Raw genomic sequence first — 54,469 nt, 5'->3', positions numbered from 1 at the left:
CGCCATCGCCGCCACGGGCATGTCCGCCCAGCAGCTCAACCTCGAAGTCATCGCCAACAACATCGCCAACCTGAACACCACCGGGTTCAAGGGCGCGCGGGCCGAGTTCACCGACCTGCTCTATCAGGCCGAGCGGCAGCAGGGCGTGCCGAACCAGGCGGGTCAGGAAGCGGTGCCGGAGGGCGCGATGCTCGGCCTCGGCGTGCGCGCCGCCGCGATCCGCAACCTGCACCGGCAGGGGTCGCTCGCCAATACCGGCAACCAGCTCGATCTGGCGGTGAACGGGCGCGGCTACTTCCAGATCACCAGCCCGGCCGGCGAGATCAACTATACCCGCGCCGGCTCGTTCAACAAGAACAATGCCGGCCAGCTCGTGACCATGGAAGGCTACGCCGTCGATCCGGCGATCCTGATTCCGGCCAACACTACTCAGGTGACGGTCAACGAATCGGGTCAGGTCTTCGCCAAGATCGACGGGCAGGTGGCGCCGCAGAATATCGGCCAGCTCACCCTCGTCAACTTCGCCAACGAATCCGGCCTCGAGCCGCTCGGCAACGGCCTCTATCGCGAGACCCCGGCCTCCGGCGCGCCGGTCGTCGGCAATCCCGGCGACGTCAGCTACGGCCGGCTGCAGCAGGGCTACCTCGAAGGCTCGAACGTCGATCCGGTCAAGGAGATCACCAGCCTGATCACGGCCCAGCGCGCGTTCGAGATGAACTCGAAGGTGATCCAGGCCGCCGACGAGATGGCCGGCACCGTCTCCAAGGGCATCCGCTAGCGCCCGCCGCATCCTCCGCGGCGTCCCTCCCCTTCCCCTCCTCCGGCGCGATCTCCCATGCCCCGCAAGACCTTCGTCCGCGGCCTCGTGCTCGCCGCCCTCGCTGCCGGCCCGGTCCTCGCCGCACCGGCGCGCGCCGCCGAGGGCATGGCAAGTGCCGAGCTCATGCTGCCGGTGCCCACGGTCACGATCTATCCCGGCGACACGATCAAGGAATCGATGCTGCGGATGCAGGCCTATCCCGCGACCTATCGGGCGCGCACGGCCGTCATCGACGCCTCCGCCGCGATCGCCGGCCGCACCGCCCGGCGGATGCTGCTGCCGGGCGAACCGGTGCCGGTCAACGCCGTGGACGACCCTCGCCTCGTCAGCCGGGGTGCCCCGACGCAGATGATCTTCGAGGAGAACGGCCTCGTCATCACCGCCATCGGCGCGCCGCTTCAGAACGGCGGGCTCGGCGAGACGATCCGCGTGCGAAACACCGACACCAACCGCATCATCCTCGGCACGGTGATGGCCGACGGCCGCATCCGGATCGGCGCGCAATGACCCCCCTCCGCCGTCTGTTTCTCGCGGTTCTGCTCGGCCTGCTCACCGGCCTGGGCTTCGCCGTCATGACCGGCCCGGTCTTCGCCGCCGGCACCCGCATCAAGGACATCGCCACGCTCAAGGGCGTGCGCGACAACCAGATCTTCGGCTACGGCCTCGTCACCGGCCTGCAGGGCACCGGCGACACCTTGCGCAACGCGCAGTTCACCGAGCAGTCGCTGCAATCGCTGCTGGACCGGCTCGGCATCAACGTGCGCGACGCGCGCCTGCGCACCCGCAACATCGCCGCCGTGATGGTGACCGCCGACCTGCCGCCCTATACCGGCACCGGCTCGCGCATCGACGTCACCGTGACCTCCATGGGCGATGCCACCTCGCTGCGCGGCGGCACGCTGCTGATGACGCCGCTCACCGGCGGCGACGGCCTCGTCTACGCCGCGGCGCAAGGGCCGCTTGCGGTTTCCGGCTTCTCGGTGCAGGGGCAGGCCGAACAGCTGACGCAGGGCGTGCCGACGGCCGGCCGCATCCCCAACGGCGCGTTGATCGAGCGCGAGGTGCCCGGCACCTTCCGCGATCTGCCCGAACTCGTGTTCGAGCTGAAGAACCCCGACTTCAAGACCGCGACCCAGATCTCGGACGCGATCAACGCGTGGTCGATGAGCGCCTTCGGCCGGCGCATCGCTAGTGCCCGCGACCAGCGCGCCGTCGTGGTGTTGCGCTCCCGCCAGATGGCCCAGACCCGGCTCGTGGCGCAGATCGGCGACCTGACGATCCAGCCCGACACCCCGGCCCGCGTCGTCGTCGACCAGCGCACCGGCACGGTGGTGATCGGGCGCAATGTGACGATCTCCACGGTCGCCGTGACGCACGGCAACCTCACCGTGCGCGTCACCGAAGCGCCGGAAGTGTCGCAGCCCGAGCCCTTCTCCAACGGCCAGACCGTCGTCGTGCCGCGCACCGAGGTGACGGCGCGGGAGGAGCGCGGCAAGCTCGCGATCCTCGGCGGCTCCGATCTGCAGACGCTGGTGCGCGGCCTCAATCAGGTCGGGCTGAAGCCCACCGACATCATCGCGATCCTGCAAGCGGTGAAGACCGCCGGCGCCCTCCAGGCGGAGCTCGTGGTGCAGTGATGAAGACGATGCTGCGCACCGGCCTGTGCTGGCTCGCCCTCTCCGGTACGGCGCTCGCCGCCGGCGGCGAGCAGACCGACCCGGCAAAAGAAGCGGCGTTGCGGGCGCTCGCCGCCCGCGACGCGCCGAAAGAGGTCTCGGCCCAGGACTTCGTCGCCAAGGAACCGGCCAAGTCCGGCTACTGCGCCAACATCGCCGACGCCGCGGCGGATGCCCGCTTCGCGTGGCAGAAGGAGCAGCTCGCGGCGATGGAGCGGCAGGTCGAGGAGCGCATCAAGCTACTCGAAGAGAAGCGGGCCGAGTACGAGGCTTGGCTCAAGCGCCGCAACGAGTTCCTCGCCAAGGCCGACGAGAGCGTGGTGGCGGTCTACGCCAAGATGCGCCCCGACGCGGCTGCACTCCAGCTCGCCAATATGCCCGACGAGGCGGCGGCCGCCCTGCTGACCAAGCTCAATGCCCGCACGGCCAGCGCCATCCTCTCCGAGATGGAAGCCGCGCGCGCCGCCAACCTCGCCCGTGCCATGTCGGAATCCGGCCGCAAGGACGCGACCGCGCCGGCCCCGAAGAAGAACCAGAGGTCGTGATGCGCTTTCCCGCCACCGCTGCGGCGGCCCTGCTCGCCCTCTCGCTCGGCGCCTGCCAGAGCGATCTCGACCGCATCGGCCGGCCGCCCGTGCTGACGCCGATCGGCACCGGCCTCAACGCGCCGCGTGAGCCGCTGCCGACCAGCTTCGGTGCGCTGGGCGCACGCCACAGCTACCATTCGACCTGGAGCCCGGCGAGCGCCGCGCTCTACCAGGATCCCCGCGCCCGCGACGTCGGTGACGTCATCACGGTCAGCATCGCCATCAACGACAAGGCGCAGTTCGACAACGCGACCGAGCGTGAGCGCAGCCAGAAGAGCTTCCTCGGCTTCGATTTCGGCTACGGCGTCTCGGCGCTGAAGGATTCGGCCACCGCCGATACCGGCATCCGCTCCGGCACCGAGACCAAGGGCCAGGGCTCGATCGACCGCAAAGAGTCGCTCAGCCTCTCGGTGGCGGCGGTCGTCACGGAAGTACTGCCCAACGGCAACGTGGTGATCTCGGGGTCGCAGGAAGTGCGGGTCAACAACGAGGTGCGCGTGCTCAACGTCGCCGGCATCGTCCGCCCGCGGGACATCTCGCGCAAGAACACCATCGACTATGACAAGATCGCCGAGGCCCGCATCTCCTACGGCGGGCGCGGACGACTCACCGACGTGCAGAACCCGACGCTGGGCCAGCAGGTCTTCGAGACCGTGGCGCCGTTCTGACGGGGGCGAGCATGGCCGACAAGGACACCAAGAAGACCGGCAAGGGCTGGATCGGGGCGCTCGCGCTCGTCACCCTCGTCGCCGTCGGCACCGGGGGCGGTCTCGGGGTCTACCTCCTCGGCAGCGTCGAGAAGTCGGTCGACCTCAAGAAGCGCGAGGAGGCTGACAAGGCGGTGAAGGTGCTGAACTATACCGGCGACCTCTCCCTGCGCAGCGTCGGCTCGGTGGTCGCCAACCTCGCCGAGCCGACCGATTCCTGGGTGCGGATCGAATCCTCGGTCGTCTTCAAGACCGGGACGCTCCCGAACCCCGACGTGACGCTGGCCGAGATCCGCGCCGACGCGCTGGCCTATCTGCGCACGATGTCGATGGCGCAGATCGAGGGCGCCAACGGCCTCCAGCACCTGCGCGAGGATCTCAACGAGCGCGTCGCGATCCGCACCAAGGGGGTGGTGCGCGAACTCATCGTCGAATCGCTGGTGGTGCAATGAGTGGGCGGGTGGTTCGGCGCCTGACGCTGGCTGCGGCCGTCCTGGGCCTGTCCGCCACCGCCGCCCTGGCGCAGGGCGCTGCGCCCGGCGGCGTCACCGGTGTGCCCGGCCTCGATGCCCTGCTGCCGCCGGGCAACGGCGCCGCATCCGGGCGCATCATCCAGCTTGTCGCGCTCCTCACCGTCTTGTCGCTGGCGCCGGGCCTGCTGGTGATGGTGACGAGCTTCACGCGGTTTGCCGTCGCCTTCTCGTTCCTGCGCTCTGGGCTCGGACTGCAGAGCACGCCGGCCAACTTGTTCCTCGTCTCGCTCGCCCTGTTCATGACCTTCTACGTTATGGCGCCGACCTTCGACCGCGCCTGGAACGAAGGCGTGAAGCCGCTGCAAGAAAACCGCATCGGCGAGGAGGAGGCCTTCACCAAGATCGTCGAGCCCTTCCGCGAGTTCATGACCCAGCACGTGCGCCCGAAGGATCTTCAGACGTTCACGGACCTGGCGAGCCGAAACTTCCCGAAGGCCGAAGCCGGCGAGAAAATCGACCTGCGCATCCTGATCCCGGCCTTCATGATCTCGGAGCTGCGCCGGGGCTTCGAGATCGGATTTCTGATCGTGCTGCCCTTCCTCGTCATCGACATCATCGTCTCCACCATCGTGATGTCGATGGGCATGATGATGCTGCCGCCGACCGTAATCTCGCTGCCGTTCAAGGTGCTGTTCTTCATCCTGATCGACGGCTGGAACCTGCTGGTGAGTGGTCTGGTGCGGTCGTTCTTCTGAATCATGTCCCGGATGCGCCTCCCGGCCGGTCAGCTCGCATAGGACCAGAGATCGCGTCCGAACACCCGGATCAGATCGGCGTGCAGCGTCCTCAGACGCGCAAGGGCCGCTCCGGCCTGAGCGGCGGCCGCCCTCGCCTCGACGCGGAGCACGACGTCCGGCCCCTCGTCCGGATCGCCCTCGGCGATGAACAGCATTCCGTCCCGGGCAACGATGCGCATGAACCAGCCCTGGTCGATCTCGTCCCAGACCGCGCCGTTGGCGCCTGTGCCGGCGAGGGCCGTCAGAACGGCACTCGTCAGCGGCACGTCATCGGTCCATGGGAAGGTCACGACCGGCCGGTCGGCCTCCAGCAGCAAGGGCGTCACCGAGAAGTACGGGAACGGATGCGCCAGGGCGGCGGGCTTATCGTGCTGCCGGGCTTCGGCGATCAGCCTCTCGTAATGGGCAGCCAGGGCCGCCTCGCGGCCCGGCAGATCGATCGCCGCAACGAGATTGGCGACGCGGCACGGCAGGTCTGTCGGATCGAGGGGCACGCGCAGCCGCTCCCAATCGTCCGGGCCGATGCCGTGGTCGGGGCCGACATAGAGGCTGTCGGCGATGCGGAAGGCGGCATCGCACAAGAACGGACCGAGCGGCCGGGCCCGGGCCATCCAGCTTTCGTCCGGAAGCTCGAAGAACATGGCACCGCATTTTGAAGACCGGTCGAGTCCGCGTCGAGTCGCAACCTCCGCGCAAGGCTGAGCCCTCATTCAGGCTGGCGACGCATGTCAGGTCGCCAACGGGATCGGTCCGGGGATGTTCGGTCGCGAGCAAGCCGAGAGATTGTGGAACAACATCGTCGATCTCGGCGCGAGGCGGTTGATCGCCCTCGGGCTGGTCGGCCTTCTGGTGTTTCTCGGCGTCGGCATCGGCGCCTATTATCTCAGCCGTCCGGCGCAGGAGACGCTCTATACGGGGCTCTCGCGCGAGGACGTCTCGCGCATCGGCGGCGTGCTCAAGGACAACGGCATCCCGTTCGATGTCTCGTCCGACGGCAGCGCGGTGCTGGTCTCCTTCGGCCACACGGCGCAGGCGCGGATGCTGCTGGCCGAGAAGGGCCTGCCGCAAAGCTCCAAGTCCGGTTACGAGCTGTTCAACGATCTCGGTTCGCTCGGCATGACCTCCTTCATGCAGGAGGTGACCCGCGTGCGGGCGCTGGAGGGCGAGATCGCTCGCACGATCCAGGGCATGAAGGGCGTGCGCGCCGCCCGCGTCCACCTTGTGCTGCCCGACCGCGGCTCGTTCCGCCGCGACCAGCAGCCGGCCTCGGCGTCCGTGGTGGTGCGCACCGAGCCCGCCGACGACGTCTCCGGCGCGCAGGCGATCCGCCAGCTCGTCGCCTCGGCGATCCCCGGCATGAAGCCGGACCGCGTCACCGTGATCGGCTCCGAGGGCACGGTGCTGCTCGCCGGCGATGATGCCGGCACGGCCCCCACCGGCAAGATGGCGACGTTGGAAAAGTCGGTGAGCCGCGAGATGCAGGACAACATCCGCCGCACGCTCGCGCCCTATCTCGGCGTCGGGAATTTCGAGGTCAGCGTCGCGACGCAGCTCAACACCGACAAGACGTCGACCAACGAGACGATCTTCAACCCCGACCAGCGCGTCGAGCGCTCGGTGCGCTCGGTGCGCGAGAGCGAGAACGCGCAGAACCGCAACAGCCAGCGCCCGACCAGCGCCCAGGAGAACCTGCCCGACCAGCGCACCCGCTCGGACGGCAACGATCAGTCGAGCAACGAGAGCTCGAAGAAGGAAGATCTCACCAATTACGAGATCTCCCAGAAGACCGTGCAGACGGTGAGCGACGGCTACGCCATCCGCCGTCTCTCGGTGGCGGTGCTGGTCAACCGCTCGCGCCTGACGGCGCTTGCCGGCCCCGACGACAAGGCCGCGCTCGAAAAGCAGATCGCTGAGATCGAGGAGCTGGTCGGCTCGGCCGCCGGCTTCAGCAAGGAGCGCGGCGACACGATCAAGGTCGCGGCAGTGGGCTTCGTCAACGACGGCCAGCCGCTGGAGCCGGTGCCGCCGCTCTCGCTCACCGACGTGATGATGAAGCAGTCCGGCACGCTCATCAACGCGGCGACCATCCTCGTCGTGGCCGGCCTTCTGATCTGGTTCGGCCTGCGCCCGGCGCTCCGCGCCATCCTGGCGACGCCGGAGACGGCCGCGATCGAGGCGTCGGCGCTCGCCGGCCCCGAGGGCGCACCGGCGCTCGCCGGAGGCATCGCCGCCGATGGCACGATGGCGCTCGCTGCGCCGGGTGCCGCGCTGCCCGGCACAGGCGGCCCGGCCGAGGCGGCCAAGCTCCCCGCACCCGGCGTCGCCGGCCTGCTGGAGGAACTGGAGGACAAGATGGCCCGCTCGCCGCAGAAGCGGCTGGAGCAGCTCATCGACATCGACGAGGAGCAGGTCGCGGCCGTGCTCAAGCGCTGGCTCATGCGTGAGGAGCCGGCGTGATGGACGCGGTGATCGCACGCTACCTGCCGGATTTTTCCGCGCCCCCGCCGCCCCCCGCGACGGCCGCCGACGAGCCGGATTTTTCCGGCCTGTGGTTCCGCGCCCCCGCTCCGGAACCGATCCCGGCGCCAGCCGCGCCGCCCCCGGCCAAGCCGGAGCCGGTCTCCAAGGTCGAGCCCGTCACCGGGTCCGACGTTGAGCCCGAGATCGAACCGATCCTGCCCCGCGCCGCCGCCGCGGCGCGACCGGTGGGGGACCGCGAGGCGCTGATCGCGAGCGCCGAGGCGCGCGGACGCGAGCAGGGTCGCGCCGAGGCGCTGGAACAGGCGTCGGCCCAGGCCGCGCTCGAGCGCGCGGCGCAGCAGGCCTTGTTCGAGGAAGGGTTGGCGCAGGCCCGCCGCGACTGGAGCGAGGCACAGGGCGAGGCCCTGGCCGCCGCCTTCGCCACGGCGATGCAGGCGCTCGACGCGGCCCTGTCGGAGCGCGTTGCACGGCTGATCGCGCCGGTCCTGGGTCAGGCCCTGCAACGGCAGACGCTCGAGGAACTCGCAGTCGCCCTCCGGCGCATCCTCGCCGAGCCGCAGCGGCCGGCCGTGCGGGTGCGCGGACCCGAAGACCTGATCGCGGTTCTGTCCGCACGGCTTGGCAGCCACGCCGCCGGCATCGCCTTCGAGGCGGATGCGGGGCCGGAGGTGAGCGTGAGCGCAGGTGAGACCGTGATCGAGACCGAACTGGCGGCCTGGAGCCGCCTGATCGCTGCCGCCGTCGCCGAGGCGTGAGATGTCCGAGCACGCCCAAGAAATCATCATCATCAAGCGCCACGGCGACCACGAGGAAGGCCATCACGGCGGTGCCTGGAAGATCGCGCTCGCCGACTTCATGACGGCGATGATGGCGCTGTTCCTGGTGATGTGGCTGATCAACTCCACCAGCAAAGAGCAGAAGCAGACCATCGCCGAGTACTTCAACCCGGTGAAGCTCGCCGAGGTCACCCACGACCGCAAGGGCGTGAACGACCCGCAGGACGCTCCCAACGATCCCGCCCCGTCCGGCAAAGGCAAGGGCGACGGGGGCAGCGCCGATGGGAAGGGTGTCGAGGGGAAGGGCGACGCGGCCGGTGCGCCGGGCAGCCGCGCCCGCGAATCCGCCCTGTTCCAAGACCCCTACGCCGTCCTCGCCAAGCTCGCCGGCGAGGCCGACGCCGGGCCGGAAGCCGCGAGCGCGGATGCCTCGGCCCTCGAAGCCGGACAGCCGGGCGTGGCCGGCGGCGAGACCGGACGCGACCCGTTCGACCCGCTCTACTGGCAGGTGGCAAACCTGCCGCGCCAACGCACGGACAACCCCGGCGCCCTCGATTCTGCCGCCGCTGCGCCGGTCGAGGCACGCCTCGATGCGCGAGCGCAGAGCTTTGCGCCGGTCAAGGCGAAGGAGCCGCCGAAGGACAGCACCAAGGACATCGCCCGGCAGAGCTTGCAGGAGGCCATGCGGAAAGCCGGCGTCAAGCTCGCCTCCGCCGAGCCGGTGCCGCTGGACGCCGCCAAACCGATCGAGCCCGCCAAGCCTGCAGCGGAGGCAGGGCCGGAGGCGCCCGCGCCCGAGGCCAAGGTGCCTGAGGTCAAGGCGCCGGACGCAAAGCCGACCCAGCCAGAGCCGCAGCGTGTCGCCAAGGCCGAGGCCCCCGCTGTAAAAGAGCCGCCGCCGGGCGCCGATCAGGCCGCGAAGGCGGCGGAGACCGCCGCCCTCTCCGCTCTGAAGGCCGAGATCGCGCGGGCCGTGCCGTCTCTGCCCAACAGCGCACCCGCCCCGCATGTGGAAGTCCGTCGCACCGGCGAGGGCGTGCTCATCAGCATCACCGACGAGATCAATTTCAGCATGTTCGGGATCGGCTCGGCCGAGCCGACGCCGAAGGTGGTCAAGGCGCTGGAGCGCATCGCCAAGATCCTCAACAGCCGTCCCGGCCGCATCGTCGTGCGCGGCCATACCGACGGCCGCCCGTTCCGCTCCGAGACCTACGACAACTGGCGCTTGTCCTCGGCGCGGGCGCAGATGGCCTCCTACATGCTCGTGCGCGGCGGCCTCGACGAGGCGCGCATCGAGCGCATCGAGGGCCATGCCGACCGCCAGCCGCGCATCGCCGCCGACTCCAAAGCCGCCGAGAACCGCCGCATCGAGATCCTGCTGCGGGGCCTGCCGGAATGATCTCGTTTTCCTGGGAGTCTCCGGCCCGGTTCAGCCGCGCCGCCCTTCTCGCGCCTGCGGCGGGGCCGGAGAAGGCACCCCGGCCCCGCGTCCTCGCGGCTTCCGCACTCATCCTCTGCCTCGCCATCGCCCCGGCCAACGCCGCCGATCACGGCGACGGCCACGCGCCGGCGGAAAACCATGCCGCCGGCGATCACGGCGGGCATGGTGCCCCGGCGAAACCGATCGAACCGCTCTCGGTGAAGGCGCACGGCCTGCCGGTCGAGCTGACGCGCACGCTCCAACTCCTGCAGGACCGCATCGCCCGCGGCTCGACCCAGGCGCATCTCGCCCAGCGCCAGCTCCTCGGCCATATCGAGCAGCGGCTGATCGCCCTCGATCCCGAGACGTGGACGGACGCGGAGAACGTGCGCGCGGCCGTCACCTTCGCGCTGGCGGGCGGCGGGCCGACCGCCCTGCGGGCGCTGCTCAGAACCGGCAAGGCGCCGGAGGCGGAGCAGTCCCTGGCGCTCGGGGCGCTCGCCTATCTGGAAGGCCGGGAAAAGGAAGCGCGGGCCAAGCTCGCGGGCATCGATCCGCGCACGATGCCGGCCGGCCTCGCGGGCCAGCTCGCGCTGACGCAATCGGCGCTGATGGTGCGTGAGGCGCCGGCCAAGTCGCTCGAACTTCTCGACCTCGCGCGGCTGCTGGCCCCCGGCACGCTGGTGGAAGAGGGCGCCCTGCGCCGCCAGATCTTCGTGGTCGCGCAGGGCGGCGATGCGCGGCGCTTCGAGGCGCTGGCGATCCAGTACCTGCGCCGGTTCCGCCGCTCGGTCTATGCCGGCAACTTCCGCCAGCGCTTCGCCGGAGCGCTCACCCGGCTCGACTTCGACAGCGACCGCACCCGCATCGCCAGCCTGGAGCGGATGCTCGACGAGATCGAGCCGGAGAGCCGGCGCGACCTCTACCTGCTCGTGGCGCGGGCTGGGCTGGAGCAGGGCCGCCGAGAGACCGCCCTGTTCGCCTCCGAGCGGGCGATGGGTCTCGCCGCGCCGGATTCGCGGCCGGCGGCGCAGGCACGGCTCTACCGCGGCGCGGCGCTGATCGTGGCGGACGGGCGCTTCGAGGAGGGCTACGAGGCCCTGCGCAGCCTCGATCGCGCCGATCTCGCGGCCTCCGACGCCGAACTGCTCGATTCCGCTCTCTCGGCCGCCCGGCAGATCCGTACGCCCGCCCCGTCCGCCGAGGCCGCACCGGCCCCGACGCCTTCGGCGAGCCGGCCGATGCCCGAATCCGCCTCGCTCCTGCGGGCGCAGGAGGCCCTGGCCCGGGCCGAGCGCGCCATGGACGGTGCCACCGGCACGCCCTGAGACCCTCCCGCCCTCCAACCACCGGACGATCGACCCGTGATGCGGTCCCTCGACACCCTTTCCCCGATGCGGCCGAAGGCCGAGGCCGGCCGCGCGCCTACGGGCGAGGATCCGCGCGCGGGCGGCACCCCCGATTTCGAGGCGATGCTCGGGGCGTTCGAGAGCGGGACCGCGCCGTCCGGAGAGGCTCCCGCGGAAGCCACCGAGGACCGGACGGACGGCCCGCCCGCGCTGCCCGCCGACCCGCCCGTTGCGACCGCGCCCGGTTCGGCCCTGCAAGCCTTGATGGCGCTCACCGGTCCCGTCGCCGGGCCGGTTCCGGCCGCCAACCCGGAGGCCGGCCTTGAAGTGATGGTGCAGCGTGCCGCGGCGCGGGCCGGCTCCGGGCCGAGCCCACTCCCCACGGCGCCGGCCCTGTCGATCTCCCAGGTCGGATTAGAGACGCATTTCGCGCCCGTTCGGCCCGGTCTGGTCGCGCCGGCCACGGGGTCCGGGCCGGTTGCGAACGGAACCATCGCGTCGCCGGTCCTCCCGGAGACCGGCGGTGTCGACGCCGACGTTTCGCCCTCGATCGTGCGGGACGACGCGCCCCGGCTTTCGTCCCCTTCGATCGCTTCGGCCCCGGCGGCGACGGTGTCCGCGCCGCCGGTCGCCGGACCGGATCGATCATCGCTCGCGGCGCCGCGCGGCGCTGTCCATGATCTCGCCGCCGGAAGCGATGACGCGGTCCCTGCTCAGGGCAGCCCCGCACCGTCCAGGCAAGCGGCCGTCGAGCAGCCGTCCGCCTCGACCGTCATCCCGGCCGCGACGCGGTCAGCGCCCGCCATCACAGCACCGCCCGAAGTACCGGCGACGGCCGCCGCTGCAGCGACACAGCAGCCGACGTCACTCGATGGGGGCCAGGACCGGGCCGCGGGCGCGGCTGCGGTGTCGGCGGCGTCTGCGCACCGATCCGCCGGCACGGCGCGTCCGCCCGCCGCCGCACCCGATGCCCTCGGGAACCCTGCGGGCCGCGGACGCACCGTGTCCCGCGGCGACCGGCCAGAACCAGCCGGTGCCGCGGCGTCGGCGGCGCCCGCCGAGGGCCTCAGCCGTGGCGACCTCCCCGAATCGGCCGCCGTGGCCCAGGCCGATCCGACGCTACAAGTCCACCGCGATCCGGAGCCGGTGCGGCAGCAGCCGGACGGCCTCGCTCGTCCTGAAACGCCCGCGGAACGTGCCGCCGCGTCGGTGACGCGCGCAAAGACGGAGGCGGAGGCCGGCACGGACGCCGCGGGTGGCGCTTCTTCGATCGAGGCGCCGCATCCGGAGATGCCGGCCGAGCCGGTCCTGCAAGCGGGCGCGCCGGCTCCGGTGCCGGCCTCGCCGCTGCGCCAGATCGTCGATGCGGTCACCGCCCAATTGCCCGCGGCGGCCTCCGCTGCCCAAAGCCGCCCGTCGACGGCCCCGACCGAGACCGGTCCGCTGAAGATCCTGACGCTCCAACTCCATCCGGCCGATCTGGGCACGGTGCTGGTGCGGATGCGCCTGCAGGACGGGCGGCTGGAGATGAGCCTGCGCACGAGCCGCGAGGAGACCGCCGAGCGCCTGCGCAAGGAGGGTGACCTGCTCTCCGGTCTGCTGCGGGAGGCCGGCTACGAGGCCGATACCGTGACGATCCAGGCAGGCGACGCCGGGCCCGGTGAATCCGGATCGCGCGGCCAGGGCTTCGCCACGTTCGCCGGATCGCAGGGCGGGCAGCCTGACAGACAGCCGGGCGCGGCGACGCCCGATCAATCGGGCCGGCGCCCGTCCCCGCGCGCGGACGAGGCCGCCATGCCCACCGAGGAGCAGAACCATGAGACGGATTCTCGCGGGCGCGATCACGGCAGCCTGTATCTCTAGCGCTGCCGGTCCGAATGCGGCGGCCGCGCATGCCACCGCCGCCGAGGGCGCTGCGGAGGCCGCCTCCGCGCAGACGGGCGCGATGAGCGGCGACGCGAGGGGCCGCTCCAAACGTCCCCCGATGGCCGGCGCCTCCCGTGTCTGCGAACGCCAGATGGCGCAGGCGGCCGCGAAACACGGCGTTCCACTCGGCATGCTGTACGCGGTCGGGCTGACGGAGAGCGGCAATCGCGGCTCGCTCCAACCCTACGCCATGAACATCGGGGGCAAGGCGTATTTCGGCGCCACCGCGGCGGACGTGGTGCAGCGCCTGACCCAGGCGCAGCAGGAGGGCGTGCGCCTGGTCGATCTCGGCTGCATGCAGATCAACCATCACTATCATCGGGCGAAGTTCGCCTCGCTGGAGGCGATGATCGACCCCGCCCAGAACGTCGAGTACGCGACGCGCTTCCTGAAGGAACTGAAGGAGCGTGAGGGAAGCTGGACGCTGGCGGTCGCCCGCTATCATGCCGGGCCGAACAACAACCCGGCGCAGAAGGCCTATGTCTGCCGGGTCATCACCAACATGGTCGCCTCCGGCTTCGGCAACTGGACGCCGGGCGCCAAGGCATTCTGCCAGTAGGCAAGCTCAGCCGATATAGGTGTAGCCCATGTAGCGCTTGGCCTCGATCGGATCGCGGCCGAGCCGCTCGGTGAGCTTCCTACGCAGCTTGCTCACATGGCCCTCGATCACGCTCTCCTCGACGCCGTTGCTGTAGACGCCGTACACCACGTTGAAGACCTGGGTTTTGGTGAGCCGGCGCCCACGGTTGCGCACGAGGTATTCCAGGATATGGCGCTCCCGCCGCGGTAGGGAGAGCGGCACGCCGTCGATTTCGGGGTCGCGCCCGTCGTGGAAGACCTTGAGCCGGTCGGACACCTTGGCCTCGCTCGCGCTCTCACCCTCCGCATCGCCCTGCGCAACGGCGCCGTTGACCCGGCGCCAGATCGCCTCCGACCGGGCCAGGATCTCGCGGACATGGACGGGCTTGGGCAGCACGTCGTCGATGCCGGCTTCCAGGAGCTCGACGGTCTGCTCCAGGGAGCGCAAGTCGGCCAGTGCGATGATCGGAGCTTGGGACTGCTTGCGAATCACGCTCGCGCATTTTGCCCGCTCCTCGAAATCACCGAGAAGGAAGCCCTGGATCGCTTCGAGGTCGCTGCGGGAGGCCGCCTGGAGCCAGCCCAGGAACTCCTCGGGCATGAGCGCGAAAGAGGAGACCCCCTCGCGCTCGAAGCTGGCCTTGTAACCCGCGTTCACGGTGTCGCGCGGATCGACCAGAAAATACATCGCCGACCATCCCCCTGACCCCACCGGATCGTCCCGGCCTTGCTCTGCGATCTGGGCAGGTTTTGGGCACCTCTTGGAGGCCATGCCGTGTCCCCCGCGAGGCTTCGAGACGCAGTACCGATACTGTCATGTAGCGCGGGGGCGAGGGGGTCAATCCGGCGGAATGTACAATTCCATACATGGACAAGAGTTGTCTGCTGAGCGCCCGTCCTGACCCGTCGTGGACGTCTCGTCGGCGGCTCGGCCGCCGCGGGGAAGCGCGCGATTCGCGGCCCTCAGGCGTGTCCCACCCGGGCTTGTCTCACCGCGTGGGCGAAGTCTTCGAGGGACAAGGCTCCCGTATCCTCGGCGACGATGCGCTGGATCGCGACGCCTGCGAACACCTCGTCGAGAACCAGCTTGAAGAACACGGTCATCGGCTCGGCGGCGAATTCGAGATCGAGGACCACCTGCATCGAGCGGCCCCAATCGAGGCACACGTCCGCGGCATCGGCGTAGGTCAGCACCGATTCCTTGAAGAACAGCTCGGCGGAAGAGGAGACGATGTCGGCGATGTTGCCGTGCCGCTCGCCGCGGATCCAGCCGATGAGCACGCCGCCGTCGAGCAGGCACAGCTCACCGATGAAGTCGCGCAGTGCCTCGGCGAAGATCTGCTCGGCAGCCGCATAGGCGTGCGGGACGGCCGATGGCCCTGGCGCGAAACGTTGGACCTGAGGGGTCATCGGGCTCTCGCGAAAAGGAAGAAAAGGATCTGTGCCACGGCGCGGTAAAATTCTGCCGGAATCGTCTGATCGACCTGCACAGCATCGTACAGCGACCTTGCGAGAGGCTTGTCCTCGATCACGGCGATGCCTTTTTCCTCGGCGATCGCGCGGATCCGCAGGGCGATGAGATCCTGCCCCTTGGCGATGACGAGGGGGGCCGGGTTCTCGGAAGGCTCGTAGCGCAGCGCCACGGCGAAGTGGGTCGGGTTGGCGATGATCACGGTCGCACGATCGACGTTGGCGAGCATCCGGTTGCGGGCACGGTCCTGTGCGAGCGAGCGCAGCCGCGCCTTGACGGAAGGGTCGCCCTCGGTCTGCTTGTGCTCGTCCTTGATGTCCTGGCGCGACATCCTGAGCGAGCGCTGCCAGCGCAGGCGGGCCCAGACGAGGTCGCCTGCCACAATCACGATGGTGGCGATGGCCACTGCCGAGACGAGCCGGATCGAGACCGTCAGGATCAGTTCGGGCAATTGGCTCGGATCGACGAACATGGCGTTCACGGCTCTTGTCCGCTCCGAGCGAAGGAGCAGAAGGGCGACGACACTGACCGCAAGGAATTTAACGACGGATTTCAGGAACTCGACTTGACCCGAAGTTCCGAAGATCCGCGAGAACCCCGCCATCGGCGAGACCCGCGACCATTTCGGCGTGATCCGATCGACGACGAGGCGCGGCAGGTTTTGCAGCAGCGAGGCCGCGAGGCTGCACACCGCCAGGATCAGCAGGATCGGCAGGAGGAAGCGGCCCGCCGCCAATGCCACGCGGCTCAAGAGCAGCATCGCGTCGCCCCCGGTCTCCAGGGAGAAGCCGCGCGGATCGTCGAGGATCGGCGCGAAGTCGCCCGCGAGCTGCGCCGCCTGCCCCCGCGCGAATAGCGCGAGCGCGATCAGTAGGCCCAGCGTCGAGGCGAAAACCGGCGCCTCGCGCGAGAACGGGATGTCGCCCTTCTCGATCGCTTCGCGGACCCGCCGCTCGGTGGCGGCTTCGGTCTTGCTCTCCTTGTCCTCGTCCCCTGCCACGGATCAGCCCTGCCCGCGGGCGCGGCAGGTGCGACAGGCGTCAACGGATGAGCGCGTCATCCTCGCCTCCCGGATTGATCTCGATCTCCCCGCGCCCGGCCATGTCCATGGCCATGTCCGTGATGGAGCGGCGCGCCTCCATGACGTCGCGCTGCGCCGCCGGCTCGCCGCCGTTCAACTCGTGCTCGACCATGCGGCGCACGCGCGCCGAGAGGGCGCTGAGCACCGTGGTGCGGAACTCCGCGTCGGTGCCCTTGAGCGCCAGAACCAGCCGGTCGTTGGGCACGGCATCGAAGAGAGTGGTGCGGGCGCGGGGCGCCAGCTTGACGATATCGTCGAAGGTGAAGAGCAGGCCTTTCAGGATCTCGACCGATTTCGGACGCGACTCGCCGAGGCTGGTGAGCACGTCGTCCATCTGCTGGCGCTCCATCTTGTTGATGATGTCGGCCATCTTGGCGTGCGTGTCGGCGCCGGAATTGCGCGCGCCGTTGATCATGAAGTCCTCGTGCAGCGTCTTCTCGATCGCGTTCAGCACATCGTCGCCGATCGGCTTGAAGCTCAGCATCCGCCGCATCACCGTGTTGCGCAACGGCGCGGGCAGGTGGCCCATCACCTTGGCGGCGGTGGCGGGCTTGACCTTGGACAGGATCAGCGCCGCGGTCTGGGGATGCTCCTTGACGAGGTAGCTCGCCAGCACGCTCTCCTGCACGGTGCCGAGCCGCTCCCAGACCGAGCGGGTGGCGTTGCCGCGCACGTCCGCGAGGATGTCGGCGATCTGGTCGGCCGGCAGCAGGCCGCTGAGCAGCTTCTCGACCTCGTTGGCGGTGCCGATCAGGCTGTTGCCGGCGGAGAATTCTGCGGAAAAGTGCTCGACCACCGTGTCGAGCTGCTCGGGGCTGACCGCGCCGAGATTCGACGCCGAGCGGGTGATGCGCTTGAGCTCGTCCGGCTCGAAATACTTGATGAGCCGCCCGGCGGCGGGCTTGCCCATGGCGAGCAGCAGCGCCGCCACCTGATCGACGGGGTCGAGCCGCCGGCCCACCCCGCGGGTGGCGACTGGAGCCACGGGCAGGGCGTCCGGAGGAAGGGGGCTCGATGCCAGGGGACTCGACGACATGGCGGCCCGCTCTCGCCGAGGCTCAGCTGTTCTGATCGGCGGCGGCCGGGCCGACCACCTCGGTCAGCGACACGCCGAAGCGGGAATTGTCCTCCTCGACGATCACGATCTCGCCCCGCGCGATGACGCGGCCGTTGACCATCACGTCCACCGGCTCGCCGACCCGGTGGTCGAGGGGAACGACGGCGCCGCGCCCGAGCTTCATCAGGTCGGCCACCGGCATGGTCGCGGAGCCAAGCACGACCTGCATCAGCACCGGGATGCGCAGGATCGAATCGAGATTGCGCCCATCGCCGACACGGGGCTCGGTGCCGGCCAGATCGGTGTCGGGAAAGGGGGTGCTGCTCATCGCTCGGGCTCGTCGGGTCCGCTTCGTGCGTGGGGACGGTCTAGCCGGCTTGGCTGACGCGAGGCTGTCGCCGGCGATGCGCGCAGATCCCTTCCGTCCTGCGGCGCCGGCTGACACTCCGCTGACGGCGCCCGTCAGGATCGCGGGGCAACGCGGTGGCATCAGGAGGTATCACAACACCGAGACCGGAGCAGACCCCCGTGAACACCCGCAAGACCGCCCTCGCTGCCACACTGATCGCCGGCCTCGCCGCCGCGCCGGCCCTGGCCGACACGCCCGGAAAGGATCGGATGCCGATCGATCAGGTCCTGACCAAGCTGACCGAGGCCGGCTACGGCTCGGTGCGCAGCATCGAGGCCGATGACGGCGTGTGGAAGGCCAAGGCCAGCCGCGACGGCCGGGCCGTTAAGGTTCGGCTCGATCCGCAGACCGGCGCCATCGTCGAAAAGGCCGGCAAGGCGAGCGACGATTGAGGCGCAGGCCGCCTCACGCCTTCTCGGAGCGCGCCGCAACGAGCGCCGCGCGGGACGCTTCCAGTTCGGCGAGCGCAGCCCGCGCCTCGTCGATCTTGAGGCTCAAGGCGTCCAGCACCTCTCGGCCTTCCTCCTTGAAGGCGCGCACCGCCTCGCCGGCCTGGGTCAGGGCAACGCCGGAGGCGGCCACCGCCGCGCCATACTCGGCCTGGGTTCGATCGAGGCGCTTCAGCTTGAGGTACATCGGCACCACGCAGGCGCTCGTGGCCACGAGTGCGATGAGGAGTATGCCGTCAACCAAGGAGCCCATGGGCGCCCTCCTTCTCCGGACTGATCGCGTCCTCAACCCGCAGGACGTAGGCGCCCTGCGACTGCCCCGCCCGGCACCAGAACAGCGGCCGGTCGTTGCCTTCGAGCTTGACCCGTGTCGCGGGGGTCGCATCCAGCGTGAGCACCTGCCCGACCTTGAGCCCGGCGATCTCGCCCAGCGTCAGGTGACGCTCCTCGAGAACGGCGCGCAGGCGCACGGTGGTCTTCTGCACCTCCGCCGCGATTTGCTCGGCCCAGCGCGGATCACGCGCCGACGACTCGCCGGTGAGCACCTTGCCGAGCGCAGGGCGCAGCGGGTTCAGCACCGTCTGCGGGATGATGAGAAACATCTCGCCGCCGCGGTTGAGCGCCTGGAGCAGGAACTTGGCTTGCACCGCCTTGTTCGAGCGCCGGCCGATCACCGCGAACTCCATCCGGGTCTCGGTGCGCTCCAGGCGGAAGCTCGTCTGCGAGACGAGACCGAACGAGGATTCCAGCGCCTTGCCAACCTGCTCGAACACCATCTGCGCAATGCGCAGCTCGATCGCGGAGAAGGTGCGCTCGTCCTCCACCGGCGGCTCGGACCCGTCGGAGCCGAACAGCACCTCGGTCATGGTGTAGATGAAGTCGCGGTCGAGACCGACTAGGACGTGCCCGTCCCAGCCCGGCGCGTGGAAGATGCCGACCACGGCGTGGGCGTCGTAGGTATCGAGGAACTCGCCGAAGCGCCCGCTCTCGACCCCGCTCAGGGAGTAGAAGGTCGAGGAGGCGGCGAGATGCTTGGTCGCGTCGCTGCAGGCGGTGGCGAGGCGGTCGAACACCACGCTGAGCATCGGCAGCCGGTCGAGCGACAGGCCGCCGGCCTCCTGGATGCGGGTGCGGATGTCGGAGGCGGGTTTGGCCACCGTCACGAAGGGCGGGAGCTCGGGCTTGGTCTCAGGCGCCGGCTCGGAGGTCTGGGTCTCGTCCATCTCGAAAAAACCCTTATGCCGCGGCCGGCTCGGCGCGGGCACCCGGCACGGTGGCGCTCTCGACCTCGTCGATGGTCGGGCGGTCGGAGCCGGCGATGCCCTTGCGGCCGTGCTCGATCGCGACCTGGGGCAGCGCGCCGTTCATGTAGGCGATGAGGCTCTGCTTCACGATGGTGTAGACGCTGCACTGCTTCTCGCGCACGCCCTTGATCTTCACGGCGAGCGGGGCGAGCATCCCGTAGGACGCGAACACGCCGATGAAGGTGCCGACCAGCGCGGCGCCGATCAGGCCGCCGAGGATCTGCGGCGACTGGTCGAGCGCGCCCATCGCCTTCACGATGCCGAGCACCGCCGCGACGATGCCGAGCGCCGGCAGCGCCTCCGCCACGGTGTTGATCGCGGCATAGGGCTTGAGCTTGTACTTCTTGTGGGTGCCGATCTCCTCCTCCATCAGCGCCTCGATCTCGTGCGAGCGGGCGTTGCCGATGAGGATCAGGCGGCAATAATCGCAGATGAACAGGACCAGATCCTGGTCCTTGGTCACCTCGGGATAGTTCTTGAAGATCTCGGAATTGGCCGGATCGTCGAAATGCGTCTCGACCTCGTTGCGCGGCTTGGTCTTCAACTCACGCATCAAGGCGTGCAGGAGGCCCAGCAGCGAGAGGAAATCCTGGCGCTTCGGCCCCTTGTTGGTGAAGGCCTCCATCGTCGCCTTGCCGGAATCCATCACCGTCTTCATCGGATTGGCGATGACGAAGGTGCCGGCTGCCATGCCGAAGATGATGACGAACTCCCAGGGCTGCCAGATCACGATCAGATGCCCGCCCATGGCGACGAAGCCGCCGAGCATGCAGCCGATCGCGATGACGAGGCCGACGAGGATTCCCATGGGAGGCTCCGGAGACACCTTTGCGGGGACAGGCGCCGACGCGCGGCACCCCTTTGTTCGAGCCAATAGGAGGAGTGGCTTGCGCGGAGCTTTTTGCAACGATGCGGCAGCCCGGCTTGGAGCCGGGGGCGCGAGCGCATAACTGAAGGCACACCACGTTCGAACGAACCGGAGCGCCTCCTTGGCCCAGACCGACGACCGCCTGCCGCAGATGCACGCCACGACGATCCTGATGGTCCGCAAAGGGGGCCGGGTGGTGATCGGCGGCGACGGACAGGTCAGCCTCGGGCAGACCATCGTGAAGGGCAATGCCCGCAAGGTCCGGCGGCTGGCCAAGGGCAGCGTGATCGGCGGCTTCGCGGGTGCGACGGCCGACGCCTTCACCCTGTTCGAGCGGCTGGAGGCCAAACTGGAGCAGTATCCCGGCCAGCTCACCCGCGCCTGCGTCGAGCTCACCAAGGACTGGCGCACGGACCGCTACCTCCGCCGCCTGGAGGCGATGATGCTGGTGGCCGATCGTGATGTGAGCCTTCTGCTCTCCGGATCCGGCGACGTGCTGGAGCCGGAGACCGGCGTCATGGCGATCGGGTCGGGCGGCAACTTCGCCCTCTCGGCCGCCCGAGCGCTGGAGGACGGCGATCTCGACGCCGAGGCGATCGTGCGCAAGGCGATGAAGATCGCCGCCGAGATCTGCGTCTACACCAACGGCAATCTCGTGATCGAAGCCCTCGACGCGGGCTGACGGCCGCGCTCCCTGGAAAGCCGGGCTTCGCCCGCTTAGATCGTCTCTCGGGGAAGGCCCCGCGCCCGACGCGCCGCCCCACACGTCCCAAAAAATGGCCGCAGGAGCCCGATGACCACCTTCTCTCCCCGCGAGATCGTCTCCGAGCTCGATCGCTTCATCGTCGGCCAGAAGGACGCCAAGCGCGCCGTCGCCATTGCGCTGCGCAACCGCTGGCGCCGCCAGCAGCTGAAAGGTCCGCTGCGAGATGAGGTGGCGCCCAAGAACATCCTGATGATCGGCCCGACCGGCTGCGGCAAGACCGAGATCGCCCGCCGCCTCGCGCGGCTGGCCGGCGCGCCCTTCCTCAAGATCGAGGCGACCAAGTTCACGGAAGTCGGCTATGTCGGCCGCGACGTCGAGCAGATCGTGCGCGATCTCGTGGAGGTCGGCATCGGCCTGACGCGGGAGGAGAAGCGCAAGGCGGTCAAGGCGAAAGCGGAAGCCGCCGCCGAGTCCCGCATCCTCGACGCGCTGGTGGGCCCGACCGCGAGCCAGGCCACCCGCGAGAGCTTCCGCAAGAAGCTCCGCAACAGCGAACTCGACGACAAGGAAGTGGAGATCGAACTCGCACCCAGCGGCTCACAGGGCATGCCGATGTTCGAGATCCCCGGAATGCCCGGCGCGTCCATGGGCGCGATCAACATCTCGGACATGCTCGGCAAGGCGCTCGGCGGCCAACGCGGCAAGCCGCGCCGCATGACGGTCGCCGACGCCTACGCGCCGCTGATCGCCGAGGAGAGCGACAAGCTCGTGGACGACGACGCCCTCACCCGCGATGCAATCCGCGAGGTCGAGGATAACGGCATCGTCTTCCTCGACGAAATCGACAAGATCTGCGCCCGCGAGGGCCGCTCCGGCGCCGATGTCTCCCGCGAGGGCGTGCAGCGCGATCTGCTGCCCTTGATCGAGGGCACCACGGTGGCGACCAAGCACGGACCGGTGAAGACCGACCACATCCTGTTCATCGCATCCGGTGCCTTCCACGTCTCGAAACCGTCCGATCTGCTGCCCGAATTGCAGGGCCGCCTGCCGATCCGCGTCGAGCTGCAGCCGCTGACCGTCGAGGACTTCAAGCAGATTCTGACCAGCACCGAAGCAAGCCTGATCAAGCAGACGGTGGCGCTGATGGAGACCGAGGGCGTCACCCTCGATTTCAGCGAGGACGCCATCGACGCGCTTGCCCGCGTCGCCGTGGAGGTGAACGGCTCGGTGGAGAATATCGGCGCCCGCCGCCTCCAGACCGTGCTGGAGCGGGTGATCGACGAGATCTCGTTCACCGCCACCGACCGCTCCGGCGAGACCGTGCCGATCGATGCTGCTTACGTTCGCGAGCGGGTGGCGGATCTCGCAGCCAATACGGATCTCAGCCGCTTCATCCTCTGATCCGGGATGAGCAGCCCAAGGGCCAGAAGGGGAAAAAGAGGCGGAGCAAGCCATCGCCTCCTGGCCCGTGGCGGTCTGGCCCTGGGCATCCTGACCGCTGGGCTGCTCGGCGCGGTCCGAGCGGGCGCGACCGATGCGGAGAGCGAGGCGACGCTGCTGAAGCAGAGCCCGCTCATCGTGTCGGCCGAGTCGAACGCGGTGGCTTGGCTCGAAACGGCTTGCTCCGTTCTCCTGACCGTCGCGGGCCGGGCGGAGGGCAGCCCGATCGCACGGGACGAGGCTCGCGTCGTGCCCGCCATTCGACGATGCGCCCGCTTGGCGCCGGTCAATCACGGTGGCCCACGGCACGACAGGGTGGCGGCGGCATTGCCGGGCTACCGTTGCATGGCGTTAGCCGGGGGCGACGATCCCGTGCCCATCCGATCGCAGCCGAGAGCGGGGAGTCGACGCCTCGGCCTGGCACAGGAACCCGTCATTGTGGCCGACCCAGTCCGGGTGGTGAACGGTCATGCGCGGATGCTGCGGCCCGACGGCCGAACGGGATGGATTCCGCGGGACCGGTTGCGGGCGTGGATCATCTCGGCCGCGCCGGGACTGAATTGCCTGCCGATACGCAAGACAACGGATGGTTCACTCGGCGTCACCTACGTGCGTTCCGATGAGGCACGCGATGCAGCGTCCCGTCCGGGTGCCCCGGATGCGCACTGAGGCCACGGATCGATGCGGTTCGATGCCGCCCCGCCCATGACGGGTCGCAACGCCGCGCCCGACTTCGCCCTGCCGATCCTCGCCCTGCTGGCGGGAATGGTCTCGATCCAGAGTGGCGCGGCTCTCGCCAAAGGGCTGTTTCCGGTCGTCGGCGCGGCGGGCGTCACGACGCTCCGCGTCGGTTTCTCAGCGCTGATCCTGCTCGCGGTCTGGCGGCCGTGGCGTCGCAGCGGGGAGCGGGGCGAGATCGGCGCCATCGCGCTCTACGGCGCGGCGCTCGGTCTCATGAACCTGCTGTTCTACCTCTCGCTCCGCACGATCCCCCTCGGCATTGCGGTGGCCATCGAGTTCACCGGGCCTCTGGCCGTGGCTCTGGCGGGTTCGCGCCGGGCGCGGGACTTCGCCTGGATCGGTCTCGCGGTGCTGGGGCTTGGCCTGCTGCTGCCGCTGGGTGAGACGAGCACCCTTGACCCGACCGGTGCGGCGCTGGCTCTGGGCGCGGGCCTGTGCTGGGCAGCCTACATCGTGTTCGGTCAGCGCGCCGGACGAGCCGGCGGCGGGCGGGCGGTGTCGCTCGGCATGCTGATTGCTGCCCTCGTCGTCGCACCGGTGGGCCTCGTGGAAGCCGGCACCGACCTGTTCACCCCGGCTACGCTGACAACGGGGCTCGTCATCGCCGTCCTGTCGAGCGCCCTTCCCTACTCACTCGAAATGTTCGCCCTCACGCGCCTGCCCCGCCCGGCCTTCGGTGTGCTGATGAGCCTGGAACCGGCCGTCGCGTCGGTGGCCGCCCTCGCCCTGCTCGGCGAGCGGCTGAGTCCCGTGCAGGGCGGGGCCATCGCCTGCATCGTGGCGGCTTCGGCGGGGATCACGTTGGCAAACCGGAAGTCCGGCAGCGGCAGACGGGAATCGAACGACGTTGGGTGAACGGGCGCGGTCCCGGTCGAACGATCGGCCGCCCCTACCCCTCCCAGACCTGCCCCGGCCGCAGCGCCAGGAACCGCTCCGGCGGCAAGGCGGTCGCCGTCAGCGCCTCGGCCAGCGCCTCGACGGGCCGTTCGATGCCCTCGTCGGTGAGCTTGAACGTGCCCCAATGGTGGCCGAGCGCCTGATCGGCGCCGAGAAGGGTCAGGGCCTCCACCGCGTCGGCCGGGTTCATGTGCTGCGGCTGCATGAACCACCGCGGCTCGTAGGCACCGATCGGCAGGGTGGCGAGCCGCGGTGGGCCGAACCGGACGCGGATCTCGCGGAAGATCGCGCCGTCCCCGAGGCCCGTGTCGCCAACATGGTAGTGAACCCCGCGCGGTGTGGTCAGCAGGAAGGCGCACCACAGCGCCATGCGCCGGTCGTTGAGGCCGCGGGCCGACCAGTGGTTGGCGGGCGTGAGATGCGCGGTGATGCCGGCACCGAGATCGACCGACTCGCCCCAGTCGCGGGTCTCGACATGCATGGTCTCGTCGTAGCCGCGCAGGATCACGTCGTTGCCCAGCGGCGCGACGATCAGCGGCTGGTGGTCCTGCCAGAGCCGGGCGAGCGTCGGGCCGTCGAGATGGTCGTAGTGGTTGTGGGTGATCAGGACCGCATCGATCGGCGGAAGGTCGGCATAGGCGATGCCCGGCGGGTTGACCCGCTTCGGCCCGGCGAAGCGGAACGGACTCGCACGCCGGGCAAAGACCGGATCGACCAGGATGTTGCGGCCGGCCACCTGGAACAGGTAGCTCGCATGGCCGATCAGCACGACGCGAAAGCCCTCGACCCGTTCGGGTGGCTTGTCCGCCGGAAACAGGCTCGGGAAGTTCGCCGGCCACGCTTCGGGCTTGCCGGTCCGGCGCCAGCGGGCGAGGTCGGCGAGCGACTTGTCGGGCGGCTGATTTGCGGTGTGGAAGCGCAGGCCGTCGAAATGGTCGCTCTTGGGCCCACGGTAATAGGGGTTCTTGCCCCGGCGATGCGCGGCATAGCCGACGCCGCCGAGGGTCATCACCGTGGCCGCGCTGGCGACCGTGAGCAGGCCACGCTTCTTCATACGGCCAAGATGGCCTGCCCGGCCCGCGGTTCAAGCGCGGCGCAGGGCCTCAGGACGGGCTCGCGCCCGGCCCCACGACCGAGACGAGGGCGTCGGCGAGGTTGCGGATCTTCTCCCGAGCCTGCCGCTCGATCTCGTCACGGGGCAGGTCTTGCCCGGCAACGATCACGGTGCCGTTGATGCGGCCGTGTTCGGATAACAGGGTGAAGTTGAACCGGCCGGACCGGCTCCGGCGGATGACGTAGTGCGGCCTCGGCACCCGATACTCCCTCGCGCAACTCAAGCGATACGCACCTCGACGATGCGGGGAGCTAAAAGTTTCAGGTTGCGGCTTCACAACCTCACGAGCGCCAGCGCAATTCCTGGGGCGCGAGCGGATTGGTGAAAGGGCGGCCGTCGCGCGCCGCCTCCAGGGCCTCGCGCTTGAGGCGGAAATACCATTGCGAGGGCAGATCGCCCTGGCCCAGCAGCACCATGGTGGGTTTCCGGTCGAGGCCGGCCTGCGCGTGCTGGAGCACCTGCTGATCCTGGGTCAGGAACTGGCGCATCAGCGGCCGCGCGATCGGCTTCAGCAGGTTCAGCGCCGGCAGGCTCCAGTAGAGCGCGTTCGTCAGCATGGTGCGGTTGGGCCCCATCGGCGTGGCGAAGGTGTAGTTCGCCACCCGCTTCGTGCCCGCCTTGATCCGCTCCAGCCGTACGCCGGGCAGGCGGAACTCGATCTCGACCTCCGGCGCACCGCCGAGCAGGCGATAGATCGGGGAACTCGTGGTCGTCGCGTGGCTCGTCATGACGAAGCCGTGCGGCACCGGCTGGAAGGTCTTCACCTTCTCCCGCAATTCCTTGGAGGGGCGGAACCACCATGTGTCGTGAACGAAGGCGACGTGGCCGGGATCGACGAGACTCAGCGTCGTGAGATCGAACGAGGCCTCAACTTCGAGTTCGAGCACGAGGCAGCCGGCCGGCTCGAAATCGAGGGCGGGCACGGCCGGCACGGCACCTAAGTCGGCGGGCCCGAGATGTGGGTTGACCCAGAGGAAGCCCGCGCTCTCGACGATGGGGAAGCGCTGGACGGCGATGCGCGAGAAATCCGAGGCGTCGTGCTCGGACAGCGTCGGCACGTCGCGGCAGCGCCCGTCGGTGCCGAAGCGCCAGCCGTGGAACGGGCACATCAGCGTGTCGCCGTCGAACTTGCCCTTGGAGAGCGCCATGCCGCGATGGGGACAGCGGTCGCGCAGCGCGAACAGGGCCCCGTCCTTGCCACGGCCGAGCACGACCTGCTCGCCGTTGAGCGCGACCGACCGCATCTTGCCCCCCGCGACCGCCGCGGCTTGGCCAGCGCAGTACCACGCGTTCGGCAGCGGCTCGCGCATGGCGCGCGGGTCGAGGGCATCGTCGGCGGAGACGCGCGGTGCGGCGGAGGACATCGTTTGTACGGGCTGAGCGAAACGGACGGGTGCCCTCTTTAGGCTGCCAGCCGCCCGGCGGCCAGCGGCACGCCTGTGGCCGCATTGTGCATTGCGGCGAGACAACGCACCGGATCGGCCGGCGAGGGTCTTTCGCCCCGCGGAAATCGCACCTACCTTGGGCTCACCCGCAACGAACGAAAGGAGGTGATCCAGTGTCTCATTGTCATCAGCCGTCGCCGACGACCAAGGCCTGGACCGTTACCTCCGGCGCGTGCGTCTAACGCATTCGCAGGATCACGACAGGTTTCGTCGGACTGACCGGTTCGACAATGGAAGGGCCGCCCCATGGGGCGGCCCTTCGCATGTTCGGCGTCTGAGTGTCTCTCACAAAACTCCCGCCGCACTGTCCTCGCCAGAGCGAGAACGGTGGGTGACCGGGAGTTTTATGAGGCACTCTGAAAGCGGCTCAGCGCGGCTGCACTTGGAACAGCGGCGCGGCCAGGGCCTCGCAGCGGGCGCGCCAGAGGTCGCGCTCGCTCCGGAGATCCTCCATCTTGCCGACTTCCTCGGCGATGTGGGCGCGCAGCTCACGGATTTCCTGAGCCAGGATGATCTGAAGCTCGTCGCGGCGCTCGGCCTCGATCCGGAGCCGCGCCTTCAGCATCATGTTCTCGGCCATGATCTCGGCCACGTCCTCGTCGGCGGCCTCGGCCGACTTCGCGGCGGCGGAAACGAGTCGGGGCGACCAGGCGGCGCTACGCGCTTCGATGTCCGTCTCGACCGGAGCGGGTTCGACTTCTTGCGTCTCAACAGGCTTCGTCTCGGACACCGTCGCACGCATGATGGCGAGCCAGTCGCGCAGCGGCGCGGTGCTGGCCGAAGACCGGAGAGCGGTCTCGGGGGATGGGGCCTGTCGCGCGGGTTCCGACATCGGGGTAGTCCTCGGGCACCTCCAGCGGTGCGTTGCCGAGCATCAGAGCCCAACATGCTTAACGAAGGGTAAAACTTAACCGTCCGCTTACGTGCGTTTCGGGCACAATCGTGCATCGATCCGAAGGCAGGTTCTGCTTCAGCATCGACCGGCGAGAGCGGTCGCGGGATTGACTTGAGGCAGCCCAGGGCCTATCCGCCCGGCTCCATTTCGACGTTCGAACGTCACGATGAGCCGCCGACCGGCCCGAGAGGCCGGAGGTCAACGCCCGACAGCGCGTGCGCGCCCTCGGGCGCCCTTGTCGTTGCCGGGACTGCGTCGAAGCGTCAAACGAGCCCTGCCATGGCGCCCGCGAACGACACGCCCCTTCGCATCGAGGATGCGGTCAACGACTTATGCCCATGGTCGGGCAAGCCGATCGTGCCGGAGGCGCTGACCCTCTATAACGGCGCGACCGTCGGCTTCTGCGACGCGGAGTGCCGGGACAAGTTCGCTCGCGCGGTGGCGGCCTTCGAGGACGCGTTGCGCGCACGCCGCGTGGCCAATGCCGGCCTTCACCAGTAAGGACCTCTGAACCGCATGTTCGAAGGCCTTTCCGACCGCCTTTCCGGTATTCTCTCCGGTCTGACGCGCCGCGGCGCGCTGACGGAGGCCGACGTCACCGCCGCCATGCGCGAGGTGCGCCGCGCGCTCCTCGAAGCCGACGTGGCGCTGGAAGTGGTGCGCTCGTTCACCGACAAGGTGCGCGAGAAGGCGGTGGGCGCCGTCGTGCTCAAGTCGGTGACGCCCGGCCAGATGGTCGTGAAGATCGTCAACGACGAGCTCATCGCGATGCTCGGCACCGATGCCAGCGTCGTCGATCTCAACGCGCCTGCCCCCGTCGCCATCCTGATGGTGGGTCTGCAGGGCTCGGGCAAGACGACCACCACCGCCAAGATCGCCCGCCGCCTGTCGAGCCGCGAGAAGCGGCGCGTCCTGCTCGCCTCCCTCGACACCCGCCGCCCGGCGGCGATGGAGCAGCTCGCGGTTCTCGCCAAGCAGGTCGAGGTCGAGAGCCTGCCGATCGTCGCCGGCCAATCGGCGGTGCAGATCGCGCGGCGCGCCATGGAGGCCGCCCGCCTCGGCGGCTTCGACGTGGTAATGCTCGACACCGCCGGCCGCACCACGGTCGACGAGGGCCTGATGAACGAGGCCGCCGAGGTCAAGGCGGCGACGAAACCCCACGAAGTCCTGCTGGTGGCCGACGCGCTCACCGGTCAGGACGCGGTCAACACCGCCCGCGCCTTCGACCAGCGTCTCGGCGTCACCGGCATCGTCCTGACCCGCATGGACGGCGATTCCCGCGGCGGCGCGGCGCTTTCCATGCGCGCCGTGACGGGTAAGCCGATCAAGCTCGTCGGCGTCGGCGAGAAGGTCGATGCGCTGGAGGAATTCCACCCGCAGCGGGTGGCCAACCGCATCCTCGGAATGGGCGACATCGTCTCGCTCGTCGAGAAGGCGGCCGAGACCATCGACCACGAGCAGGCCCTGCGTACCGCCGAGAAGATGCGGAAGGGCAAGTTCGACCTCGAAGACCTGTCGATGCAGCTTGCCCAGATGGAGAAGATGGGCGGCATCGGCGGCCTGATGGGGATGCTGCCCGGCATGGGGCAGATCAAGAAGCAGGTCGAAGGCGCCAACCTCGACGAGAAGATGTTCAAGCGCCAGCGCGCAATCATCTCCTCGATGACGCCGGGCGAACGCAAGAACCCCGACATTCTCAAGAACAGCCGCAAGAAGCGCATCGCGGCGGGTGCCGGCGTGAAGGTCGAGGAGATCAACAAGCTCCTCAAGATGCACCGGACCATGGCCGACATGATGAAGTCGATGGGATCGGGCAAGCGCGGCGGCATCGGCCAGGCGTTGGGCAACATGTTCGGGCTCGGCGGCGGCATGCCGGGCGGGCTGCCGGGGGGCATGAAGATGCCTCCGGGGATGCCCGAGCCGACGCCGGAGCAGATCGCGGAGATCGAGCGGCAGTTCGGCGGCAAGCTGCCGCCGATGCCGGGGGGGCTCGGCGGCGGCAAGATGCCGAACCTGCCAGGGCTCGGCGGCCCGAAGCTGCCGGGCCTGGGCGGCTTCCTGCCGGGTAAGAAGAAATGACGCTTCTGTCCGCCCAAGGGGTCGATCCCGAGCTGGCCAGACTGCGCGAGAGCATCGACAACTTCGATGCCGCGCTCATCCATCTCCTCGCCGAGCGCTTCCGCTGCACGCAGCGGGTCGGCGAGTTGAAGGCCCGCAAGGGCCTGCCTCCCTCCGATCCGGATCGGGAGGCGCGTCAGGTCAAGCGCCTGAGGAATCTCGCGGTCGAAGCCAAGCTCGACCCCGATTTCGCCGAGAAGTTCCTCGCCTTCGTGGTCAAGGAAGTCATTCGGCACCACCGGACGATCGCCGAAAGCGTCGATCACAACACCACACAGAAACCCGACACCGAAAGGAACGACTGATGTCCCTCAAGATCCGTCTCACCCGCGGCGGCGCGAAGAAGCGCCCGTACTACCGCATCGTCGTCGCCGACGCCCGCGCCCCCCGCGACGGCCGCTTCATCGACAAGGTCGGCGCCTACGACCCGATGAAGGCCAAGGACGATCCGGCCCGCATCGTGCTCGACAACGAGAAGATCCAGTCCTGGCTCGCCAAGGGCGCCCAGCCGACCGATCGCGTTCTGCGCTTCCTCGACGCCGCCGGCCTCGCCAAGCGCCCGGCCCGCAACAACCCGCAGAAGGCTGAGCCCGGCGAGAAGTCCAAGGAGCGCGCCGCCAAGCGCGCCGAGAAGGCTGCTGCCCCGGCCGAAGACGCCGCGGCGTAAGCCGACCACTCCCCTCCCCCTTTTCGGGGGAGGGCCCGGGGTGGGGGTCGCGCGAGGCACCGCTGCGCCTCTGCCAGCACCGCCCCCGCCCCCACGCCTTTCCTCTCCGGGGAAGGGACAAACGCGCCGTCATCGAGGCACCCTGCATGGCCCGCCGCCCCGGATCCTCATCGCGCGGACCTGCGCGGCCCGCCGACCGCCTCGCACCGGAGGCTGTCACCTCGGCCCGCAAACCGCAGGGCGCCAAGCCTGCCCCCCCCGCCTCGCCCGATCCGGGCCTCGTGCTGCTCGGCGAGTTCGGCCGGCCGCACGGCCTGCACGGCGAGGTGCGGCTGAAATCCTATACCGGCGAGCCCCTAGCGATCGCGGGCTACGGCCCCTTGCGTGCCTCCGACGGCCGCACCCTCGAACTCGATGACGTCCGCCCCGCCCCCGGCGGCTCCTCCGATCTGCTGATCGTGCGGGTGAAGGGCGTGGACGACCGCAGCGGCGCCGAAGCCCTCAACCGCGTCACCCTCGCCATCGCCCGCGAGCGCTTGGGAGACGTCGAGGACGAGGACGAGTTCTTCCTCACCGACCTGATCGGCCTCACCGTCGAGGACGGAACCGGGACCGTGATCGGCACCATCGTGGCCGTGCCGAATTACGGCGGCGGCGATCTGCTCGAAATCCGCCCGGCGGCCGGCGGCCCGACCGCGCTTCTGCCCTTCACCAAGGCCTTCGTGCCGAGCCTCGATCTCGCGGGCGGAAAGGTCGTTGCCGATCCACCCGAGGATCTGTTCGCCCCGCCGGGGCCGAAGCCCGCCGACGATCCGGGCTGATCGGCGGCGACAGCATCGTCTTATTTCGAAAGCCGGCAGCCACCATTCGGGATGAGGCTCTAGCGCGTGCCCGCCTCCATCGCGGCGCGGGCGAGGCGGATCGGCTCAGGCGATAGCGCCAACGGGCCGTCGAACGGGCGCTCATGCAGAGCGACCACGCCCAGCGTCGTCACCATCGCGGCGGAGAACAGAAACAGCGTCGCACCTTGCGCCAATGGGCGCTCGCAATGAACGAGGGCGATTGCCGTCAGCGTCAGGGCGGCGAGCACGAGGAGCGTCAGCCACTTGCTCTCGTCGCTGCGGGCGGAACTGAGCGCGAGGCGCTCGCTGCGGGCCGAGCGGAGCTGCATCACCGCGTCGAGGAGGGCCGCATGCGTCGCCTCCCCCGCCTCCTTGGCATTGCGCGGGTCGGCCGCCACCTGGAGAAGGCGGCCGAGCGCCTGACCCGCATTCGGCGCCGAGGCGCCGGTCGCGGCCATGGACGGCCATTCTTCCATCACTACCGCCTCAAGATAGGCGAACAGCGCGGTGCGCAGGCCGCTCATGTCCGGCGCCGAGGCGATGCTGAGATCGTAGACGGCAAGCGCGTGCGAGCGCTCGGCCTGCACCACACGGCTGGCCTGCCGTTGGCGCTCCCAGGCGTCGTTGGCGACGAAGCCGGTCAGCAGGGCGAGCAGTACCGCGACCACAGCGATATAGGGCGGCACGATTCCGGCCGCGAGCCGGCGCACGCCCTCCTTGGTCCAGGGCAGGTTGGTGAGCAGGCTCAACCCCGCGCAGATCGCGAGGAAGACGCCCGCCAGGAGCGTGAACATCAGCCAGACGGGTTGGTCGAGCCAGAGGCCGAGCATCATACCGGATCGATCGCAAGGACGGGGCCGCCAGCCTGGCCGATCAACCCCTCCGATTCGGTAAAGGCCTGGCGTGCGGCGTCCGGTGATCCCTTCGCCCCGCGCCGTCATCGCGAGGCGAAGCCATGTCAGCGCCGCGCGCGCGTGGCCTCGTCCCGGCACGGTCGGATCGTCTCGGGCTCGGGGCGGCGGTCGGGTGCGGGCGCCTCGAACACCGCGAGATAGCCCACATCGCCCTTCAGCCGGGTCATCGAGACCTCGCGATAGCCGACCGCCGCCAATTCGCAGCGCAGGAGCTTCGGCGGCGTGCCGTGGCGGGAGGGGATCGCGTCGGCATCGACGATCCCGACCCGGCCGCCCGGCCTCATCGCGGCGGCCAGATTCCACAGCAGGCCGAAGGGCTGGGTGATCTCGTGATACATGTGGACCAGCACCGCCGCATCGACCGAGCCGGGCGGTAGGCGCGGGTCGTGCGCCTCGCCGCGCACGACGGTGACGTTGGCAAGCCCGGCCTCGGATACCCTCCGTTCCAGATCGGCGAGGTAATCCGGCGTGATGTCCTGCGCGAGGATGCGACCCTGCGGCCCGACGCGCGGGCTCAGGCGGAACACGTAGTAGCCGTTTCCGGCGCCGATATCGGCCACCGTCTCGCCGGGGGCGATCCGCATCAGGCGCGCCACCTGCCCGACCTCGTCGGCCCGGTCCCTCTCCTTCTCATAAGCCCATTGTGGCGCGACGATCTCGGCGACCGGCCGGTCGGGCTTCGGGAAGCGCTCGGCCGGCGCACCGGGCGGCGCGAGCTGTTCGGCGGCGGAGGCCGGCAGCGTCAGGAGGAGGAGGATGGCGACAAAGCGGGTCATGCCCCGGATAAGTCCCGGCGCGGACGAACGTGCCCGCCCGCGCGCCTCGGCCGCGCATCGAACGATCGGCCGTCTCCTCCGTTGGCAGGGGAAAGGATCGAAGCGACATCCGAAAGCGAGATGCCATGCGCCGTCCGATTCTCCTGGTCGCTTTCCTCGCGCTCCCCGCCGTTCCGGCGCTGGCGCAGGGTTTCCCCGGCGCCACGGTCGGCATTCCGCTGGGAAAGCCCGACCCGTTCGGCACCGCGACGCGCCCGCCGGCGCAGCCGATGGCCGAACCTTTCGCCGATCCCTCGGCCGACCGTGGAGTGGCACAAAGGGATCAACGCCTGCGCTCTCAGCCCCGGCGCCTCCTCAAGGGCGATCATCGTGCCGAACCGAAGCGGCGTCCGCCCCTGGCCCGGCGCTGACGGGCCCGCGCAGCGGCCTCATTGACCGGCCCGGCGCGCACCGCCATCAAGCGGCATGAGCGCGCCCGTCGATCCCGGGATGTCGGCCCCCTGGCGGGCCACCGTCCTGACTCTCTACCCGGAGATGTTCCCCGGTCCCCTCGGCCATTCCCTGTCGGGCGATGCGCTGACGCGCGGCACCTGGAGCCTCGAGCCGCGTCAGATCCGCGAGCACGGGCTCGGTCGCCACCGCAGCGTGGACGACACGCCGGCCGGCGGCGGCGCCGGAATGGTCTTGCGCTGCGACGTACTCGGAGCGGCGATCGACGCCGCGGCGGGCCCGGATGATGCGCGCCCCCGCCTCCTCATGTCGCCGCGCGGAAAACCGCTGACGCAGGCGCGGGTGCGGGCGCTGGCCGAGGGACCGGGCGCGATCCTCGTCTGCGGCCGGTTCGAGGGCGTGGACGAGCGGGTGATCGAGGCGCGCCAGCTCGAAGAGGTCTCGATCGGCGATTACGTGCTCTCGGGCGGCGAGATCGCGGCGCTGGTGCTGATCGATGCCTGCGTGCGCCTGCTGCCGGGCGTGATGGGAAAACACGCCTCGGGCGTCGAAGAGAGTTTTGAAGGCGGCCTGCTCGAATACCCCCACTACACCCGCCCGCGGGAATGGGAGGGGCGGACGATCCCCGACGTGCTGATGGGCGGCAACCATGCAGCGATCGCCCGCTGGCGGTCCGAGCGAAGCCGCGCACTGACGCAAGCGCGCAGGCCCGACCTGCTGCAGAGGGACGAACCTTAGATGAATTTTCTTGCCCCCTATTCTTTCGAGAACTGAACGATGGGTCCGTTGCTTGCAGCACACGCGGACCCGAATCCTTGAAAAAGCCGCTTGCCTTGCGGTGCGCGATCCGCCATTCACCGCGGTGGGACACCTCCCCCCAACGGGAGGCAACCATCTGGAAGGATGGATGACATGACGGTTCAAATGCCCGCCGCGCGCCCGCGCGTGCCCTATTTCTCGTCCGGCCCCACGACCAAGCGTCCTGGCTGGACCCTCGATGCCCTTTCCGGCGCGGCGCTCGGCCGCTCGCACCGCTCGGCCGCCGGCAAGGCCAAGCTCGCCGAGGCCATCGAACTCACCCGCAAGGTCCTGCGCGTCCCCGCCGACTATCGCATCGGCATCGTCCCCGGCTCCGATACCGGCGCCGTCGAGATGGCGATGTGGTCGATGCTCGGCCCGAAGACCGTCGAGGTCATGGCCTGGGATTCCTTCGGCGCCGAGTGGGTCACCGACGCTCTGAAAGAGCTCAAGATCGATCCGATCGTGCATGTCGGCGAGCACGGCATCCTGCCCAAGCTCGACGCCATCGACACGAAGAAGAATGACATCGTCTTCACCTGGAACGGCACCACGGCCGGCGTGAAGGTCCCCCACAGCGACTGGATCTCAGACGACCGCGAGGGCGTCACCATCTGCGACGCGACCTCGGCCGCCTTCGCGATGCCGCTGCCGTGGGACAAGCTCGATGTCGTCACCTATTCCTGGCAGAAGGTGATGGGCGGCGAGGCCGCGCACGGCATGCTGATCCTCTCGCCGCGCGCCGTGGCGCGCCTGGAGAGCCACACGCCGGCTTGGCCGATCCCGAAGGTGTTCCGCCTGACCAAGGGCGGCAAGCTCATTGAGGGCATCTTCAAGGGCGACACCATCAACACGCCCTCGATGCTCGCGGTCGAGGACTACCTCGACACCCTGAAATGGGCCGAGAGTATCGGCGGGCTCGACGCCTTGCACGCGCGGGCCGACGCCAATGCCCGTGCGGTCCACGAATGGGTGGCGCGTACGCCCTGGATCGGCCACCTCGCGGTGGATCCGGCAACCTACTCGAACACGGGCGTCTGCCTCGTGATCACCGACCCGGACGTGCTCGCCAAGGGCGACGCCGTGGTCAAGACCGTCGCCGCGGGGATCGTCAGCCGCCTGGAGCGTGAGGGCGTCGCCTTCGACTTCGGCGCCTACCGCGATGCGCCGGCCGGGCTGCGGATCTGGTGCGGGGCGACCGTCGAGGCCTCCGACATCGAGGCGTTGACGCCTTGGCTCGACTGGGCCTTCGCCCAGGAGAAGGCGGCGCTCGCCGCCGCGGCGGCCTGAAGGTCTGAGACGTCACGATGGCCGGTCATGAGACCGGCCATTTGCTTATCGACGCGCTCCAGCGATCCGCCGGTCTTGATTCCCGCGCGACGCGGCGACCGGCCATGCCTCTCCCGAGAGGACGCGATCCTGCGCGCCCGCACGACGCGAGGTGCTCCCGTGTCTAAACTCATATCTGCACCCATCCCCGCCAAACCCAGGGTCCTCGTCTCCGACGCCTTGTCGGAGGCTGCCGTTCAGATCTTCCGCGATCGCAGTATCGAGGTCGATTTCCAGCCCGGCCTCGGCAAGGACAAGGAGGCGCTGGCGGCCGTCATCGGCCGGTATGACGGCCTTGCCATCCGCTCCGCCACCAAGGTGACGGGCAAGCTGCTGGGCCAGGCCACGCGGCTCAAGGCGATCGGCCGCGCCGGCATCGGCGTCGACAACGTCGATGTCCCGGCGGCGACCGCCAAGGGCGTGATCGTGATGAACACGCCGTTCGGCAACTCGATTACGACCGCCGAGCACGCCATCGCCCTGATGTTCGCGCTCGCCCGTCAGATCCCCGCCGCCGACGCTTCGACACAGGCCGGCAAGTGGGAGAAGAACCGCTTCATGGGCGTCGAGCTGACGGGGAAGACGCTCGGCGTCATCGGCTGCGGCAATGTCGGCGCCGTGGTCGCCGACCGGGCGATCGGGCTCAAGCTGAAGGTGATCGCCTACGATCCCTTCCTGACGCCGGAGCGCGCCGTCGAGATCGGCGTGGACAAGGTCGAACTCGACGAGTTGCTGGCGCGGGCCGACATCATCACGCTCCACGTGCCGCTCACCGACAAGACCCGCAACATCCTCTCGGCGGGAAACCTCGCCCGGACCAAGCGGGGCGTACGCATCATCAACTGCGCCCGCGGCGGCCTCGTGGACGAGGCGGCCCTACGCGCCGCGCTCGATTCCGGACACGTGGCGGGCGCAGCCCTCGATGTGTTCGTGACCGAGCCGGCGATCGAGAACCCGCTCTTCGGCCACCCGAACGTGATCTGTACGCCCCATCTCGGCGCCTCGACCTCCGAGGCGCAGGAGAACGTGGCGCTGCAGGTCGCCGAGCAGATGGCCGATTACCTGCTCACCGGCGCCATCACCAACGCCGTCAATTTCCCCTCGATCTCGGCTGAGGAGGCGCCCCGCCTCAAGCCCTTCGTCGCTCTGTGCGAAAAGCTCGGCTCGTTCCTGGGCCAGCTCACCGAGGCGCCGATCAAGGGCATCCGCATCACCTACGAGGGTGCGGTGGCCGCCATGAACACCCGTGCGCTGACCTCGGCGGCGGTGACCGGCGCACTGCGCCCGATCCTGCAGGAGGTGAACATGGTCTCGGCCCCGGTGATCGCGCGGGATCGCGGGATCGTCGTCGACGAGATCAAGCGCGAGGGCGGGGCCAGCGACTACGAATCGGTGGTGCGCATCGCAGTCGAGGCGGAGGACATGACGCGCGATGCGGCCGGCACCGTCTTCAACGACGGCAAGCCGCGGGTCATCGAGATCCGGGGCATCAACATCGACGCGCCCTTCGCGCCGCTGATGCTCTACGTGCGCAACCACGACAGGCCCGGCTTCGTCGGCCGGTTCGGATCGGTGCTCGGCGATGCCGGCGTCAATCTCGGGACCTTCGCGATGGGCCGCGAATCGAAGGGGGGTGCTGCCGTCGCCTTCGTCTCGGTGGATGCCGAGGTGTCCCCCGAGGTGCTGAGAGCGATCGAGGCCATCCCGCAGGTGAAGCGTGTACGCCCCGTCCGGTTCTGAGGCCGCCCCGGCCCCGGCGGAGGCAGCCCCCGCCCCTCCGCTCCCGAACGGCACGGCGCCGACGGCGCCGTCCGCCCTCCCCCCTGAGAATGAGGATCGCACGATGAGCTGCAAAGTCACCGTTCGCTGCGCCTGGGACGAGGCTGCCGGCGTTTTCTTCGTCCACGACTCGCCGGTTCCGGGCCTCGCGACCGAGGCACCGACCATGCCGGCCCTGCTGTGCAAGCTGCCCGGCATGATCCGCGACCTGCTCGGCCTCGATGACGGCGCCTATATCGACATCTACGTCGAGCGGGTGGCCCGCTGACCGACGCCCCAGGGCTATCGTTCGAAAGCGATCACCCTGGCCTTTTTGCTCGCCTCAATCGCCGGCGCCCGCCTCCGCGGGCTCAGGCTTTCGCTCCGCGCGGGGCGATGGGACGGCTTGACCGCCCCAGGCCATTCTGGCGACACACTCGCGGGATGAGACACCGGCCGACATCGCTTCGGCCGGCGACCATCGCGGCCGGATCGCCGCTCTCACGCGCGAGCACCCCATGAAGATCGACGGACGGCCCTATCGCACCATCTTCCCCGAAGCCGACGGACAGGCCGTCACGGTCATCGATCAGACCCGGCTGCCCTTCGCCTTCGAACTCAAGCGGCTGACGAGCCTTGATGACGCGGCTGTGGCGATCCGCACCATGGTGGTGCGCGGCGCGCCGCTGATTGGTGTCACCGCCGCCTACGGGCTGGCGCTGGCAATGCGGGTGGACGCGAGCGAAGCGGGGATCGAGCGGGCCTCCGCGACGCTCGCCGCCACGCGGCCGACCGCGATCAACCTGCGCTGGGCGCTCGACCGGATGGCCGCCCTGCTGCGCCGGGCGCCGGAGGCCGAGCGCGAGGCGCTCGCTTTCGCGGAAGCGGCAAGGATCGCCGATGAGGACGTCGCGAGCTGCCGCGCCATCGGTGAGCACGGGGCCGCAATCCTCTCCGAGATCGCCGCGAAGAAGGGCGGGCCGGTCAACGTGCTGACCCATTGCAACGCCGGCTGGCTCGCCACGGTCGATTGGGGGACGGCGCTGGCGCCGATCTACGTCGCGCACAATGCCGGCGTGCCTGTCCACGTCTTCGTGGACGAGACCCGGCCGCGCAACCAGGGCGCGGCGCTGACCGCCTTCGAACTCAACGCCCACGGCGTGCCGCACACCGTGATCGCCGACAATGCCGGCGGCCACCTGATGCAGCATGGGCAGGTCGACCTCTGCATCGTCGGCTCGGACCGCACCACGGCTTCGGGCGATGTCTGCAACAAGATCGGCACCTACCTGAAGGCGCTGGCAGCCACCGACAACCGCATTCCGTTCTACGCGGCCCTGCCCTTCTCGACGATCGACTGGACCCTGCACGACGGCGTGCGCGACATCCCGATCGAGGAGCGCGACGCCCGCGAGGTCACCCACCTCAGCGGCCGCACCGATGACGGCGCCTTCGCCACCGTTGCCGTGGTCTCGCCGGGCAGCCCGGTGGCCAATCCGGCCTTCGACGTGACGCCGGCCCGCCTCGTCACCGGCATCATCACCGAGCGCGGCGTCTGTGAGGCGAGCGAGGAGGGTCTGGCCGGGCTTTATCCGGAGCGGCGCAAGGCCGCCTGACGCGCGAACAGGGCCTCAATCCTTCAGCGGATCGTGGCCCCAGTTCATCAGCGAGAGGCGCCAGGGCGAATCCTTCATCTTGGACTTGTCCTCGGGTCCGCCCTGCTTGAGGTGGCGGTGCACGTATCCGACCACCTTCTTCATATGGGCATAGTCGTCGTCGCTGAGGTCGGCCTTCTTCTTGTGGAGGATCTCGACGATGCGGCGGCCCTCTTTGTGGCCGGTGGCCTCGCCGCCGTCCTTCTTCTGCCCGACCGACCGGCTTTCGTCGGATTCCAGGAATTTCTCCACGGCTGAGGCGGTCATGTTCACCGCATCCTTGAAGTCCTTCCAGATCGTCTCGTGATCGTCGGCCTGGGCCATGGCGCCTGTCGTCCTCCCGCTCTCGTCGGGGCGGCAACGGGCGCTTTTCAGGCGCGGTTCCGCTCTCACCCCGCCTGCGCGCTTGGGCCGCGTGCCCGGCCCGCGCTCAGCCGCCGCCAGCGGATCACAAGGGCGACCGAGACGACGAGAAGGCCGGCGCAGAAGCCCGCCCAGATGCCGCGCCCGCCCATCCCGGCGCCCCAGGCGAGCGCCGCGCCGAGCGGCACGCCGATGCCCCAATAGCCGAACAGCGCGATCAGCATCGGCACCTTGGTATCCTGCAGACCCCGCAGGGCGCCGAGCGCCACCGACTGCACGCCATCCGAGATCGCGAACAGGGCCGAGAAGATCAGGAAGCCGGCGGCCACGGGAAACACGCCCGCCGCGCCCGGCGCGTCGGCATCGAGGAACAGGCCGATCAGCGTGCGCGGCGCGAGGAGCTGCACCAGGGCGCAGGCCACCATGAAGCCGAAGCCGAGCCAGAGCGCGACCGCCCCCGCCCGGCGCAGGGCAGCCCGGTCGGCGGCGCCGTAGGCGCGCCCGACCCGCACGGTGGCCGCCTGCCCGATGCCGTTAGGCACCATGAAACAGGTCGCGGCGATCTGGAGCGTGATCGCGTGCGCGGCGAGCGGCACGGTCCCGAAGGTGCCCATTGCCACCGTGGCCGCCTCGAACAGGCCGGCCTCGGCGATCCCCGCCACGCCCATCGGCAGGCCGACCCGCACCACGCGGGCGAGGGGCTCGGTGTCGAACCGCCAGAGGCTGGCGAACATCCGGTGGCGGTGGAGGCGACGGTCGAGCCGGATCACCAACACCAGTGCGACGAGCGCCAGAAATTCGGTGAGCACGGTGCCGAGCGCCACACCGACGATGCCGAGATCCGGCGGACCGAAGGCGAGGAAGGCGCCGAGCGCGAGGTTGAGCGGCAGAGCGATCAGGCTCACTGCGAGCGGCGGTCCCGGCCGCTGCAGCGCAGCGAGCGCCCCCTTCAGCACCATGAAGGTGAGCGCCGGAAACATCCACCATTGCAGCACACGCATGTAGGAGCCGGCATCGCGCGCGACCGCGGGCTCCTGGTGCAGCAGCACCAGAAGATCCTCGGTGAACCAGAGCACCGGCATCAGCGCCAGGGTTACGAGGAAGCCGACCCACAGCCCCGCCCGAACCGTGCGCCGCACCGCGCCGGACGCCGCCCCCGCTTCCCGGCCGATCGCTTCCGCTACCAGGGGGGCCACGGACGAGGTGAGGCCGATGCCGCCGATGAACAGCAAGAGGTAAAGGCTTGTGGCGAGCGCGCCCGCGGCGATGGGCTCGGCGCCGAGGCGGCCGAGCAGCACCGCGTTCGAGGCCACCAACCCGTGCTGGGCGAGGTTGATGAGGACGAGCGGCGCCGAGAGCTTCAGCGTCGCGCGCAGCTCATCCCACCAGGGCGAGGCCGGCGGCCGATCGAGACCGGTCGCCGCGAGGCTCGGTGTGGACGTCACAGAACTCATCTACGCTGCTCAGGAGGCCGGAGCCGGCGCCCGGTCCCCCAGGAAACCGCCGGACTGGCGCCGCCACAGGTCGGCGTAGAGGCCGCCCCGGCGGATCAACTCGGCATGGGTGCCCTCCTCCACGATCCGCCCGTGATCAATCACGATCAGACGGTCGAGGGCGGCGATGGTCGAGAGCCGGTGGGCGATGGCGAGCACGGTCTTGTCGCCCATCAGCGTGTCGAGCGCCTCTTGGATCGCTGCCTCGACCTGGCTGTCCAGCGCGCTCGTCGCCTCGTCGAGGATCAGGATCGGCGCATCCTTGAGGATGACGCGGGCGATAGCGATGCGTTGGCGCTGGCCGCCCGACAGCTTCACCCCGCGCTCGCCGACATGGGCGTCGTAGCCGCGCCGGCCCTTGTGATCGACGAGGTCGAGGATGAAGTCGTGGGCATGCGCCAGCCGCGCCGCCTGCTCGATCTCGGCGTCGGTGGCGTCAGGCCGACCGTAGGCGATGTTGTCGCGGATCGAGCGGTGCAGCAGCGAGGTGTCCTGGCTCACCATGGCGATGGCCTCGCGCAGGGAATCCTGCGTCACCCCGGCGATGTCCTGCCCGTCGATCAGGATGCGCCCGCCCTCGACGTCGTGCAGGCGCAGGAGCAGCGCGGTGATCGTGCTCTTGCCGGCACCGCTGACACCGACGAGGCCGACCTTTTCGCCGGGGCGGATATGGAAGGACAGATCCTCGATGATGCTGGCGTCCCCCCGCCCGTAGTGGAAATCCACGTTCTCGAAGCGGATGTCGCCGCCGGTGACGTGGAGCGTCTTGGCCCCCGGCACGTCGGTCAGGCCGTGCGGCCGGGCAATGGTCTGCATGCTCTCCTGGATCACGCCGACATTCTCGAACACGCCGCGCACGGTCTGCATCACCCAGCCCGACATCGCCATCAGCCGCAGGATCAGCGCGAGGCCGGCAGACGCCTCGCCGGTCGTCATCCCGCCACGCTGCCACAGGGCGAAGCACACGGCTGCGGTAGCGAACAGGAGCAGGCTGTTGAGAGCCGCGAGCAGGCTCGTCGTCAGTGTGGTGAGCCGGAACTGGTGCAAATACGCCTTCGTATGGGTCTCGACCGCGTCGCGCACGGCGGCGCGTTCCTCTCGGTCGCGGGCGAACAGCTTCACGGTCATGATGTTGGTGTAGCTGTCGACCACCCGGCCGATCAGGGTCGAGCGGGTCTCCGCGGTCAGGTGCGAGCGCTTGCGGGCGCGCGGCACGAACCACGCCGTCAGGGCCGCGTAGGCCGCGACCCAGACCACGACGGGAAGCGCCAGCCACGCCGAGATCGAGGAGAACAGCCCGATCGCGGTGACGGCGTAGATCGCCACGTAGAGCAGGGTGTCGATGAACACGACGGCGAGTTCGCGCACCGCCGGCCCGACCTGCACGGTGCGGTTGGCGAGCCGCCCGGCGAAATCCGCCTGGAAGTACGAGAGCGAGTGGCCGAGCGTGTAGAGGTGGGTGCGCCAGCGGATCTGGTTGGTCGATTGCGGCACGATGAGCTGGTTCGAGGCCAACTCATGCAGGAAGGCCGCCAGCGGGCGCACCACGAGCAGCAGCAGCGCTGCGAGCGTCAGCGGCACCGCGTTATCGGAGAGCACGGTCGTGCGGTCGGCCGCGCTCATCAGGTCGATGAACCAGCGCAGCAAGAGGTAGAGCGAGGCCTCGATGCCGCCGGCCACCACCGCGATGACGAACAGCACCACGAGCGCGGCGCGGATCGGCCGCAGGTAGAAGCCGGCGAAGCCCAGAACGGTCTTCGGCGGCATGCGCCGGTCGTCGAAGGGCGCGAACGGATCGATGCGGCGCTCGAGCCAATCGAGGAACATGATGCGGAGGAACCGAGTGAGAAATGAGAGGCTCAGGTAAGCCTCCTTGACGCCGGGCCAACCCCGCGCTCATCAACCCTGCCCCGATGCCGCAGGCAGGACCCTGCCCCGCCGCCCCGCTCTGCCGATGCTTCACCTCGCCCTCTACCAGCCGGACATCCCGCAGAACACCGGCACCATGCTCCGCATGGCGGCCTGCCTCGGCGTCGCCGTCGAGATCATCGAACCGGCCGGCTTCGACGTGTCCGACCGGAATTTGCGCCGCTCGGGGATGGACTATCTCGACCACGTGGCGATCACCCGCCACCGGTCCTGGGACTCGTTCCAGGCATGGCGTGAGGCGGCCGGCTGCCGCCTCGTGCTCGCGACCACCGCCGGCTCGGTGCCGTACACGCAGCACGCCTTCCGCGACGGCGACTGCGTGCTGATGGGGCGTGAATCGGCCGGCGTTCCGGAGGCGGTGCACGCGGCGGCCGAGGCCCGGGTGGTGGTGCCGATCCGGCCGGGCCTGCGCTCGCTCAACGTCGCGGTCTGCGCCGCGATGATCCTGGGTGAGGCAATCCGGCAGACGGGGTAGGGTCGATCGCCGCTGTGCCAGCCTCGACGGATCAGTCTGCGCGCGCTCGCGTGCCGTGACCGGCCGCCGGCTCAGTTCGAATGCACGGCCCGCTCGGACTGCTGCGCCCGCGTCTGCTTCTGACGATGCGCGACATCGGAAGACGGCACGGACAGCGCCGCTTGGTTCAGGGTGACCTTGACGTCGATCGTGAACAGGACGGCATCGGTCGTATCGCTCGCCGTGAGCTGCCACGTGTCACCGAAGCCGACGGACGAGGCCGCCTCTCTCAAGAGTTCTCCGGCATAGCGAATGGCGGCACGACGGGCCGCATCGAGATCCGGCAGGTCCGTTCCCTCTTCATCCCATAATTCCAGATCGTCATTGGTATTGAAGAAGAACCTGGGCATCTCTGGCTCCTGAGAGAGCGTCACCCGAGTGTGCACTCGGAACGTTGACGGCCAGCCGGATCGCCGAACCTGCGCACGCGGACACCGCTTCAGTTGAATTAGCTATTCGATAGGTAATAATCCTGTCAATCGTTTAATGGCGGGTAAAACTGCTGTATTCGCGAAAATAATACTGTTTCGCATTTCCGCTATCGCGGCAGTCCACTCAGCGCAGCATATCCCGTCGCGTTTCCCGCGGCGTGCAGCCGAAGCGGCGCCGATAACGTTGCGCGAAGTCGCTCATATGCGCGAAGCCCCATCGGCGGCTCAGCTCCGCGATCGAAACATCCCGCTGCGCCTCGCTGCAGAGATCGCGGTGAACCTGCTGCAGACGACGCTCGATGATGAATTCGACCGGTGTCACGCCCAACTCCCGCTTGAACGACATCTGCAACATCCGGACACTCACCCCCACCTCGGCCGCGACATCTGCCAACCGGAACGGCGTCGCCAGATGAGCCCCGATGTATTCGACCGCGCGGTGAACGTGAGACGCCGAGAGACTGCCGGGCGAAGGCAGTTCGGCAACCGGCGCCCGCGGCCACACACTCAGCATTTGGTAGGAAACGATCTCTTCCAGCAGCGGAAAGAACAGATCGTCGACCGTACGCACATCGCGCAGCCGGATCTGCATCTGCTCCAGCGACAGCAAGAGCGCACGCATCCCCAAACCGTCGATTGAGGTGAGCGGCTCCAGCGCGGGAAGCGGGCGATCCACTTTTCCCTCCAGAGCGTGGTAGCTCGACAGAAGCGATGCGCGCGCGATGGTGCTGCTGATGGCCGTGAAACCCGACGAGGCCTCGCCGCTTCGCATATCCTCCAGTGCGCTGAACGTTGCGTAGCCTTGAGTGACCACCTGCTCCCCGCGCACGTTTCGGCGGATCATCTGGCCGCCGGTGACGAAGCGGATGGTGAACAGATCGGCTTCCAGCGTGGGAACGGTCAGGAAGCCCGTGGCGGACTGGGTGAGCCAAAGGCTCATGGTCGGGCTCTGTCCGCCCTCCACCCGGACCTGAGGGGTTGCGCGGGAGACGGGATAGAAGTTCACGGCGAGCCCGCCGTCGTCGTTCAGGCGCTCGAACTCGCGCACGGATTGCAGTTGATGCGCGAAGAACCGTTGTGGCCGCCAGACCGATTGAACGTCTCGGGCCCCGGGCTGTCGGCTTTTGCTATCGGGCATCGGAACAGATCGCGGATACGGATGATGGCTTCAGTGCCATAAATGGACACGCAGGATGAGATGCCGCCCGAAGACCACCCAGCGGGCATGGCGAGTCAATAACAAGTTCGCCGTGGACACCCAAGACATCGATGACAGATTTTGGCAGAGAAGCACTGGTTTCACCGCGATCCTTCATCGACCATTCTTGACGTGATGGCGACGGCCGGGAGACCATCATCCAACGATCGCGCGAATCCTAGGGTTCATTTGCCGGCCGAGATGCGCAAGCCGATGACAGGAGGCGTGTGCGACCTCACACCTCGCCTGCGCAAACGCCGAGGATCGTCACATCCGATGCGTGCATTGTCGTTGAAAACACCAATTCGGTGTTTTACCGTCGAGCCGTGACGCGCTCAGGAATCCTTCCCTCTCGTCTGACGTACCGGCTTCTGCCCGAGCCGGCCGATCTCGATGCGGTCCGGTCCCTGCTCGCGGCCTATCGGCGGATGCTCGTCATCCTCGAAGAGATCCGCCGGGAGCACGGCCTGCGGGCCAATGTCGTCGCCCTGATCGAGCACGGCTACCAGCGCGCGCGCGACGAGACCGGGCTGCCGGCCCGCCTCGTAACCCTCGGCATCCGTGATTTCGCCCAGCGCCCCGCCGGGTTCGACCCTGAGGGCGTCACGTCGATGCCGCTCGACGACAAGCTGTTCAGCGTGAAGGGCGCCGCCGAGATCGCGCTCACCACACTCTGCGGGCGTCGCACGATGCCCTACCGCGTCGAGGGCTATGACGGCCCCTGGCGCGACCTCTCCAGCGCCCGCCTCACGGTCGCGGGCGACACGCTCACCATCCAGGTGGGCGTCTCCGTCACCGCCCCGAAAGAGGAGACCCGCATGCCCGAGAACATTCTGACCCGCGTCGGCCGGATCATCGGCGGCCTGTCGAACGCCGCCATCGACGCGGTCGAGGACCGCAATCCCCTCGCGGTCGCCGAGCAGGCCCTGCGCGAGATCGACGCCGTGATCCACGAGGCCCGGCTCGATCTCGGCAAGATCAAGGCCGAGGAGCACCGTCTCACCGCCCGCCGCAGCCAACTCGACGGGGAGCTCTCGGCCTTGCCCGAGAAGCTGTCGCTGGCGCTCGCCGGCGGACGCGAGGATCTGGCGCGGGCGGGCATCAGCCGGCAGCTCGATCTGGAGAGCCAGATCGAGGCGATCGATTCGAGCCTCGCCGAAGTCGCCGAGCGGCACGGAGCCGCCACCAAGGCGATGCAGGCGGCCCAGGCCGCCCGTCGCGACGCCGAGCATCGGATCGCCTTGCTGCGACAGCCTCCGACGAAGGCGGCCGACCCGCTCGACGGCTACGGCCGCGAGGAGGTGACGCGCACCCGCCAGCTCGAACAATCGCTGCGGGCGATCGACCGGGTGACCGGCACGGCCTCGGCGGTTGCCGATCCCTCGGTCGAGGAACTCGACCGGCTCCACCGGGACGACGCCATCGAGCGGCGGCTCGCCGCGCTGAAGCAGGGCCGGCCTTCGTGAGCGCGCTGGTCGGCCCCGCCCTGTTCCCCTTCACCCTGGCCGCAGTGGTGATGACCGGCCTCGTCGTCGTGGAGGTTTTGTCGCTCCTCGTCGGCCATTCCCTCTCCGGGCTGGTGGACAATGCCCTCGGCCACGAGGCGGGGGGCGGCGGCGACCTCGCCACCGCGGCGGATGCGGACGGCGCGTTCTCCCCGGCCGCGCTGATGTCGTGGATCAATCTTGGCCGCGTGCCCTTCCTGATCCTGCTGATCCTGGCGCTGGCCGTCTTCGCGCTGGCGGGCTTCCTCGTGCAGGGGCTCGCCGCCGCCCTCGTCGCGCCCCTGCCCGCCCTCCTGGCGGTTCCGGTGGCCGGCGCGGCGACGCTCCCGGCCCTTCGCGTCTCGACTCGTGCCATCGCCGGTTTGATCCCGCGGGACGAGACCTACGTCGTCACCGCCGACGATCTGGTCGGTGCCACCGCCGAGGTTACCCTCGGCCCCCTCGACGAGGGCCTGCCGGGCCAGGTCCGCGCGGTGGACCGCCACGGCAACACCCACTTCCTGCGCGCCCGCGCCGCCCCCGGCGCGCCGGCCATGGCCACGGGCGCCCGCGTCCTCCTCGTGGACCGGATCGAGGCGGTCTTCGTCGCGGTGCCCGCCACCCCTGATCTCTGAACGCCCTCCCCCAGCCGAACCCTTAACCGAGCCCCTAACCGAGCCCTTGGCCGAAAGGATCGCACGCGATGGACATGGTCAGTTCCGGCATCGTCAACCTGCTGGTCATCGCCGGCATCATCGTCGTGGCTTTGCTCGGCATCGGCTTCGTGTTCAGCCGGCTCTACCGGCGCACGACGCGGGATACCGCCTTCGTCCGCACGGGTCTGGGCGGGCGCAAGGTCGTGGTCGATGGCGGCGCGGTGCTGCTGCCCGTCTTCCACTCGATCGCCATGGTCAACCTCAACACGCTCCGGCTCGAAGTGAAGCGCTCCGGCAACGAGTCGCTCATCACCAAGGACCGGCTGCGGGCCGACATCACCGTCGAGTTCTATGTCCGGGTCGAGCCCAAGGAGGAATCGATCGCGCTCGCCGCCCAGACGCTGGGCGACCGCACCAATGACGCCATGCTCTTGCGCGAGCTGATCGAGGCGAAGTTCGTCGATGCCCTGCGCGCGGTCGCCGCCGGCATGACCCTGCCCGACCTCCAGGAGAAGCGCGCCGCCTTCGTCAAGGGCGTGCAGGAGGCGGTCTCGGGCGATCTGCGCCACAACGGCCTCGAACTCGAATCCGCCTCGCTGACCCGCCTCGACCAGACCTCGATCGAGCATTTCAACCCCGACAACTCGTTCGACGCGGAAGGCTTGGCGCGGCTCAAGGAGATCACCGAGCAGCGCCGCAAGGAGCGCAACGCCACCGAGCGCGATGCCGAGGTGGCGGTGGCCGAGAAGGACCGCGAGACCGCGCTCAAGCAACTGGAGATCAAGCGCACCACCCGCGAGGCCGAACTCGCCCAGGAGCGCGATATCGCCAACAAGACCGCCGAGACCCGCGCCGAGACCGCCCAGGCCGAGCAGCGCGCCCAGCAGAGCGAGGAGACCGCACGGATCGAGCGCGAGCAGGCGGTGCGCCTGCGCGAGGCCGAGGCACGCAAGAACTCGGAGGGCGCGCGGATCGAGGCGGATCTCGCCATCGCCCAGCGCAACGCGGAGGCCGAGCGCGAGCGCCAGCTCGTGCTGCAGGACAACGCCATAAAGATCGCCGAGCGCTCGCAGCGCGAATCCGAGGCGCGCGCCGCCGCCAAGGCCGCCGAGGCTCTGGCGGTCGCCGCCGAGGAGCGCGTCGCCACCGCCAAGGCCAAGGAGATCGCCGAGCGCGAGCGCGAGATCGCGGTCATCGCCGCCAAGCGCGAGGCGGAGCGGGAGGCGACCGGCGTCACCGTCACGGCGGAGGCCGAGCGGCGCGCGGCCGAGGACCGGGCCAACGCCATCACCACGCTCGCCGAGGCCGAGGCGACGGCCGCCTCCTCCAAGGCAGAGGCCATCGCCAAGCTCGGCCAGGCCGAGGCCGAGCGCGAGCGGGTGATGAACGAGGCCCGCAACGCCCTCTCACCCGAGGCCCGTGCCTTCGAGACCGGGCTGAAGCGCCTCGGCATCATCCCGGATGCCCTGCGCGAGAGCATGCGGGCGGTGGAGAAGATCGACTCGATCCGCATCTTCGACGCGGGCGGGATGCTGGGCGGCGGCAACGGCGCGGGCGGCGTCTCGGCGAGCCTCGGCGACAGCCTGTCGGGCCACCTGCTCCGCTACCAGTACAACAGCCCAATCCTCGGGGCGATTCTGAACGAGGCGGGGTTTTCCGAGGGCAAGGGCAGCCTCGACGCGCTGGTCGGCGGACTTCGGAACGGCGCGGCCAAGCCCCTCGCCGACGGACACGCCAAAGCCGCGGAGACCCTCTCCGGCGCTTGAAGCGGACCGGACGGGACACCGCATCGACCGAGGGCGGGGGGACATCGAGCCCTCCCCAATCGTGCCTCGAATTGACGGATCGTGGCCCGGATGGGAAAGCCTAGAGCCATGAGCGATGCGACAGCCGCCCCGAATTCTGCCCCTCTGCCATCCCCCGACGACCTCGCCGCGCTGAAGAGCGAGGCGGGCGCGTGGTTCGCCACCCTGCGCGACCGCATCGTCGCCGCGCTGGAGACGCTGGAGGACGAGGCGACCGGTCCGTTCCACCCGGACGCGCCGAAGGCGGCGGGCCGGTTCGAAAAGACGCCCTGGCAGCGCACGGACCATAGCGGCGTGCCGGGCGGCGGCGGCGTGATGGCGATGCTGAAGGGTCGCGTCTTCGAGAAGGCCGGCGTCCATATCTCGACCGTACACGGCGAGTTCGCCCCGGAATTCCGGGCGCAGATGCCGGGCGCGGCCGAAGACCCGCGCTTCTTCGCCACCGGCATCTCGCTGATCGTCCACCCCTGGAACCCGAACGTTCCGACGGTGCACATGAACACCCGTTTCGTCGTGACGACCAAGGCGTGGTTCGGCGGCGGCGCCGACCTCACCCCCGTGCTCGACCGGCGTCGGACGCAAGAGGATCCCGACACGCAGTTCTTCCATGCTTGCCTGCGCGAGGCCTGCGAGCGGCATGCGCCAGCCGCGAACTACGAGCGGTACAAGGCGTGGTGCGACGAGTACTTCCACCTCAAGCACCGCAACGAGCCCCGCGGCATCGGCGGCATATTTTACGACTATCACTGGACCGGCGATCCGCAGGCCGACCTGGCCTATACCCGCGAGGTCGGGCAGGCGTTTCTCAAGGCCTACCCGGAGATCGTCCGGCGCAACCTCGCGCAAGCCTGGACCGAGGCCGACCGGGAGGAGCAGCAGGTGCGGCGCGGGCGCTACGTCGAGTTCAACCTGCTCTACGACCGCGGCACCATCTTCGGCCTGAAGACCGGCGGCAACGTCGCCTCGATCCTCTCCTCCCTGCCGCCGACGGTGCGCTGGCCCTGACGTCACGGCCGGTCCCAAACCCAACCGACTCGTCTATGACGTGACGCCATGGCCGAGTCCGTTCCCACCCAGTTCGCCCCGCAGCAGGACGCGGCGCTCAAAGCCATCGCCCGCTGGCGCAAGGAGGGCGGTGCCCAAGTGTTTCGCCTGTTCGGCTATGCCGGCACCGGCAAGACCACGCTGGCCCGCCGCATCGCCGACGACATCGAGGGTCCGGTTGTCTACGGCGCCTTTACCGGCAAGGCGGCCTCCGTCATGCGCCAGAAGGGCTGCCACGACGCCGCAACGATCCACTCGCTGATCTACCGCACCAAGGAGGGCGACGAGGGCGGCCCGACCTTCAGCCTCAACCGCTCGGGACCGGCGGCCAAGGCCGACCTCATCGTCATCGACGAGTGCTCGATGGTCGACTCCGACCTCGGCCACGACCTCCTCTCCTTCGACAAGCCGGTGCTGGTGCTGGGTGATCCCGCGCAGTTGCCGCCCGTGCGCGGCGGTGGCTTCTTCACCGAGGCCGAGCCCGACGTGATGCTCACCGACGTCCACCGTCAGGCCGCCGACGACCCGATCGTGCGCATGGCGATGACGATCCGCGAGGGCGGGCGGCTGGAGGTCGGGGAGTACGGCGCGAGCCGAGTGATCCGCCGCCGCGACATCGACCCCGCGCAAGTGCTCGACTGCGATCAGGTCCTGGTCGGCCTCAACCGCACGCGCCGCCTCTACAACAACCGCCTGCGGGAGCTCGCCGGCCACACCGACCCGATGCCGTCGGTCGGCGAGAAGCTCGTCTGCCTGCGCAACGACCGCACCAAGGGCCTGCTCAACGGCTCGACTTGGACGGTGCAGGCGCTCCGCGCCCCGCCCCGCCCCGACACGATCCGCCTCGACGTCGTGCCCGAGGACGACCCGGCCGTGCGCCGCCGCGCCGTGGACATCAAGGTGCTGCGGCAGGTGATCGAGGGGTCGGAGGAGGAGATTCCGCTCTTCCTGCGCCGCGAGACCGACGAGTTCACCTACGGCTACGCGCTCACCGTGCACAAGGCGCAGGGGTCGCAATGGGACAAGGTCGTGCTGTTCGACGAATCCTATGCCTTTCGCGAGCACCGGGCACGGTGGCTCTATACCGGCCTGACGCGGGCGGCGCAGGCGATCACCGTGGTGGTGTGAGTCCCACCGACAAGCGTTTCGATGTCGCGCATCCCCTCCCCCCGTCTGCGGGATAGGGGATGCGATCAGCCCCGCTTCGGATCTTTCAAAAAATCCGACGCACGACGTGCGAAGATCAGGAACGCCATTCTCCGCATGACCCGCGGAGAATGGCTCGCCCTCAGCCCGCCGCTCGCGCCTCCACCGCTGCAAGCAGAGTGCAGAGCGCCACCGCCTCCGCCGCCTTGCGCACCGCATCGAGCTTCGGGAAGGTCGGCGCGATCCGCAGCGTGCGGTCGTGCGGATCCTTTCCGTAGGGGTGCGTCGCGCCGGCCGGGGTCAGCGCGATGCCCGCCTCGCCCGCGAGCCGGACCACCTGCGAGGCGGTGCCGTCGGCGACGTCGAGCGTGATGAAGTAGCCGCCGAGCGGCTGGCTCCAGCGGGCGACCTCCCACCCGTCGAGACGGGCCGCGAAGGCCTCCTGCACCGCCGCGAATTTGGGGGCAATCAGGGCGCGATGACGCTCCATATGCGCCGTGATCCCGGCGGCGTCGCGCAGGAAACGGACGTGGCGCAGCTGGTTGAGCTTGTCCGGTCCGATGCTGCGCCGCCCGGCCTGGGCGAGGTACCACTTCACGTTGGCCGGCGAAGAGGCCAGCATGGCGAGGCCGGCGCCGGCCAGCGTCACCTTCGAGGTCGAGGCGAACACGATCGGTCGGTCGGGATGGCCCGCCGCAGCACAGGCCTCCAGGATATTGACGAGCGCGGGCCGGGCCTCGGTGAGGTGATGCACCGCGTAGGCGTTGTCCCACAAGATGCGGAAATCGGGCGCGGCGGCCTTGAGGGACGAGAGCAGCCGTACGGTCTCGTCGGAATAGGTCTCGCCGCTCGGATTCGAATATTGCGGCACGCACCAGATGCCCTTGACCGACGGGTCGGCGGCCGCGCGCTCGACGGCATCCATGTCCGGCCCCTCCCCCGTCATCGGAATCGGGATCATGCGGATGCCGAATCCCTCGCACAGGGCGAAGTGGCGGTCGTAACCCGGAACGGGGCAGAGGATCGTGATCGGCTCCTGCTTCGACCAAGGCCCTTCGCCGCCGGGCACGCCCTTCAGCAGGGCGTAGACGAGCACGTCGTGCATCAGCGCGAGGCTCGAATTGTTGGCGATGACGATCTGCTCCGGCGTGGCGCCGAGCACGGGCGCGAACAGGGCGCGGGTCTCGGACAAGCCCTGAAGGTTGCCGTAGTTGCGCGCATCGGTGCCATCTTCGGCGGTCGTATCGCGGTTGCCGGGCAGCGCCAGCATCTCGGCGGCGAGATCGAGCTGATCCGAGGCAGGCTTGCCGCGGGTCATGTCGAGCTTCAGGCCCTGCGCTTTCAGCGCCTCGTACTCGCCGCGCAGGCGAGAGCGCAGCTCCGTCAGAGCCTCGGATGACAGGGTGGAGAGCGACGGCATCGGATTCCTCTTGGCTCGGATTCCTCGGGGCAGAGCCGAGCCAGGGTTCGAGCCCGCGGCGCCGCTCGGGTCAAGATCGCTCGGACGGAAAGACGTGGGCTGCACCGAAGTCAGCGGGTCACACTGTGACACATCTGTCACGAGCCCCGATGCGAGGTGACCAAACTCCTAACGCGTGTTCCACCCCGAGCTTAGCCTTAACGCGCCGTTAACCATTCCAACCAAAAAGCTAAGACCGTCAAATGTTGGAGGAAGCGGCAAGCGAGACGCGTCGAGCACCAGCCGACCCGCTCTTGAGGCCGCCATCCGACAGCATTCGGCAACCCTATTCACAACTCGAACGGCCATGGCGGCGCGCGAAGGATTTTCGCGCGGGACGCAATGACCTCGCACATCTTCGAGCACTGACGATGTATATCGTTGTCGACGAGCGGCAGAGCGTCACCGACCACTACGTTGCCGGCTTCGGCGCCGAGGGCGTGAAGGCGCAGGGTCTGGCCATCGGTTCGATGAGGGGCTGGCTCGACGCCGCTCCCCGGATCGATGTCGAGGCGATCGACGGCTTCCTGATCGGCGACTGCGCCGACCGCGCCTCCTGCACGGTGGCGATCCGCTCGCTCAGCCGGGCGCCGATCATCGCACTCAACGAGACGCGCTCCCTGGAGCAGACCCTGGCGCTGTTCACCGCCGGCATCGACGACGTGGTGCGCAAGCCCGTCCATGTCCGCGAGATCATCGCTCGCGCCACCGCAATCCGGCGCCGGACCGGCCGCGGCGTCGAGCCGGCCCCCGCCCCCGACCGGGCCGGGCGCCTCAAGGTCTACACCGACGGCCGCGACCCGGAGATCGATGGCGCCTGCCTGATCCTGCCCCGACGCGAGCGGCACATCCTCGAATATCTCTCGAAGAACCGCGGCCGGCAGGTGACGAAGGGTCAGATCTTCACGGCCGTCTACGGCGACCTCGACACCAGCGTCGAGGAGAGCGTGGTGGAGGGCCATATCAGCAAGCTGCGCAAGAAGCTGCGGATGCGGCTGGGCTACGACCCGATCGAGGCCAAGCGGATGGCGGGCTACACCTTCGTCGGCTGACGATCCCGCACGAAGCCCTCAGATGAAGAAAAGGCCGCGCTCGATGTGAGCGCGGCCTTTTTGCGTGTCCGGTTGGGCCCGCCCGCGAGGGACGGGCCCGCCTTTCGGCTTAGAGGAACAGGGACAGGACGGTCTTGGCTGCCGGAGTTGGCGATCGAGAGCGCCTGGACCGCGAGCTGCTGCTGGGTCTGGAGCGCCTTCAGCTTGGTCGACTCCTCCTCGATATCGGCATCGACCAGGATACCGATGGTGCGGTCGTTGGCCTTCATCAGCGTGTCGACGAAGGCCTTCTGGCCGTCAATCTGAGTCTTGTTGGCGCCGAGCTTGGTGCCGGCATCCGTCACCTTGGCGATCGCCTTCTCGACCTGGGTGATAACAGCGCTGAGCGTCGCATCACCGGTGGTGCCGACAAGGTTCGCGATGTTGATCGTGGCGATGGAGAAGCCGGTGCCCTCGACCGTGTCGAGGATGCCCTTTCCGGCCGTGGTGCCCGCCGCCGAGCCCTTGCCGACCCGCGCATCGGTGGCCGCTGTGCCGGTGCCGAAACCGACATCGACCAGGGTGTTGCCAGTCGAGACCGTGTTGTTCTGAATCGTGACCGAAGCCGCGGCGCCGGGCGTGGCGGTCTTGAAGGTCAGGCGGCCCGCGGTGTCGACCGAAGCGGTCACCTTGCCAGCGAGCGGCGTGGTGGCGGTGTCGGCGGCGCTCTGGTTGTTGATTGCGTCGAGGAACTCCTGCGTCGTCACCTTCGGTCAGATTAGCGGCGGCCGAGGCCATCGTCGTCTTGTTGATCAGGATGTCAGCGGTGAAGCCGCCGTCCAGCAACAGGTTGAAGCTGACTTCGTTGGTGCCACTAAGAGCCCGTCTGATAAGGGTTGAGTTTGGGGTTGAGTGGCCGGGATGGCGATGCTTCCAGAAGGGTGCTGAAGCCTGACCTGGAAGTGCCATGTGGACCCCGACCACCCGGCGGCAGCATAGCCGCTCGGGCCTGCGCTACGAAACCGACCTGACGGATGCCGAATGGGCTGTGGTCGAGCCGCTGATGCCCAAGCCTGCACCGTGCGGGCGTCCGCCGGTCTGGACGATGCGGGAGATCCTGCACGCGATCTTCTACGTGCTG

Annotated in this window: 59 protein-coding genes (1 of these 59 cut by a window edge); 37 read left to right on the top strand and 22 right to left on the bottom strand. The window is 69.2% G+C overall.

Annotated elements, in window-relative coordinates; all coding sequences use genetic code 11:
• The 7 genes in view from flgG to fliP are tightly spaced (at most 57 nt apart) and all read left to right on the top strand, a layout consistent with a single transcriptional unit that may run on beyond the window.
• Positions 1–778 carry the 3' portion of a flagellar basal-body rod protein FlgG gene (gene flgG, locus MFF24_RS20745; RefSeq protein WP_238227022.1) on the top strand. It extends 11 nt beyond the left edge of the window, so the window shows 778 of its 789 coding nt (coding positions 12–789); its start codon lies beyond the left edge, outside the window; it ends in the stop codon at positions 776–778.
• Between the two features lie 57 nt (positions 779–835).
• Positions 836–1,327, top strand: coding sequence for a flagellar basal body P-ring formation chaperone FlgA (gene flgA, locus MFF24_RS20740; RefSeq protein ID WP_238227020.1), 492 nt, complete (start codon positions 836–838; stop codon positions 1,325–1,327).
• Positions 1,324–2,457, top strand: coding sequence for a flagellar basal body P-ring protein FlgI (gene flgI / locus MFF24_RS20735; protein ID WP_108938670.1), 1,134 nt, complete (start codon positions 1,324–1,326; stop codon positions 2,455–2,457). Before flgA ends, flgI begins: the two co-directional genes overlap by 4 nt.
• Positions 2,457–3,041: a MotE family protein gene (locus MFF24_RS20730; protein WP_238227010.1), complete on the top strand. Its 585-nt coding sequence runs from the start codon at positions 2,457–2,459 to the stop codon at positions 3,039–3,041. The genes flgI and MFF24_RS20730 overlap by 1 nt, the downstream gene beginning before the upstream one ends.
• Complete coding sequence (gene flgH, locus MFF24_RS20725) at positions 3,041–3,751, top strand: flagellar basal body L-ring protein FlgH (protein WP_108938672.1); 711 nt, start codon at positions 3,041–3,043, stop codon at positions 3,749–3,751. Before MFF24_RS20730 ends, flgH begins: the two co-directional genes overlap by 1 nt.
• 11 nt (positions 3,752–3,762) lie before the next feature.
• Positions 3,763–4,242 (top strand): flagellar basal body-associated FliL family protein, encoded by a 480-nt coding sequence (locus MFF24_RS20720; RefSeq protein ID WP_133090511.1) that lies wholly within the window; start codon positions 3,763–3,765, stop codon positions 4,240–4,242.
• Between the two features lie 8 nt (positions 4,243–4,250).
• Complete coding sequence (gene fliP / locus MFF24_RS20715; RefSeq protein WP_373322728.1) at positions 4,251–5,018, top strand: flagellar type III secretion system pore protein FliP; 768 nt, start codon at positions 4,251–4,253, stop codon at positions 5,016–5,018.
• Between the two features lie 29 nt (positions 5,019–5,047).
• Here fliP and MFF24_RS20710 read toward each other — a convergent pair whose 3' ends face one another.
• Complete coding sequence (locus tag MFF24_RS20710; protein WP_238226998.1) at positions 5,048–5,671, bottom strand: hypothetical protein; 624 nt, start codon at positions 5,669–5,671, stop codon at positions 5,048–5,050.
• Between the two features lie 145 nt (positions 5,672–5,816).
• Between MFF24_RS20710 and fliF the strand changes: the two genes are divergently transcribed.
• The 6 genes from fliF (at position 5,817) to MFF24_RS20680 (ending at position 13,571) form a co-directional block, all read left to right on the top strand.
• Positions 5,817–7,517 carry a flagellar basal-body MS-ring/collar protein FliF gene (fliF, locus tag MFF24_RS20705; protein ID WP_238226996.1) on the top strand — a complete coding sequence of 567 codons (1,701 nt, stop codon included), beginning with the start codon at positions 5,817–5,819 and terminating at the stop codon, positions 7,515–7,517.
• Positions 7,517–8,296 (top strand): hypothetical protein, encoded by a 780-nt coding sequence (locus MFF24_RS20700; protein WP_238226994.1) that lies wholly within the window; start codon positions 7,517–7,519, stop codon positions 8,294–8,296. Before fliF ends, MFF24_RS20700 begins: the two co-directional genes overlap by 1 nt.
• Position 8,297: 1 nt before the next feature.
• Positions 8,298–9,716, top strand: a complete 1,419-nt coding sequence (locus tag MFF24_RS20695) for a MotB family protein (protein ID WP_238226992.1) — start codon at positions 8,298–8,300, stop codon at positions 9,714–9,716.
• Positions 9,713–11,065 carry a chemotaxis protein gene (locus tag MFF24_RS20690; RefSeq protein ID WP_238226991.1) on the top strand — a complete coding sequence of 451 codons (1,353 nt, stop codon included), beginning with the start codon at positions 9,713–9,715 and terminating at the stop codon, positions 11,063–11,065. The genes MFF24_RS20695 and MFF24_RS20690 overlap by 4 nt, the downstream gene beginning before the upstream one ends.
• Before the next feature lie 39 nt (positions 11,066–11,104).
• Positions 11,105–12,949, top strand: a complete 1,845-nt coding sequence (gene fliK, locus MFF24_RS20685) for a flagellar hook-length control protein FliK (RefSeq protein ID WP_238226989.1) — start codon at positions 11,105–11,107, stop codon at positions 12,947–12,949.
• 82 nt (positions 12,950–13,031) lie between these two features.
• Entirely contained in the window at positions 13,032–13,571 is a 540-nt protein-coding gene (locus MFF24_RS20680) for a transglycosylase SLT domain-containing protein (protein WP_238227133.1), read from the top strand.
• 6 nt (positions 13,572–13,577) lie between these two features.
• Here the strand turns inward: MFF24_RS20680 and MFF24_RS20675 are convergent, their stop codons facing one another.
• The 5 genes from MFF24_RS20675 to fliN form a co-directional block, all read right to left on the bottom strand.
• Positions 13,578–14,279: a response regulator transcription factor gene (locus MFF24_RS20675; protein WP_238226987.1), complete on the bottom strand. Its 702-nt coding sequence runs from the start codon at positions 14,277–14,279 to the stop codon at positions 13,578–13,580.
• A gap of 275 nt (positions 14,280–14,554) precedes the next feature.
• The gene (locus tag MFF24_RS20670) at positions 14,555–15,001 is read right to left on the bottom strand and encodes a BspJ family T4SS effector nucleomodulin (RefSeq protein WP_238226985.1); all 447 of its coding nucleotides are present in this window, start codon (positions 14,999–15,001) and stop codon (positions 14,555–14,557) included.
• Positions 14,998–16,062 (bottom strand): flagellar biosynthesis protein FlhB, encoded by a 1,065-nt coding sequence (gene flhB, locus MFF24_RS20665; protein ID WP_133090524.1) that lies wholly within the window; start codon positions 16,060–16,062, stop codon positions 14,998–15,000. The genes MFF24_RS20670 and flhB overlap by 4 nt, the downstream gene beginning before the upstream one ends.
• A 40-nt stretch (positions 16,063–16,102) precedes the next feature.
• A complete protein-coding gene (locus MFF24_RS20660; RefSeq protein WP_133090525.1) occupies positions 16,103–17,179 on the bottom strand; it encodes a flagellar motor switch protein FliG in 1,077 nt (358 codons plus the stop codon).
• Positions 17,180–17,201: 22 nt separating this feature from the next.
• Positions 17,202–17,528 (bottom strand): flagellar motor switch protein FliN, encoded by a 327-nt coding sequence (fliN, locus tag MFF24_RS20655; RefSeq protein WP_108938685.1) that lies wholly within the window; start codon positions 17,526–17,528, stop codon positions 17,202–17,204.
• A 200-nt stretch (positions 17,529–17,728) separates the two neighbouring features.
• On the opposite strand from fliN, the gene MFF24_RS20650 reads away from it, so the two are divergent.
• Complete coding sequence (locus MFF24_RS20650) at positions 17,729–18,001, top strand: PepSY domain-containing protein (RefSeq protein ID WP_238226983.1); 273 nt, start codon at positions 17,729–17,731, stop codon at positions 17,999–18,001.
• Positions 18,002–18,014: 13 nt separating this feature from the next.
• Here MFF24_RS20650 and MFF24_RS20645 read toward each other — a convergent pair whose 3' ends face one another.
• The 3 genes from MFF24_RS20645 to motA are packed head-to-tail and all read right to left on the bottom strand — an operon-like array spanning position 18,015 to position 20,170.
• Entirely contained in the window at positions 18,015–18,311 is a 297-nt protein-coding gene (locus tag MFF24_RS20645; RefSeq protein WP_238226966.1) for a hypothetical protein, read from the bottom strand.
• Positions 18,295–19,281: a flagellar motor switch protein FliM gene (locus tag MFF24_RS20640; RefSeq protein WP_238226964.1), complete on the bottom strand. Its 987-nt coding sequence runs from the start codon at positions 19,279–19,281 to the stop codon at positions 18,295–18,297. The genes MFF24_RS20645 and MFF24_RS20640 overlap by 17 nt, the downstream gene beginning before the upstream one ends.
• A 13-nt stretch (positions 19,282–19,294) precedes the next feature.
• Positions 19,295–20,170, bottom strand: a complete 876-nt coding sequence (motA, locus tag MFF24_RS20635) for a flagellar motor stator protein MotA (RefSeq protein ID WP_108938689.1) — start codon at positions 20,168–20,170, stop codon at positions 19,295–19,297.
• A gap of 181 nt (positions 20,171–20,351) precedes the next feature.
• Between motA and hslV the strand changes: the two genes are divergently transcribed.
• From hslV to MFF24_RS20615, 4 genes are all read left to right on the top strand, one after another.
• Positions 20,352–20,912, top strand: a complete 561-nt coding sequence (gene hslV / locus MFF24_RS20630; protein ID WP_197711601.1) for an ATP-dependent protease subunit HslV — start codon at positions 20,352–20,354, stop codon at positions 20,910–20,912.
• A gap of 111 nt (positions 20,913–21,023) precedes the next feature.
• Positions 21,024–22,337 carry an ATP-dependent protease ATPase subunit HslU gene (gene hslU / locus MFF24_RS20625; protein ID WP_238226954.1) on the top strand — a complete coding sequence of 438 codons (1,314 nt, stop codon included), beginning with the start codon at positions 21,024–21,026 and terminating at the stop codon, positions 22,335–22,337.
• A gap of 6 nt (positions 22,338–22,343) precedes the next feature.
• Positions 22,344–23,045 carry a hypothetical protein gene (locus MFF24_RS20620; RefSeq protein ID WP_238226951.1) on the top strand — a complete coding sequence of 234 codons (702 nt, stop codon included), beginning with the start codon at positions 22,344–22,346 and terminating at the stop codon, positions 23,043–23,045.
• Positions 23,046–23,081: 36 nt separating this feature from the next.
• A complete protein-coding gene (locus MFF24_RS20615) occupies positions 23,082–23,972 on the top strand; it encodes an EamA family transporter (RefSeq protein ID WP_238226949.1) in 891 nt (296 codons plus the stop codon).
• A gap of 34 nt (positions 23,973–24,006) precedes the next feature.
• Here MFF24_RS20615 and MFF24_RS20610 read toward each other — a convergent pair whose 3' ends face one another.
• From MFF24_RS20610 to MFF24_RS20595, 4 genes are all read right to left on the bottom strand, one after another.
• Positions 24,007–25,068, bottom strand: coding sequence for an MBL fold metallo-hydrolase (locus MFF24_RS20610; RefSeq protein ID WP_238226940.1), 1,062 nt, complete (start codon positions 25,066–25,068; stop codon positions 24,007–24,009).
• A gap of 49 nt (positions 25,069–25,117) precedes the next feature.
• Positions 25,118–25,327, bottom strand: coding sequence for a hypothetical protein (locus MFF24_RS20605; protein ID WP_238226938.1), 210 nt, complete (start codon positions 25,325–25,327; stop codon positions 25,118–25,120).
• A gap of 82 nt (positions 25,328–25,409) precedes the next feature.
• On the bottom strand, positions 25,410–26,492 hold the full coding sequence (locus MFF24_RS20600) for a Rieske 2Fe-2S domain-containing protein (RefSeq protein WP_238226936.1): 1,083 nt from the start codon (positions 26,490–26,492) through the stop codon (positions 25,410–25,412).
• Positions 26,493–26,940: 448 nt separating this feature from the next.
• The gene (locus tag MFF24_RS20595; protein WP_238226934.1) at positions 26,941–27,405 is read right to left on the bottom strand and encodes a hypothetical protein; all 465 of its coding nucleotides are present in this window, start codon (positions 27,403–27,405) and stop codon (positions 26,941–26,943) included.
• Positions 27,406–27,747: 342 nt separating this feature from the next.
• On the opposite strand from MFF24_RS20595, the gene MFF24_RS20590 reads away from it, so the two are divergent.
• The 5 genes from MFF24_RS20590 to rimM all read left to right on the top strand — a co-directional run bounded on the left by MFF24_RS20590 (position 27,748) and on the right by rimM (position 31,074).
• Positions 27,748–27,969, top strand: a complete 222-nt coding sequence (locus MFF24_RS20590; RefSeq protein ID WP_238226932.1) for a glutathione S-transferase — start codon at positions 27,748–27,750, stop codon at positions 27,967–27,969.
• Between the two features lie 15 nt (positions 27,970–27,984).
• Positions 27,985–29,547, top strand: a complete 1,563-nt coding sequence (ffh, locus tag MFF24_RS20585) for a signal recognition particle protein (RefSeq protein ID WP_238226930.1) — start codon at positions 27,985–27,987, stop codon at positions 29,545–29,547.
• On the top strand, positions 29,544–29,891 hold the full coding sequence (locus MFF24_RS20580) for a chorismate mutase (RefSeq protein ID WP_108938696.1): 348 nt from the start codon (positions 29,544–29,546) through the stop codon (positions 29,889–29,891). The genes ffh and MFF24_RS20580 overlap by 4 nt, the downstream gene beginning before the upstream one ends.
• Positions 29,891–30,253, top strand: a complete 363-nt coding sequence (rpsP, locus tag MFF24_RS20575) for a 30S ribosomal protein S16 (RefSeq protein ID WP_012452566.1) — start codon at positions 29,891–29,893, stop codon at positions 30,251–30,253. The genes MFF24_RS20580 and rpsP overlap by 1 nt, the downstream gene beginning before the upstream one ends.
• Positions 30,254–30,399: 146 nt before the next feature.
• Positions 30,400–31,074 (top strand): ribosome maturation factor RimM, encoded by a 675-nt coding sequence (gene rimM, locus MFF24_RS20570; RefSeq protein ID WP_238226928.1) that lies wholly within the window; start codon positions 30,400–30,402, stop codon positions 31,072–31,074.
• 59 nt (positions 31,075–31,133) lie between these two features.
• Here rimM and MFF24_RS20565 read toward each other — a convergent pair whose 3' ends face one another.
• Complete coding sequence (locus MFF24_RS20565; RefSeq protein ID WP_238226927.1) at positions 31,134–31,928, bottom strand: bestrophin-like domain; 795 nt, start codon at positions 31,926–31,928, stop codon at positions 31,134–31,136.
• A 125-nt stretch (positions 31,929–32,053) separates the two neighbouring features.
• Positions 32,054–32,785, bottom strand: coding sequence for a class I SAM-dependent methyltransferase (locus tag MFF24_RS20560; RefSeq protein ID WP_238226925.1), 732 nt, complete (start codon positions 32,783–32,785; stop codon positions 32,054–32,056).
• Between the two features lie 125 nt (positions 32,786–32,910).
• On the opposite strand from MFF24_RS20560, the gene MFF24_RS20555 reads away from it, so the two are divergent.
• The 6 genes from MFF24_RS20555 to mtnA all read left to right on the top strand — a co-directional run bounded on the left by MFF24_RS20555 (position 32,911) and on the right by mtnA (position 38,736).
• Entirely contained in the window at positions 32,911–33,195 is a 285-nt protein-coding gene (locus MFF24_RS20555; RefSeq protein ID WP_238226923.1) for a hypothetical protein, read from the top strand.
• 55 nt (positions 33,196–33,250) lie between these two features.
• Positions 33,251–33,973 (top strand): tRNA (guanosine(37)-N1)-methyltransferase TrmD, encoded by a 723-nt coding sequence (trmD, locus tag MFF24_RS20550; protein WP_133090540.1) that lies wholly within the window; start codon positions 33,251–33,253, stop codon positions 33,971–33,973.
• 174 nt (positions 33,974–34,147) lie between these two features.
• A complete protein-coding gene (locus MFF24_RS20545) occupies positions 34,148–35,323 on the top strand; it encodes a phosphoserine transaminase (RefSeq protein ID WP_238226920.1) in 1,176 nt (391 codons plus the stop codon).
• 159 nt (positions 35,324–35,482) lie between these two features.
• Positions 35,483–37,102, top strand: coding sequence for a phosphoglycerate dehydrogenase (gene serA / locus MFF24_RS20540; RefSeq protein WP_373322727.1), 1,620 nt, complete (start codon positions 35,483–35,485; stop codon positions 37,100–37,102).
• Between the two features lie 103 nt (positions 37,103–37,205).
• Positions 37,206–37,409: a DUF1902 domain-containing protein gene (locus MFF24_RS20535; protein WP_108938702.1), complete on the top strand. Its 204-nt coding sequence runs from the start codon at positions 37,206–37,208 to the stop codon at positions 37,407–37,409.
• Positions 37,410–37,638: 229 nt separating this feature from the next.
• Positions 37,639–38,736, top strand: coding sequence for an S-methyl-5-thioribose-1-phosphate isomerase (gene mtnA, locus MFF24_RS20530; protein ID WP_238226912.1), 1,098 nt, complete (start codon positions 37,639–37,641; stop codon positions 38,734–38,736).
• A gap of 15 nt (positions 38,737–38,751) precedes the next feature.
• Here mtnA and MFF24_RS20525 read toward each other — a convergent pair whose 3' ends face one another.
• From MFF24_RS20525 to MFF24_RS20515, 3 genes are all read right to left on the bottom strand, one after another.
• Positions 38,752–39,099: a DUF3140 domain-containing protein gene (locus MFF24_RS20525; protein WP_238226903.1), complete on the bottom strand. Its 348-nt coding sequence runs from the start codon at positions 39,097–39,099 to the stop codon at positions 38,752–38,754.
• Between the two features lie 65 nt (positions 39,100–39,164).
• The gene (locus MFF24_RS20520; protein ID WP_238227129.1) at positions 39,165–40,583 is read right to left on the bottom strand and encodes an MATE family efflux transporter; all 1,419 of its coding nucleotides are present in this window, start codon (positions 40,581–40,583) and stop codon (positions 39,165–39,167) included.
• Between the two features lie 18 nt (positions 40,584–40,601).
• Positions 40,602–42,458, bottom strand: coding sequence for an ABC transporter ATP-binding protein (locus MFF24_RS20515; RefSeq protein WP_238226894.1), 1,857 nt, complete (start codon positions 42,456–42,458; stop codon positions 40,602–40,604).
• 127 nt (positions 42,459–42,585) lie between these two features.
• On the opposite strand from MFF24_RS20515, the gene MFF24_RS20510 reads away from it, so the two are divergent.
• Positions 42,586–43,035, top strand: a complete 450-nt coding sequence (locus MFF24_RS20510) for a tRNA (cytidine(34)-2'-O)-methyltransferase (RefSeq protein ID WP_238226891.1) — start codon at positions 42,586–42,588, stop codon at positions 43,033–43,035.
• Positions 43,036–43,106: 71 nt separating this feature from the next.
• Here MFF24_RS20510 and MFF24_RS20505 read toward each other — a convergent pair whose 3' ends face one another.
• Positions 43,107–43,424 (bottom strand): DUF6894 family protein, encoded by a 318-nt coding sequence (locus tag MFF24_RS20505; RefSeq protein ID WP_166058401.1) that lies wholly within the window; start codon positions 43,422–43,424, stop codon positions 43,107–43,109.
• 205 nt (positions 43,425–43,629) lie between these two features.
• Complete coding sequence (locus MFF24_RS20500) at positions 43,630–44,643, bottom strand: helix-turn-helix transcriptional regulator (RefSeq protein WP_238226883.1); 1,014 nt, start codon at positions 44,641–44,643, stop codon at positions 43,630–43,632.
• A 386-nt stretch (positions 44,644–45,029) separates the two neighbouring features.
• Here MFF24_RS20500 and MFF24_RS20495 point away from each other — a divergent pair, with 386 nt between their 5' ends.
• From MFF24_RS20495 to MFF24_RS20475, 5 genes are all read left to right on the top strand, one after another.
• Positions 45,030–46,169 carry a PspA/IM30 family protein gene (locus MFF24_RS20495; RefSeq protein ID WP_108938710.1) on the top strand — a complete coding sequence of 380 codons (1,140 nt, stop codon included), beginning with the start codon at positions 45,030–45,032 and terminating at the stop codon, positions 46,167–46,169.
• Entirely contained in the window at positions 46,166–46,822 is a 657-nt protein-coding gene (locus MFF24_RS20490; RefSeq protein WP_283214529.1) for an OB-fold-containig protein, read from the top strand. The genes MFF24_RS20495 and MFF24_RS20490 overlap by 4 nt, the downstream gene beginning before the upstream one ends.
• A 68-nt stretch (positions 46,823–46,890) precedes the next feature.
• Positions 46,891–48,609 carry a flotillin family protein gene (locus MFF24_RS20485; protein WP_238226881.1) on the top strand — a complete coding sequence of 573 codons (1,719 nt, stop codon included), beginning with the start codon at positions 46,891–46,893 and terminating at the stop codon, positions 48,607–48,609.
• A 108-nt stretch (positions 48,610–48,717) separates the two neighbouring features.
• Positions 48,718–49,653 carry an oxygen-dependent coproporphyrinogen oxidase gene (hemF, locus tag MFF24_RS20480; protein WP_238226873.1) on the top strand — a complete coding sequence of 312 codons (936 nt, stop codon included), beginning with the start codon at positions 48,718–48,720 and terminating at the stop codon, positions 49,651–49,653.
• 48 nt (positions 49,654–49,701) lie between these two features.
• The gene (locus MFF24_RS20475; RefSeq protein ID WP_238226858.1) at positions 49,702–50,820 is read left to right on the top strand and encodes an ATP-dependent DNA helicase; all 1,119 of its coding nucleotides are present in this window, start codon (positions 49,702–49,704) and stop codon (positions 50,818–50,820) included.
• A 160-nt stretch (positions 50,821–50,980) separates the two neighbouring features.
• On the opposite strand, the gene MFF24_RS20470 is transcribed toward MFF24_RS20475, so the two are convergent.
• Positions 50,981–52,258: an aspartate aminotransferase type Ic gene (locus tag MFF24_RS20470; protein ID WP_238226856.1), complete on the bottom strand. Its 1,278-nt coding sequence runs from the start codon at positions 52,256–52,258 to the stop codon at positions 50,981–50,983.
• A gap of 410 nt (positions 52,259–52,668) precedes the next feature.
• Here MFF24_RS20470 and MFF24_RS20465 point away from each other — a divergent pair, with 410 nt between their 5' ends.
• A complete protein-coding gene (locus MFF24_RS20465) occupies positions 52,669–53,349 on the top strand; it encodes a response regulator transcription factor (RefSeq protein ID WP_238226854.1) in 681 nt (226 codons plus the stop codon).
• Here the strand turns inward: MFF24_RS20465 and MFF24_RS28875 are convergent.
• On the bottom strand, positions 53,331–54,095 hold the full coding sequence (locus MFF24_RS28875; RefSeq protein WP_283214528.1) for a flagellin: 765 nt from the start codon (positions 54,093–54,095) through the stop codon (positions 53,331–53,333). The genes MFF24_RS20465 and MFF24_RS28875 overlap by 19 nt on opposite strands.
• 200 nt (positions 54,096–54,295) lie before the next feature.
• Here MFF24_RS28875 and MFF24_RS20455 point away from each other — a divergent pair.
• Positions 54,296–54,469 (top strand): transposase (locus MFF24_RS20455; RefSeq protein ID WP_238227116.1); only part of this gene is annotated, 174 nt, incomplete at its 3' end.

It is taken from the genome of Methylorubrum aminovorans (assembly GCF_022179725.1).
In the GTDB taxonomy this organism is placed as follows: Bacteria; Pseudomonadota; Alphaproteobacteria; order Rhizobiales; family Beijerinckiaceae; genus Methylobacterium; species Methylobacterium aminovorans.
This window is presented reverse-complemented; position numbering and strand designations above follow the sequence as displayed.

Bases quoted from the DNA above. Each gene is read 5' to 3' on its own strand.
- flgA (WP_238227020.1), top strand. From the start codon at position 836: ATGCCCCGCAAGACCTTCGTCCGCGGCCTCGTGCTCGCCGCCCTCGCT.
- flgI (WP_108938670.1), top strand. From the start codon at position 1,324: ATGACCCCCCTCCGCCGTCTGTTTCTCGCGGTTCTGCTCGGCCTGCTC.
- MFF24_RS20730 (WP_238227010.1), top strand. From the start codon at position 2,457: ATGAAGACGATGCTGCGCACCGGCCTGTGCTGGCTCGCCCTCTCCGGT.
- flgH (WP_108938672.1), top strand. From the start codon at position 3,041: ATGCGCTTTCCCGCCACCGCTGCGGCGGCCCTGCTCGCCCTCTCGCTC.
- MFF24_RS20720 (WP_133090511.1), top strand. From the start codon at position 3,763: ATGGCCGACAAGGACACCAAGAAGACCGGCAAGGGCTGGATCGGGGCG.
- MFF24_RS20710 (WP_238226998.1), bottom strand. From the start codon at position 5,671: ATGGCCCGGGCCCGGCCGCTCGGTCCGTTCTTGTGCGATGCCGCCTTC.
- fliF (WP_238226996.1), top strand. From the start codon at position 5,817: ATGTTCGGTCGCGAGCAAGCCGAGAGATTGTGGAACAACATCGTCGAT.
- MFF24_RS20700 (WP_238226994.1), top strand. From the start codon at position 7,517: ATGGACGCGGTGATCGCACGCTACCTGCCGGATTTTTCCGCGCCCCCG.
- MFF24_RS20695 (WP_238226992.1), top strand. From the start codon at position 8,298: ATGTCCGAGCACGCCCAAGAAATCATCATCATCAAGCGCCACGGCGAC.
- MFF24_RS20690 (WP_238226991.1), top strand. From the start codon at position 9,713: ATGATCTCGTTTTCCTGGGAGTCTCCGGCCCGGTTCAGCCGCGCCGCC.
- fliK (WP_238226989.1), top strand. From the start codon at position 11,105: ATGCGGTCCCTCGACACCCTTTCCCCGATGCGGCCGAAGGCCGAGGCC.
- MFF24_RS20680 (WP_238227133.1), top strand. From the start codon at position 13,032: ATGAGCGGCGACGCGAGGGGCCGCTCCAAACGTCCCCCGATGGCCGGC.
- MFF24_RS20675 (WP_238226987.1), bottom strand. From the start codon at position 14,279: ATGTATTTTCTGGTCGATCCGCGCGACACCGTGAACGCGGGTTACAAG.
- MFF24_RS20670 (WP_238226985.1), bottom strand. From the start codon at position 15,001: ATGACCCCTCAGGTCCAACGTTTCGCGCCAGGGCCATCGGCCGTCCCG.
- MFF24_RS20660 (WP_133090525.1), bottom strand. From the start codon at position 17,179: ATGTCGTCGAGTCCCCTGGCATCGAGCCCCCTTCCTCCGGACGCCCTG.
- fliN (WP_108938685.1), bottom strand. From the start codon at position 17,528: ATGAGCAGCACCCCCTTTCCCGACACCGATCTGGCCGGCACCGAGCCC.
- MFF24_RS20645 (WP_238226966.1), bottom strand. From the start codon at position 18,311: ATGGGCTCCTTGGTTGACGGCATACTCCTCATCGCACTCGTGGCCACG.
- MFF24_RS20640 (WP_238226964.1), bottom strand. From the start codon at position 19,281: ATGGACGAGACCCAGACCTCCGAGCCGGCGCCTGAGACCAAGCCCGAG.
- motA (WP_108938689.1), bottom strand. From the start codon at position 20,170: ATGGGAATCCTCGTCGGCCTCGTCATCGCGATCGGCTGCATGCTCGGC.
- hslU (WP_238226954.1), top strand. From the start codon at position 21,024: ATGACCACCTTCTCTCCCCGCGAGATCGTCTCCGAGCTCGATCGCTTC.
- MFF24_RS20620 (WP_238226951.1), top strand. From the start codon at position 22,344: ATGAGCAGCCCAAGGGCCAGAAGGGGAAAAAGAGGCGGAGCAAGCCAT.
- MFF24_RS20615 (WP_238226949.1), top strand. From the start codon at position 23,082: ATGACGGGTCGCAACGCCGCGCCCGACTTCGCCCTGCCGATCCTCGCC.
- MFF24_RS20610 (WP_238226940.1), bottom strand. From the start codon at position 25,068: ATGAAGAAGCGTGGCCTGCTCACGGTCGCCAGCGCGGCCACGGTGATG.
- MFF24_RS20600 (WP_238226936.1), bottom strand. From the start codon at position 26,492: ATGTCCTCCGCCGCACCGCGCGTCTCCGCCGACGATGCCCTCGACCCG.
- MFF24_RS20595 (WP_238226934.1), bottom strand. From the start codon at position 27,405: ATGTCGGAACCCGCGCGACAGGCCCCATCCCCCGAGACCGCTCTCCGG.
- MFF24_RS20590 (WP_238226932.1), top strand. From the start codon at position 27,748: ATGGCGCCCGCGAACGACACGCCCCTTCGCATCGAGGATGCGGTCAAC.
- ffh (WP_238226930.1), top strand. From the start codon at position 27,985: ATGTTCGAAGGCCTTTCCGACCGCCTTTCCGGTATTCTCTCCGGTCTG.
- MFF24_RS20580 (WP_108938696.1), top strand. From the start codon at position 29,544: ATGACGCTTCTGTCCGCCCAAGGGGTCGATCCCGAGCTGGCCAGACTG.
- rpsP (WP_012452566.1), top strand. From the start codon at position 29,891: ATGTCCCTCAAGATCCGTCTCACCCGCGGCGGCGCGAAGAAGCGCCCG.
- rimM (WP_238226928.1), top strand. From the start codon at position 30,400: ATGGCCCGCCGCCCCGGATCCTCATCGCGCGGACCTGCGCGGCCCGCC.
- MFF24_RS20565 (WP_238226927.1), bottom strand. From the start codon at position 31,928: ATGATGCTCGGCCTCTGGCTCGACCAACCCGTCTGGCTGATGTTCACG.
- MFF24_RS20560 (WP_238226925.1), bottom strand. From the start codon at position 32,785: ATGACCCGCTTTGTCGCCATCCTCCTCCTCCTGACGCTGCCGGCCTCC.
- MFF24_RS20555 (WP_238226923.1), top strand. From the start codon at position 32,911: ATGCGCCGTCCGATTCTCCTGGTCGCTTTCCTCGCGCTCCCCGCCGTT.
- trmD (WP_133090540.1), top strand. From the start codon at position 33,251: ATGAGCGCGCCCGTCGATCCCGGGATGTCGGCCCCCTGGCGGGCCACC.
- MFF24_RS20545 (WP_238226920.1), top strand. From the start codon at position 34,148: ATGACGGTTCAAATGCCCGCCGCGCGCCCGCGCGTGCCCTATTTCTCG.
- MFF24_RS20535 (WP_108938702.1), top strand. From the start codon at position 37,206: ATGAGCTGCAAAGTCACCGTTCGCTGCGCCTGGGACGAGGCTGCCGGC.
- mtnA (WP_238226912.1), top strand. From the start codon at position 37,639: ATGAAGATCGACGGACGGCCCTATCGCACCATCTTCCCCGAAGCCGAC.
- MFF24_RS20525 (WP_238226903.1), bottom strand. From the start codon at position 39,099: ATGGCCCAGGCCGACGATCACGAGACGATCTGGAAGGACTTCAAGGAT.
- MFF24_RS20515 (WP_238226894.1), bottom strand. From the start codon at position 42,458: ATGTTCCTCGATTGGCTCGAGCGCCGCATCGATCCGTTCGCGCCCTTC.
- MFF24_RS20510 (WP_238226891.1), top strand. From the start codon at position 42,586: ATGCTTCACCTCGCCCTCTACCAGCCGGACATCCCGCAGAACACCGGC.
- MFF24_RS20505 (WP_166058401.1), bottom strand. From the start codon at position 43,424: ATGCCCAGGTTCTTCTTCAATACCAATGACGATCTGGAATTATGGGAT.
- MFF24_RS20500 (WP_238226883.1), bottom strand. From the start codon at position 44,643: ATGCCCGATAGCAAAAGCCGACAGCCCGGGGCCCGAGACGTTCAATCG.
- MFF24_RS20485 (WP_238226881.1), top strand. From the start codon at position 46,891: ATGGACATGGTCAGTTCCGGCATCGTCAACCTGCTGGTCATCGCCGGC.
- hemF (WP_238226873.1), top strand. From the start codon at position 48,718: ATGAGCGATGCGACAGCCGCCCCGAATTCTGCCCCTCTGCCATCCCCC.
- MFF24_RS20475 (WP_238226858.1), top strand. From the start codon at position 49,702: ATGGCCGAGTCCGTTCCCACCCAGTTCGCCCCGCAGCAGGACGCGGCG.
- MFF24_RS20470 (WP_238226856.1), bottom strand. From the start codon at position 52,258: ATGCCGTCGCTCTCCACCCTGTCATCCGAGGCTCTGACGGAGCTGCGC.
- MFF24_RS20465 (WP_238226854.1), top strand. From the start codon at position 52,669: ATGTATATCGTTGTCGACGAGCGGCAGAGCGTCACCGACCACTACGTT.